The organism is Porphyromonas bennonis DSM 23058 = JCM 16335 (genome assembly GCF_000375645.1).
Taxonomy (GTDB): Bacteria; Bacteroidota; Bacteroidia; order Bacteroidales; family Porphyromonadaceae; genus Porphyromonas_A; species Porphyromonas_A bennonis.
In genome coordinates this window covers 1-54,585 of sequence record NZ_AQWR01000010.1, presented here as the reverse complement: position 1 = coordinate 54,585, position 54,585 = coordinate 1, and the positions used below count along the sequence as shown (strand labels likewise).

Sequence of the window (54,585 nt, the reverse complement as noted above, 5' to 3'; positions counted from 1 at the left end):
GAGGCACGAAGTGCCGAAGACCGCGGGAAAGAGGACCCCGGTAAAGATATACGACCCCGCCAGGGTGTCGCACTTATTGCCTGACTGGTAAGTGCGACACCCTGGCGGGGTCGCGGGATTGCTTGCGTTGCCTGGTCCACGGGTCTTCGGGGCTACGCCCCTCGACCACGTGGCTAAAAAACGGGCACCCACAAGGGGTGCTTCGTTCCCCACTATTCACAATTAGATGAATGGCTACGGTGTCTCTCAAATGCGTCACCCCTGGGGTCTGTTTTTCATAGCTGTAAGTTTACCACATGATCGTTGAGGGGGGCATTGGACGAGTCGGACGTTCTGCCAAATATACTAGGCTCTGATAGCATATCGGCATCCGCAAGGATGCCCGTTCCATAGGCATCGGTCGAGGCACGAAGTGCCGAAGACCGATGTATAAGCGCACGCATTAGGCCTCGACCCCTTGCGGGTCGCCGAGCAGAAATCCTCTTTTCCGGTGACCCGCAAGGGGTCGAGGTCTAATGCGTGCGCTTATTGCACATCAACGCTCGAGGTGACGAAGTCGAAGGAGACGCACTTTTGTTCAGGAAAAGACATGAAGAGACACCTAGAGACTCTGAGAGACAACTCCTCCCGGTGGGGGTGCTATATTTGCACTGTTGGAGCGAACCGCAAGGGGCGCTCGCTTTTTAGCTGTAAGTTTGTCACATGATCGTCGAGGGGCGTAGCCCCGATGACCCGTGGATCTGTCATTGCGTGCGAACCCGCGACTCCGTAGGGTGTCGCACTGAATGACTAACTGGTAAGTGCGACACCCTTGCGGGGTCGTATATCTTTACCCGGGTCTTCTTTCCGGGGGCTTCGGCACTTCGTGCCTCGACACCCGGTCTAAAAAGCGATGATCCCTCCAGGGCTTCGCCCCTGCGGGATCGGCAGGCAGTAGCAGCAGGTGAGGGATCAGTCGACGGGATTGCACAGCTACAGGGATTATCACTTCTTCGATATAAAACTCAAATGCGTCACCCCTGGTGGGGCGACGTGTAAGAGCTTGATAGACTTGTAATAGAGGAAGGTATTTCGTACCTTTGCACTCCGAAGCGGTGGGGTGCGCCCCGTTGCAAGCGAGAAACAGCCTGGCAGTCACGCCGGTAAAGTGCGTGATGGCGGGCGATGAATCGATTATAGGTTTTATATTAAAGCAAGATGCCAACAATTCAACAGCTAGTCCGTAGTGGTCGCAAGAGCCTCCAGGAGAAGGGTAAGAGCCCGGCTCTCCAGGGATGCCCCCAGCGTCGCGGCGTCTGTGTCAGGGTCTACACCACGACCCCTAAGAAGCCTAACTCAGCGATGAGGAAGGTGGCACGTGTCCGTCTGACGAATGGCAGGGAGGTCAATTGCTATATCCCCGGTGAGGGTCACAACCTCCAGGAGCACTCCATCGTGCTCGTGCGTGGTGGTCGTGTGAAGGATCTCCCCGGCGTGCGCTACCACATCGTACGCGGTACTCTCGATACCGGCGGCGTAACGGATCGCAAGCAGCGTCGTAGCAAGTACGGCGTGAAGAGACCTAAGGAGAAGAAGTAAGCCGAGCGGCGAACCCTTCGACCCCACTATCATCCTCCCCTCCCCCGCAGAGCTGCGGTGTCCGGTCAGTGGATCGCGACAGAGAGCGAGGAGCGTATAATCTAGCAAAGGAGAGCAGCGTGAGAGCACTGCGATCGAGAACGACCATAGATATGGTCCTACCGGGAGTAGGCAGGCTAAGCCGAAGGACCCCGGCGAGTAAGATCGAGGAAGTGTCTGTAGTATAATCTCCATCACACTCTCTGACTTAATGAAATAGCGGCGGTGTGCCGATCGTATCTGAGACAGATCGTACACCCGATCATGGCCGAGGTCTCCCATGTGAGACGTGGCGCTGCTATAGTATCGGAGTCCCATCCTCGCGTACAGAGGATGCTGTCGGTAGGTAGCAAGGTATTGCGGAGACAGGACGGACCTGCGAAGCATCGGGAAGAGTCCCGGATGTGGAGGTTAGTCAGGACGAAGAGAAGCCAATGTCCGGTCGGTAGGCGGATGATGTCTGGATGGGAGGACCTGAGGGTCCGACCGTAGATGATAAGGGACCTCATCCCATACTTAGAAGAGAACATATAGGGAGCAGCGCGCTCATCACTGAGGTGATCCGGCGCAGGTACCCCGGGTATAAAAGTGACGGGCATCGGAATGGGATGCCGCCCGGGAGCCCACTTGCTCTGTGATCCGTCAGTATCACGGTGTCACGCCTGTCCCCATGGCTCTGGAGCTTCTGCTTCGCAGACCTCCGCTGAGAGGGAGCGCAGCAGGGTAAGAGAGCGTAAGTCATACCAATTACGAGAAATGAGAAAATTTTCCAAGAAACAAAGGGCTATCCTTCCTGATCCCGTCTATGGTGATCAGAAGGTGACGAAGTTCGTCAATCACATGATGCTTGACGGAAAGAAGAACCTTTCCTTCAAGATCTTCTACAACGCTCTGGATATCGTCAAGGATAAGATGTCCAAGGAGGAGAAGACCCCTCTCGAGATCTGGAAGCAGGCTCTCGAGAACGTCACCCCTCAGGTAGAGGTGAAGAGCCGCCGTATCGGAGGAGCCAACTTCCAGGTGCCCACCCAGGTCACCCCGGAGCGTAAGGAGTCCATCTCCATGAAGAACCTCATCGGTTTTGCCCGCAAGAGAGGTGGTAAGACCATGGCAGAGAAGCTCGCTGCTGAGATCATGGACGCTTACAATCAGCAGGGTGGAGCCTTCAAGCGTAAGGAGGACATCCACCGCATGGCTGAGGCCAACCGTGCCTTCGCTCACTTCCGTCTGTAATACACACAAACCTATATAAGTAAGAAAGAAGTCACAATGGCTGCAAAGAATCACCTGGAACTAACACGTAATATCGGTATCATGGCCCACATTGATGCCGGTAAGACTACCACCTCGGAGCGTATCCTCTACTACACCGGACTGATCCACAAGATCGGTGAGGTGCACGAGGGTGCCGCTACGATGGACTGGATGGAGGAGGAGCAGGAGCGTGGTATCACCATCACCTCCGCGTGCACCACCGCCTTCTGGCCCTATAGGGATAAGAAGTATAAGCTCAACCTGATCGACACTCCCGGACACGTCGACTTTACCGCTGAGGTGGAGCGCTCTCTCCGCGTCCTCGACGGTGCCATCGAGACTTTCGACTCCGTAGCCGGTGTACAGCCGCAGAGCGAGACCGTATGGCGTCAGGCTGAGAAGTATGGCGTACCCCGTCTCTGCTACGTCAATAAGATGGACCGTAGCGGCGCCAACTTCCTGAAGGCTGTCAAGTCTATGCGTGATATGCTCGGTGCCAATGCAGTGCCAATCCAGCTGCCCATCGGTGCGGAGGAGAACTTCAAGGGCGTTATCGACCTGATCCGCATGCGCGCCATCTACTGGCACGATGAGACTATGGGAGCAGACTACGAGGTGGAGGAGATCCCCGCTGAGCTCCTCGAGGAGGCTGAGCAGTGGCGTGAGTCGATGCTCGAGGCTCTTGCCGATGTTGACGACGGTATCATGGAGAAGATGCTGGAGGATCCCTCCACCGTCACCGAGGATGAGATCCTCGCTGCTCTCCGCAAGGGTACACTCGACCTGTCGATCAATCCCGTCATCTGTGGCTCTTCCTTCAAGAACAAGGGCGTGCAGCCGCTTCTCGATGCGATCTGCGCCTTCCTCCCCAGTCCGATCGACCAGGATACCATCACCGGTACAGATCCCCTGGACGAGAGCGTGAAGATCACCCGCACCGTGGAGCACGACTCGCCCCTGACGGCTCTTGCTTTCAAGGTCGCATCCGATCCCTACGTTGGTCGTCTCTGCTACTTCAGAGTATACACTGGTCACCTCGATGCCGGCTCTTACGTCTACAACAGCCGTACGGAGAAGAAGGAGCGTATCAGCCGTCTCTACGAGATGTTCTCCAATAAGCAGAACCCGATGGAGTCCATCGACACCGGTGATATCGGCGCAGGTGTGGGCTTCAAGGACATCCGCACCGGTGACACCATCTGCGACCCGGACGCTGAGCCGATCCTGCTGGAGTCTATCACCTTCCCCGATCCGGTGATCAGTATCTCCGTAGAGCCTAAGACCCAGGCCGACACTGAGAAGCTCGACAGCGGTCTCCAGAAGCTCGCCGAGGAGGATCCGACCTTCCAGGTGCGCACCGACGAGGAGACCGGTCAGACGATCATCTCCGGTATGGGTGAGCTCCACCTCGACATCATCGTGGAGCGCCTGAAGCGTGAGTTTAAGGTAGAGGCCAATGAGGGTCGTCCTCAGGTAAGCTACAAGGAGGCGATAGCCAATACCGTCCAGGTCCGTCAGGTCTACAAGAAGCAGACCGGTGGTCGTGGTAAGTTTGCCGATATCCTCGTGGAGGTAGGCCCTGGCGATCCCGAGGCAGAGACTCCGCTGCAGTTTGAGGACAGCGTGAAGGGCGGTAACGTCCCGAAGGAGTACATCCCCTCCGTACAGAAGGGCTTCGAGAAGGCTATGCAGAGCGGTGTCCTCGCCGGATATCCTCTCGATCACCTCAAGGTGACCCTCCTCGATGGTAGCTTCCACCCGGTGGACTCCGATCAGCTCTCCTTCGAGGTGGCAGCGATGCAGGCCTTCAAGAAGGCATGCGAGGAGGCTTCTCCTATCCTGTTGGAGCCCGTCATGAAGCTCGAGGTAGTGACCCCCGAGGACTACATGGGTGACATCATCGGCGACCTGAATAAGCGCCGCGGTATGGTTCAGGGCATGGACGCCGGGATGAATAACGACCGCATCGTCAAGGCTCACGTGCCGCTCGCCGAGATGTTTGGTTACGTGACCGATCTCCGCACCATCTCCAGTGGTCGTGCCAGCAGCACGATGGAGTTTGATCACTTCGAGCCGATGAGCACCAACATTGCCAAGCAGGTGCTCGAGGAGAAGCACGGTCGTGCAGACCTCTTGAAGTAATAGACAATCATCACTATATTACGATAGTCAATCACATGAATCAGGTAATCAGGATCAAGATCAAGTCCTACGACCATACTCTGGCAGACAAGTCTGCCGAGAAGATCGTGAAGGCTGTCGACACGACCGGAGTGACCGTACGCGGTCCTATCCCACTGCCGACGCACAAGCGCATCTTTACGGTCAATAGGTCGACCTTCGTCAATAAGAAGAGCCGTGAGCAATTTGAGCTCTGCACCTACAAGCGACTGATCGATCTCGTCAATGCCAATACCTCCACCGTAGACGCTCTCGCTCGTCTTGAGCTGCCCAGCGGTGTGGATATCGAGATCAAGACCGATCTCTAAGCTCCGCGAGATAAGTATTACAACCAACAACTAACTCACTAAATCAAGACTGAAATGCCAGGATTGTTAGGAAAGAAAATCGGAATGACATCCGTCTTCAGTGCCGAGGGGAAGAACATCCCATGCACTGTTATCGAAGCCGGTCCTTGCGTCGTTACTCAGGTCAAGACTGTGGAGAAGGATGGCTATAGCGCCGTCCAGGTAGGCTACGAGGACATCGCTGAGAAGCATGTCACGAAGCCCCTCCAGGGTCACTTCAAGAAGGCCGGAGCAGCACCCAAGAGACACTTGGCCGAGTTCAAGGATTATGCTAAGGAGCTTAAGGAGGGAGATGAGCTGACGGTGGATATCTTCAAGGATACCCCCTTCGTCGACATCTGCGGTATCTCCAAGGGTAAGGGCTTCCAGGGCGTCGTAAAGCGTCACGACTTCGGCGGAGTGGGACAGACCACTCACGGTCAGAAGAATCGTCTCCGTGCCCCGGGATCCATCGGTCAGAGCTCTACACCGTCTCGCGTCCTCCCCGGTATGCGCATGGCAGGACAGGATGGTAACGTCCGCGTCACCGTCCAGAATCTCCGCGTCATCAAGGTGATGCCCGAGCAGAACGTCCTCGTCGTCAAGGGCAGTGTCCCCGGCGCTAAGGGATCCATCCTTTTAATCGAGAAGTAAGACAGAAGATATGGAACTGAACGTACTAAATATTAAAGGTGAAGAGACTGGACGCAAGGTGACCCTCGATGATGCCATCTTCGGCATCGAGCCCAATGATCACGCGATCTACCTCGACGTCAAGAGCCACATGGCCAACCGTCGCAGCGGGACCGCTAAGACCAAGGAGCGTAGTGAGAATGCACACAGCACCCGCAAGCTCTTCCGTCAGAAGGGTACCGGTGGCGCTCGTCGTGGTGACACGAAGAGCCCGATCCTGATCGGCGGTGGTACGATCTTCGGCCCCCGTCCCCGTGATTATGAGCAGAAGGTCAATCGCAAGACCAAGCGTCTCGCCCGTCTCTCTGCACTTACTTACAAGGCTAAGGACAACGCCATCGTCGTCGTAGAGGACTTCACGATGGACACCTACAAGACTAAGGACTTCGTCGCCATCCTCAAGGCCCTCAAGATCGAGGACAAGAAGGATCTCTTCCTCCTCCACGAGGCCAATGACCAAGTGCGCAAGTCCGGTGCCAATATCTCTAATGTGACCTTTGCCGAGCCCGTCTCCGTCAATACCTACAAGGTACTCGACGCTGACCGCCTCGTCTTCTCAGAGAGCGGACTGAAGGCACTCGTGGCTCAGCTCAGCGGAGAGGAGAAGTAATCAATAGACTAGTAAGAGAAGAATATCATGGGAATACTGATCGCACCTCTCATCACTGAGAAACAGACCGACATCACCGATGCCATGCCTACCCGCTATGGCTTCAAGGTGCAGTACAGCGCCGATAAGAGCGACATCCGCAAGGCTGTCGAGGAGACCTATGGCGTCCATGTACTCAAGGTCAATACGATGCGCTACTCCGGTAAGAAGGAGTCGCGCTATACCAAGCACGGCTTCGTCGAGGGACGCAAGCCGGCGTATAAGAAGGCTATAGTAACGATTGCCGAAGGCGAGACGATCGACTTCTTCGGTAACATTTAATATACGACAATGGGAGTACGTAAACTGAAGCCCACCACTCCGGGCCAGAGAAAGAAAATTATTGGTACGCACGAGGATGTTACTACCAACGTACCAGAGAAGTCCCTTGTAGTCGGCAAGAGAAGCACCGGTGGTCGCAACAACACCGGTAAGATGACCGTCCGCTACCGCGGTGGTGGTCACAAGCGCAAGCTCCGCCTGATCGACTTCAAGCGTCGCAGAGACGACATCCCCGCTACCGTCAAGAGCATCGAGTATGATCCCAATAGGTCTGCTCACATTGCTCTGATCTACTATGCGGACGGTGTCAAGTCCTACATCATTGCACCCACCGGTCTCAAGGTCGGCCAGACCGTCATGAGCGGCGAGAATGCGGTGCCTGAGGTAGGCAACTCTCTGCCTCTGGGTAAGATCCCCGTCGGTACTGTGATCCACAACATCGAGCTTCGTCCGGGTCAGGGCGCTAAGATGGTACGTAGTGCGGGTAACTTCGCACAGCTCACCTCGCGTGAGGGTACCTACGTAGTGATCTCCCTCCCGAGTGGCGAGACCCGCCGCATCCTCTCCGCCTGCCGCGCCACCATCGGTAGCGTCAGCAACGGTGAGCACTCCCTCGAGGAGAGCGGTAAGGCCGGCCGCAGCCGCTGGCTCGGTCGCCGTCCTCACAACCGAGGCGTCGTGATGAACCCTGTAGACCACCCGATGGGTGGTGGTGAGGGTCGCGCCTCCGGTGGTCACCCGAGGAGCCGCAAGGGCCTCTACTCTAAGGGCCTTAAGACTCGTCGTCCTAAGAAGCAGTCCTCCAAGTACATTATCGAGCGTCGTCACTCTAAGCGTAACAGCAAGGGTACGAAGTAAGCCTCTTTTTACCAAGACAAAAATAGAGAATACAGAATATGAGCCGTTCACTTAAGAAAGGACCGTATATCAGCGTGAAGCTCGAGAAGCGTATCTTGGAGATGAATGAGAAGAACGAGAAGAATGTCATCAAGACGTGGAGTCGTGCTTCGATGATCTCTCCCGACTTCGTAGGTCATACGATCGCTGTACATAACGGACATAAGTTTATCCCCGTATTCGTTACTGAGAATATGGTGGGACACAAGTTGGGCGAATTTGCACCTACCCGTACCTTCAAGGGGCACACTGGTAATCGCAAATCCTAAGGCCGGTAATCGAATCATATAGAACAATACTATGGGTAATCGAAAGAAAGAATCTGCTCAGGCCCGCAAGGACGCCCAGCAGTCACTATACTTTGCCAGCCTGACCAATATCGCCTCCTCTCCCCGTAAGATGCGCCTCGTGATCGATATGGTCCGTGGCATGGAGGTCAATAGGGCACTGGCTGTCCTCAGATACTCTAATAAGCGCGCCTCCGAGAACGTCGCCCGCACTCTCAAGAGTGCAGTCGCCAACTGGGAGCAGAAGAATGAGCAGCACGCCGACGAGGGGCAGCTCTACATCAGCAAGATCTACGTCGACGAGGCTCCTACGCTCAAGAGGATGCGCGCCCGCGCTCAGGGCCGCGGCAATCGCGTCCGTAAGAGAAGAAGCAATCTGACGATCTATGTCGATGCACGTGATAACGCTATTAACGAGTAAACTTCCATGGGACAAAAGACTAATCCAATAAGCAATCGCCTCGGCATCGTCCGTGGCTGGGACAGCTCGTGGTTTGGCAAGAAGGCTAACGTCGCTGAGACAATCTACGAGGATCACAAGCTCCGCACCTACCTCAATGCTCGCCTGACCGACAGCGGCGTCGCCCGCATCGTCATCGAGCGTACCCTCAAGCTCATCACCATCACCATCTGCACCGCACGCCCCGGACGTATCATCGGCCCCGGCGGTAGCGAGGTGGATAAGCTCAAGGAGGAGCTCAAGAAGATCACCGACAAGGAGGTCCAGATCAATATCTTCGAGGTACGTCGCCCCGACATGGAGGCTGCTATCGTCGCCGACAGCATCGCCCGCCAGATCGAGGGTCGTGTCAATTACCGCCGTGCCGCCCGCAATGCCATCGGTAACGCCATGCGTGCCGGTGCCGAGGGTGTCAAGGTACTCCTCAACGGCCGTCTCAATAACGCCGAGATGGCACGCAGCGAGACCTTCAAGGAGGGCCGCATCCCGCTCCACACCTTCCGTGCCGATATCGACTACGCGATGGAGACCGCTCACACCAAGGTGGGAGCCATCGGTGTCAAGGTATGGATCTGCCGTGGCGAGGTGTATGGCAAGAAGGACCTGACGCTCGACTTCAGTCAGCCCCGCAACGAGGGCGGTCGCGGAGGTCGCGGCGGACGTAACGATCGCGGCGGACGTCGCGGCGGTGGCCGTGGTGGACGACGCGGAGGACGCGGAGGACGTCGCAGCGGCGGCAGGACCGAGGGCGGAGCACAGGCATAAGAGTGGCTCCTGCAGTATCCACCGACACTCCACGGATGCAGACAGCAGACAGAGAGAGCATAAGGATCGGATACTGCACCCCCAAGTTATTTTATCAAGAATTGGCTAGATAATACAGCATAATGTTACAACCCAAGAAGACCAAGTTCCGGAGAGTCCATAAGGGTAAGATGAAGGGCAACGCCCATCGTGGTACCCAGCTCGCCTTCGGAAGTTTCGGATTGAAAGCCATGGGGACCACTTGGCTCACCGGTCGTCAGATCGAGGCCGCTCGTATCGCCCTTACCCGATATATGGAGCGTAAGGGACAGGTATGGCTCAGGATATTCCCCGACAAGCCCATCACCAAGAAGCCTCTGGACGTACGTATGGGTAAGGGTATGGGAGATCCCGTCGGCTTCGTCGCTCCCGTCAAGCCCGGTCGCATCATCTTCGAGATCGATGGCGTCAGCTACGATATCGCTAAGGAGGCCCTTCGCCTCGCAGCTCAGAAGCTCCCCATCGATACCAAGTTCGTCGTCCGCAGGGACTTTGAGAAGTAATCACTCAGAGCACAGAATAGTAGTATGAAGAATCAAGAGATCAGAGAGCTCACTATCCAGGATCTGAGAGAGCACCTCAAGCAGGAGACTACCAAGCTCGACCAGCTGCGCATGCAGCACAGCGTCACGCCTCTGGATCGTCCCACAGAGATCACCAACCAGCGCCGACTCGTCGCTCGTCTCCGGACGATCCTCCACGAGAAGGAAATCAATGAATCCCTTAAGAATTAAGTGCGGTCATGGAAGAAGTAAAAGAGACAAGCAGAAACCTGCGCAAGGTTAGACAGGGTGTCGTCGTCAGCGACAAGATGGACAAGACCGTCGTCGTCGCTGTACGATGGAAGGAGAAGCACCCTCTGTATGGTAAGTTCATCGCCAAGACGAAGAAGTACCACGCACATGATGAGGCTAATGATTGCCACGAGGGTGATACCGTACGCATCATGGAGACCCGCCCTCTGTCTAAGAGCAAGCGCTGGAGAGTCATCGACATCGTCGAGAGAGCGAAGTAATCGACCGACTAACCACCACAAGACATTTTTAGGACAGAGTTATGATACAGCAAGAATCCAGACTGACAGTAACCGATAACAGCGGTGCCCGCGAGGCCCTCTGTATCCGTGTGCTCGGTGGTACCCACCGTCGCTACGCCTCCGTAGGCGACACGATCGTGGTCACCGTCAAGAGCGTGATCCCCTCCTCCGATATGAAGAAGGGCACCGTCAGCAAGGCCGTCATCGTACGTACCAAGAAGGAGATCCGCCGTGAGGACGGCTCCTACATCCGCTTCGACGACAACGCCTGCGTACTCCTCTCTCCCTCAGGTGAGCTGAGAGGTACCCGTATCTTCGGCCCCGTGGCTCGTGAGATACGTGCCGTCAATATGAAGATCGTTTCTCTAGCGCCTGAGGTGCTCTAAGCACCTCGCGCGACCGGGACACCCCCGGTGAGACTCAGCATCCTATAGAGAAATAAGAGAATATCATGAGAAAGTTACACATAAAGAAGGGCGACAACGTCTTCGTCAATTCCGGCGAGGACAAGGGCAAGAAGGGTCGCGTCCTGGAGGTCAACCCCTCCAAGGAGACGGCCATCGTCGAGGGCGTCAATTTCATCACACGCCGCACCAAGCCTAATGCCAAGAACCCTCAGGGGGGCATGGTCAAGAGAGAGGCACCGGTGCACATCTCTAAGCTCAATCCTGTCGACCCCGACACTCAGAAGCCTACCCGTATCCATCGTCAGAAGGACGACAATGGACGCTCTCAGCGCGTCGCTAAGTCGGGCAAGGTCCTGGACTAATATAGATAGAGATTACTATGTCGATCGCTAAGAATATCAAGGAAGACTACAAGGAGCGGATCATCCCCGCGATGATGAAGGAATTTGGGTACACCTCCACCATGCAGGTGCCCCATCTCGTCAAGATCGTCATCAGCCGCGGACTCGGAGACGAGCACGAGGATAAGAAGCTCATCGAGATCGCAGCCAATGAGCTGGCGATGATCACCGGCCAGAAGGCTGTCATCACCCGATCCAAGAAGGACATCTCCAACTTTAAGCTCCGTAAGGGCATGCCCGTCGGTGCCATGGTGACCCTCCGTCGCGGACAGATGTACGACTTCCTCGACCGCCTGATCAATATCGCCCTGCCGCGTATCCGTGACTTCAAGGGTCTCGAGACCCGCATGGATGGTCGTGGTAACTACACCTTCGGTGTCGATGAGCAGATCATCTTCCCGGAGATCAATCTGGACACCGTCCCGAAGATCCTCGGTATGAACATCACCATCGTCACCTCAGCCGAGACCGACGAGGAGGGCTACGCACTCCTCCGCGAGTTTGGTCTCCCCTTCAAGAAAAATACCAAGAGCAAGAAAGCAACCAAGTAATTATGGCCAAGAAATCCATGGTGGCGCGCGAAGTAAAGCGCCAGAAGCTCGTCGATAAGTACGCTGAGAAGCGTCAGGCGCTCAAGGAGGCCGGTGACTACGAGGGACTGCAAAAGCTCCCGCGCAACGCCTCTCCCGTCCGCCTGCACAATCGCTGCAGCATCACCGGACGTCCCCGCGGATATATGCGTTTCTTCGGTCTCTCACGCATCCAGTTCCGTGAGATGGCCTCCAAGGGACTCATCCCCGGCGTCAAGAAGTCCAGCTGGTGATCCCCTCCCTGTAGGGAAGATCCGGTCTGCACCATAAAGACCCAGAGGGCCCCCTCAGTCACTACGACTGTGGGGGCCCTTTTCTTTTTTTTGGGGGGGGTAAGACACATCGGACAAGTCGGAGGGGTCGGACAAGTCGGATAGGTCGGACGGGTCGGACGGGTCGGACGGGTCGGACGGGTCGGACAAGTGGGATAGGTCGGACGGGTCGGACGGGTCGGACGGGTCGGACAAGTGGGAGGGGTCGAGCAAGGCGGAAGATCCCTCCTGATCCTCTAGTCCATCCGACTCCGGGAGGTAGTGGGGACGTGCTGTCGATCAGGCGTTTCTCTATTACCGATATTAGTCGCAACTAATACCGCTATTACTGATAACTAATATCGGTATTAGTTATCACTATTACCGGTAATAGATTTTGCCCTTTGCGATAGCGGTAAGGGGGGTGCCCCCGGATTTTGCTCTCGGAAAGGAGGGTGGGGATTGTACTATGTCGGTGATTTTGTGTATCTTTGCCTACTTTTCAGAGTGAAAAGGCTATACGAGGTCGGGTAACGCCTACTCCATCTATCCCCTGTGGGACAGCTGTTGACGGGCATATCCGGTGCTCTATTGTTAAATATTGTCCGCTTGTGATCCCCACTAACTCAGGACACGAGTGGATCAATTTAATGAGTTACTTATGACAGATCCAATTGCAGACTATCTGACAAGATTGCGCAACGCAATCTCTGCACGCCACCGTGTGGTGGAAATCCCTGCCAGCAACATGAAAAAGGAGATGACCAAGATCCTCTTTGAGAAGGGTTATATCCTGAATTACATGTTTGATGACGAGGATCCAAAGCATCAGGGCACGATCAAGATCGCCCTTAAGTACGACATGGCGACCAAGGCTCCGGCCATCAAGTCGCTGCGTCGCGTCTCTCGTCCGGGTCTCCGCCGCTACGTCGGCGCCAATGACCTTCCCCGAGTCCTCAATGGCCTCGGCATCGCCATACTATCCACCTCCAAGGGGGTGATGACCAATAAGGATGCAGCTGATCTCCACATCGGAGGTGAGGTGATCTGCTACGTCTACTAATACCTAACTCTAAGAAGAAGATATACATCATGTCAAGAATCGGAAAGCTTCCCATAGCCATCCCGGCCGGAGTAGAGGTATCTATCAAGGACAACGTCGTCACCGTAAAGGGTCCCAAGGGCACCATGACCCAGGACTTTGACTCCCGTCTCACCGTAGAGGTGAAGGATGGTGAGGTGCATGTCACCCGTGCCACGGACAATCTCGAGGAGCGTGCCCAGCACGGCCTCGTACGCTCGCTGATCCACAATATGGTCGTCGGTGTCTCTGAGGGATACACGAGGACCATGGAGCTCATCGGAGTAGGATTCCGTGCTGAGGCACAGGGTCAGCTCCTCACGCTCTCTCTCGGGTACTCTCACCCGATCTATATGCTGCTCGCCCCCGAGATCCAGGTGGAGGCTAAGATGGAGCGCAATAAGGCTCCCCTCGTCACCCTCTCCAGCTGCGACAAGCAGCTGCTCGGACAGGTGTGCGCCAAGATCCGCTCCTTCCGCAAGCCGGAGCCTTACAAGGGTAAGGGTATCAAGTTTGTCGGTGAGACCATCCGTCGTAAGTCGGGTAAGGCAGCCGCTGCTTCTAAGTAATGCATGCGCCTAAGTCAGTACAACAAGTGAAGAGAGAGAAGTATGATTACTAAAAGAGAAAGAAGACTCAAGATCAAGAAGCGCGTCCGCAAGAATATCTCCGGCACTGCCGAGAGACCACGCCTGTCGGTATTCCGCAGTAATCGCCAGATATATGCTCAGGTGATCGACGATACTACCGGGAAGACTCTTGCTGCCAGCAGCTCACTCAAGATCGCCGACAAGGCTCCCAAGGGTGAGATCGCCAAGCAGGTAGGTAGCGACGTCGCTAAGAAGGCCATTGATGCCGGTGTCAAGACTGTCGTCTTCGACCGTAATGGTTACCTCTACCATGGTCGTGTCAAGGAGCTGGCTGATGCCGCTCGCGAGGCAGGGCTTGTCTTTTGAGATATCGATCACAAGAACTATTGCATAAAGAAATGAAGAGAGTAACCTCTACTAATAATATAGAGCTCGAGAGTCGTCTCGTAGCCATCAATAGGGTCTCCAAGGTCACCAAGGGTGGACGTACGTTCTCCCTCGCTGCCATCGTCGTGGTGGGTGACGGTAAGGGTGTCATCGGTTACGGCCTCGGCCGCTCCAACGATACCTCCACCGCTATCACCAAGGGTACCGATGCAGCTAAGAAGAACCTGATCCAGGTACCCGTATACAAGGGGACCATCCCTCACGAGGTGAGTGCCCGCTTTGCCGGTGCTGAGGTGCTGCTGCGCCCCGCATCCGAGGGTACCGGAGTGGTTGCCGGTGGTGCCATGCGTGCCGTGCTCGACATGGTCGGAGTGACCGACGTCCTCTGCAAGAGCACCGGATCATCCAACGCCCACAACGTCGTCAAGGCTACCATCCTTGCCCTCTCCAAGCTCAGTAGCCCGCTCGACATCGCCCGTACCCGTGGTATCTCTGTCGAGAAGGTATTCAAGGGCTGATCTGAGAGCAAGATGTCTCTCGAGTACGATTATTACAAAGGAATAATAAGACGATGAAAATCAAGCAAACACGTAGTCGTATCCGTGCCACCAAGGCGCAGAAGGACGCTCTCAATGCTCTGGGCCTCCGTAAGCTCAATCGCATCATCGACGTCGAGGATACACCCGTCAATAGGGGCAACCTTCGCATCGTCCGTCACCTCGTAGAGGTGGTGGAGGAGTGATCCTGTAGCTTCACATGGAGAGACGCTTCCCTTGCCCCTCACCGGGGTGCCCGGATGACTGAGTAGAGGGTAGGGCTCTCCACGATAGTAGCGACACGTCTTTTAATCGATATATAAGTATACAATATAAGTCATGGATTTATCATCCCTAAAACCGGCTGCCGGAGCTACCAAGGCACGCAAGCGCGTAGGTCGCGGTACCGGATCCGGTCTTGGAAATAGCTCTACACGTGGTACCAAGGGTGCCAAGAGCCGCTCAGGCTACTCTAAGAAGTTTGGCTTCGAGGGTGGTCAGAATCCTCTGCAGCGCCGTCTGCCGAAGGTGGGCTTCAACTCTCCCAATCGCCGCGAGTACGATATTGTCAGCCTGAGTGACCTCTCTCTCCTGGCGGAGAAGAAGGGTCTCACAGAGATCACCCCGGAGGAGCTCGTAGCTGCCGGACTGGTCAAGAAGTCTTCCACCGCCCCCGTTAAGATCCTTGCCAATGGCGAGCTGAGTCAGAAGCTTACCGTCCGCGCACATGCATTCTCAGCATCCGCCAAGGAGGCCATCGAGAAGGCCGGCGGTGTCGCTGAGGTGCTGTCCTGATCTGTTGCTCCTCACATTTCACCCTAAGACACTTATCCCATGAAGTTTGTAGAGACGATAAGAAACATCTGGAAGATTGATGACCTGCGTCAGCGTATCCTGACGACCCTGTGGCTCATCGTCCTCTATCGTCTTGGCACCACCATCGTCCTCCCGGGTATTGATCCGTCGACGCTTACAGCGCTGCACGATCAGACACGCGGTGGACTGATGGCGCTGTTGGACATGTTCTCAGGTGGTGCGTTTAGCAATGCATCTGTCTTCGGACTTGGCATCATGCCGTACATCTCTGCCTCTATCGTTGTCCAGCTGATGGCGATGGTCGTGCCCAGCATCCAGAAGATGCAGCGCGAGGGTGAGAGTGGTCGGCGTAAGCTGGGCCAGTGGACGAGATACCTTACCATTATCATCCTGCTGATCCAGGGTCCGGTCTATCTGATCAACCTTCGTAATCAGCTGGCTGCTGTCGGCGTTGCCATGCCCTCGACCTTCTGGTTTTACTTCAGGAGTACGATCTATATGGCTGCCGGCTCTATGATGACCCTCTGGCTGGGTGAGCGTATCACCGAGCGAGGTGTCGGCAATGGCGTCTCCTTCATCATCCTCGTGGGTATCCTGGCACGCTTCCCCTCCGCAGTGGTGAGCGAGTTTGTACTTCGCTTCAATGTCTCCGGAGGACTCTTTGTCTTTATCCTTGAGATCCTGCTCCTCCTCATCGTGATCGTAGGAGCGATCCTGCTCGTACAGGGGACACGTCGTATCCCGGTACAGTATGCCAAGAGGACCGTCGGCAACCGCATGTATGGTGGTGCTCGTCAGTATATCCCGCTGAAGATCAATGCTGCCAACGTGATGCCGATCATCTTCGCTCAGGCGATCATGTTTATCCCGCTGACCTTTATCGGTTACGGGAATAATGTGTCCCACTTCTGGCAGCAGTTCCTGCAGGGACAAGGCTTCTGGTACAACTTCATCTTTGCCCTCCTGATCATCCTCTTTACCTACTTCTACACCGCTGTGACGATCAATCCCGGTCAGATCGCTGACGACCTGAAGAGGTCCAATGGATTTATCCCCGGCATCAAGCCCGGTAAGGCGACCAAGGAGTACATCGATGACGTGATGAGTAAGATCACCCTCCCGGGTGCCATCTTCCTCGCCATCGTGGCCATCCTCCCCGCCTTTGCTCGTCTCGCAGGTATCGACGCACAGTTCTCGCAGTTCTTCGGTGGCACCTCTCTGATCATTATGGTCGGCGTGGTCCTCGACACACTGCAGCAGATCGAGGGTATGCTCCTCCAGCACCACTATGACGGACTGCTCGAGGGAACCCACATCAAGGGTCGCAACGGTAATATGTACCACTGATCTCAAGAGATAGAAACACCTTACACAGATGATCCGTCGCAATCATATTATCCTCAAGACGCGAGAGGAGATCGATAAGCTCTATCTCGCCAATCAGCTCAATAGCCGCACCCTCGCCGAGGTGGCTAAGCACATCCGACCCGGGGTCAGTACGGCAGAGCTGGATAAGGTGGCGCACGACTTCATCATCAGCCATGGAGGCTACCCCGCCTGTCTCGGATATGAGGGCTTCCCGGGGAGCATCTGTGCCTCGGTCAATGAGATCGTCGTCCATGGTATCCCCAGCCCTGACATTATCCTCAGGGAGGGAGACATCATCACGGTAGATCTCTGTACGGAGCTGGACGGCTTCATCGGCGATAGCGCCTTTACCTTCCCGGTAGGGGAGATAGATCCTAAGGTGGCTGATCTGCTCAATACGACCAAGGAGGCGCTCTACCTTGGTATTGACCAGGTAGAGGTGGGCAAGCACATCGGAGACATCGGCGAGGCGGTGCAGAAGCACTGCGAGGCGAAGTTCTACGGTGTCGTCCGCGAGTTTGTCGGTCACGGCATCGGACGCGGCATGCATGAGGATCCCAATGTCCCCAATTATGGTCACCGCGGGACCGGTCCCATGATCGAGGAGGGACTCTGCATCTGCATCGAGCCGATGATCACCCTCGGTAGTAAGAACGTCTTCATCAGCAACGACGGCTGGACAGTCCGCACCAAGGACCGCAAGCCGGCCGCTCACTTCGAGCACTGCATGGCTGTGGTCGACGGACGAGCCAAGCTGATGAGCACCTTCGACTACATCTACGAGGTGATCGGCAGGGATACCTTCTGAGTGAGGGACTTGCAAGAGTCATAAGGATTTCTTATCATTGAGAGATACATTTCATAACACAACAAGGAGAAAGCATAATGGCAAAAGAACCAGCAATAGAGCAAGATGGTGTAATCATGGAGGCTCTGTCCAACGCTATGTTTAAGGTAGAGCTGGACAACGGACACGAGCTCACCGCACACATATCCGGTAAGATGCGACTGCACTACATCCGCATCCTCCCGGGCGATCGTGTGAAGGTGGAGATGTCCCCCTATGATCTCACTAAGGGGCGCATCGTCTACCGGTACAAGTGATCCGGCAGCACGACCTCGGATAAGTCGCTCTCATTGTGCATAGGTGATTTTTGACCTACATGTAGCTCCGGAGGTCCGGACGCGTATCCCCGGGGATCACGCCGAGCATCCATCCATTCCATACCACTAATTATTGGCGGCGACGTCGCTCACCGCCTGAGACTATAGCAAAAAGAGATGAAAGTCAAAGTTTCCATCAAGAAGCGTGACGACGACTGCAAGTTTGTACGTCGTAAGGGACGCCTCTACGTCATCAACAAGAAGAATCCTAAGTTCAAGATGCGTCAGAAGTAATCCGATGGCGACGCACTCGCGAGAGTGTGATCCCATGGATTATGAGGACGACAATCTTGGGCAGATGGTATCTTAGTCTACTAAGACACATCCACTCATTTACGTTTTTATAATATATGGCTATAAGAATAGTAGGTGTAGACTTACCGCAAGACAAGCAGGGACAGATCGCACTGACCTACATCTATGGCATTGGCCGCAGCGCAGCTCGCACCATCCTCGACAAGACGGAGGTGCCTCGCGAGACCAAGGTCCAGGACTGGACAGACGATCAGGCTGCCGCTATCCGTGAGTACATCACTGCCAATTACAAGGTCGAGGGAGACCTCCGCAGTACGCAGCAGATGGACATCAAGCGCCTCATGGATATCGGTTCTTACCGCGGTATCAGACACCGTAACGGTCTTCCCGTACGTGGACAGAAGACCAAGAACAACGCTCGTACCCGCAAGGGACGTAGAAAGACGGTCGCTAATAAGAAGAAGGCGACCAAGTAACACGGTCATCTATAGTTTATGGCAAAGAATCAAACAGCCAAGAAGAGGAAGGTCCAGGTCGATGCCATCGGTCAGGCTCATATCCACTCTTCTTTCAACAACATCATTATCACCCTCACCAACAACCAGGGTCAGGCTATCAGCCAGTCCTCTGCCGGTAAGATGGGCTTCCGCAGCTCTAAGAAGAACACCCCCTACGCCGCTCAGATGGCTGCCGAGGATGCTTCCAAGAAGGCTCACGACGCCGGTCTCCGCAAGGTGACGGTCTATGTACAGGGTCCCGGCAACGGTCGCGAGAGTGCCATCCGCACGATCAATAACGCCGGCATCGAGGTGATGGAGATCATCGACGTGACGCCCATGCCCCACAACGGCTGCCGTCCTCCCAAGCGTCGCAAACCCTGATGATGAGATCTGAGAGCGATCGATGACCTCGTGTCATCGTCACAGGTGTCCCTCATAGATAAGTGATAGCATAGTGTAGATAAGAGAAATGTCCCTGTAGGAGTCGCGCACCTTACCCTCCGGTAAGCCGGTGCCTCTGCCGCTCTGGCGGAGTGATAGATACAGGGACGACGCGCAGCACTGTGCCGGTCCCTTGGAGGATCCCACCGATCGATCTCATATAATCCACACATAATAGTAATAGATAAGTCATGGCAAGATATACAGGTCCTAAAGCTAAGGTCAATCGCAAGTTTGGCGAGCCTGTCTTTGGCAATGTCAAGAGCAAGAAGACAACACCTCCCGGAGAGCACGGAAACTCCCGTCGCCGTAGGGCATCCGAGTATGGTAATCAGCTGCGCGAGAAACAGAAGGCAAAGTACACCTATGGAGTCCTGGAGCGTCAGTTCCGCAACTACTACAAGAAGGCCTCCAGTATGCCCGGTGTACGTGGCGAGGTCCTCCTCCAGTTGCTGGAGCAGCGTCTCGACAATGTAGTATTCCGTCTTGGTCTCGCTAAGTCACGTGCTGCAGCTCGTCAGCTCGTCAATCACCGCCACATCATCGTCGACGGCAAGGTGGTAGACATCCCCTCCTACTCCGTACAGCCCGGTCAGGTCGTCGGCGTACGTGAGAGAGATAAGAATCTTGAGATCATCCGCGAGGCTGTACAGAGTCTGGGACACAACCAGTACTCCTGGCTCGCCTGGGATGGTGCGGCACAGGCAGGTACATTCCTCCACGTGCCCGAGCGCGCTGATATTCCTGAGAATATCGTAGAGCAGTCTATCATCGAGCTGTACTCTAAGTAATAATTGATCCTTTCCGACTTTCGAGTCATTTAATAGCAGTGATATGGCTTTACTAGTATTCCAAAAACCAGACAAGCTGGTCTTCACGGAGTCGACACCCACACATGGGAGAGCAGACTTCAAGCCTTTGGAGCCCGGATACGGTCTTACCTTAGGTAATGCTCTGCGTCGTATTCTCCTCTCCTCGCCCGTGGGCTTTGCCATCAATTCCATCAAGATCTCCGGCGTGGCTCATGAGTTTGCCACCATACCCGGAGTTGTTGAGGATGTGACAAATATCATTCTTAATCTCAAGAAGGTCCGCTTCAAGCAGATCATCCAGGGTGAGGACGATGAGCAGGTGACGATCAAGGTCAGTGGAAAGGACAAGAAGCAATTGACAGCCGGCGACATCGCCCCGCTCACCAATTTTGAGGTGCTCAATAAGTCGCAGATCATCTGCCACCTCGATAAGTCAGCCTCCTTTGATCTCACGCTCTTCATCGACAAGGGTCGTGGCTGGGTCTCCTCTGACGATATTGCCGAGTCCTTCGACGACCCGGAGCGTATCGCCATAGATGCGATCTATACCCCGATCCTCAATGTCAAGATGACTGTCGAGAATACCCGCGTGGGTCAGAAGACCGACTACGACCGCCTACTCCTCGACATCGATACCGACGGTTCGGTGTCGCCCAAGCAGGCGCTCGTGGACGCTGCAGACGTCCTGATCTCTCACCTGAGACTCTTCCACGATGAGACGATCGAGTACGATCTGGAGACTGAGGAGGGTAATGACACCTTCGACGAGGAGACGATGCGTCTCCGTCAGCTCCTGAAGACTAAGCTCTCCGAGGACATGCTGTCCGTCAGAGCGCTCAATTGCCTTCGTGCTGCCGGCATCGACACCCTCGGTGACCTCGTGTCCTTCTCGGAGAGTGAGTTGCTCAAGATCCGTAACTTCGGTAAGAAGTCTCTCAACGAGGTCTACGCACTCCTTGACGATCTCAAGCTCACCTTCGACATGGATGTCGCCAAATACAAACTAGATAGAGACTAAGTAGCATAATGAGACATAATAAGAAATTCAATCATCTCTCCCGCACCAGCAGTCATCGCCAGGCTTTGCTCGCCAATATGTCTGCCTCGCTGATCATGGAGAAGAGGATTGTCACCACTCTCGCTAAGGCCAAGGCCCTCCGCATGCACATCGAGCCGATGATTACCCGCAGCAAGGAGGACAACCTCAATAACCGCCGTATGGTCTTCCGTGACCTCCAGAATAAGGAGGCCGTCACAGAGCTCTTCACGGTGATCGCGCCCAAGGTGGCTGACCGTCCCGGTGGCTACACCCGCATCATCAAGCTTGGTCGTCGTCGTGGTGATGACACCATGACCTGCTTCATCGAGCTGGTGGACTTCAATGAGGTCTACTCTCAGGAGGGCAAGACCAAGGCTACGGAGGAGAAGGCAGCTAAGAAGAAGACCCGCCGCTCTCGCCGCAAGAAGAGCGAGGATACCACCGAGGCTGCTCCCGTCGAGGAGACCAAGGCTGAGACCCCCGCTGAGGAGGAGACCAAGTAAGGATCACTCCCCTATATTTACACAAAGGAGACGTACCCCACTGAGGAGTGCGCCTCCTTTTTTTGTACCCCATTTCGAGGAAAATGGGTAACTTGCCGACGCATGTAATGATAAGACCATATCCAACTATTTCTATAAAATACCATGACCTACGATATCGCAGTCATCGGCGGTGGTCCCGCCGGATACAATGCAGCTGAGTATGCTGCCGGGAAGGGGAAGAAGGTGGTCCTCTTTGAGAAGGGCAACCACCTCGGTGGCGTCTGCCTTAATGAGGGCTGTATCCCCACCAAGGCGATGCTTCACTCCGCTCACCTCCTCGAGAAGATCAACTCCGCCGACAAGTACGGCATCACCGTCGACGGCAGCGTCAGCGCCGACTATGGCAAGATCATGACCCGCAAGAAGAAGATCGTCCGCAAGCTGGTCGCCGGCGTCAAGCAGAAGCTCCTCAAGTCCGGCGTTGAGATCGTCGACGGTCTCGCCGCCCTCGACGGAGAGACTGAGGAGGGTAAGATCCGCATCCGCTGCAACGACGCCGAGTACGCCGCCACTGACGTTCTCCTCGCCACCGGTAGCGAGCCCAGTATCCCGCCCATCGAGGGCATCGGAGAGACCGAGTACTGGACCTCCACCGAGGCCCTAAGCGCCCCTGAGCTCCCCAAGTCCATCCTCATCATCGGCGGAGGAGTCATCGGGATGGAGTTTGCCGGCTTCTACTCCGCCATGGGCGTCGATGTGACGGTCGTGGAGATGATCCCCAAGATCCTCGGCCCGATGGACTCCGAGGTCTCCTCGCTCCTCCAGCAGGAGTGCGAGAAGGCCGGAGTCAAGTTCTTCCTCCAGGCCAAGGTGGTCTCCCTCCATACCGGAGCCGTTACCATAGAGACCTACGAGGGTCAGCGAGAGGTCCTCGAGGCAGAGCGTATCCTCCTCTCCACCGGTCGCCGACCCATCACCGAGGGGCTGGGGCTGGAGACGCTTGACATCGAGATGAATCGTCGTGCCATCAAGGTCGACAGCCACATGCGCACCTCCCACAAGCACGTCTACGCTGCAGGTGACTGCGTCGGAGGGATCATGCTTGCCCATGTAGGCTACTACGAGGGCGAGGTAGCTATCCGCAATATCGTCGATGGCGCCGATGAGGAGGCACGCTACGACTCCATCCCCTCAGTCATCTACACCAGCCCTGAGTTTGCCAGCGTCGGGGCGAGTGAGGACGAGCTGGAGAAGGCCGGCACTGACTACAAGGCGCTCAAGATCCCGATGACCTTCGCCGGGCGATTTATTGTCGAGAATGAGCGCGCCACCGGGCTCTTCAAGATCCTCTACCACGCCGAGACGAAGAAGGTCCTCGGGGTGCAGATCTACGGAGATCCCGCCTCTGAGATCATCGCTATTGGCGGCCTGGCGATCACCGAGGGTATGACGCTCGATGAGCTCCGTCACCAGATCTTCCCCCACCCGACGGTTGCCGAGATCTTCCACGAGGCTGCCTATATGGCTGAGGACTGATCCGGATCCCCCTATATATGTGCAAAGGTCGTGATGCCCGTGTGGCACCACGACCTTTGTCTTGTATGACGGGCATGCCATACATCTGCGCACTATGTTACGCAAGGTGATATGGAAGCAATGGAAACAGAGCGATATCAAAAGATGTGCTTGCCCTACGAGGACTTGTAAGTTGTTTGGGCTACTACACTATTAGACACTCTTTGAAAACGAATTAAACCGCCGTATGCCGAACGGTACGTACGGAGGTGTGAGAGGGAAGAAAACGAAGTAGGTCAGAAAACTTCCGTTTCCCCGACCTATTCGATTTGTTTGTGGGTCAAAGGGTAGTCGGACTTACGTCCCTCGAGCATGCTTTTCGGGTAGAGGCGCAGGGGGCTGACTGTCAGTAGTATGAGATCCGTTGTTTCTAATACCGATAAGAGTCGAAACTATTAGCGGTATTAGTGAGCACTATTACCGCTAATAGTTTCGACTAATACCAGTATTAGTTTTGACCCAATTTCTGACGGGGTTAGTAGACAAAGGTGGAGAGGAGCAGGTCACCGATGGCACGGCGGATCTCTCCGTGGCGCTTAGTGTGGTTGGTGACCATCACTGAGACGGCGTAGGTCCTGCCTCCGTGGGTGATGTAGCCGGCGTAGCAGGTGACGCCGTGGATGCTGCCGCTCTTCATCCGCCCCGCGCCCTCGAGCCGGGTGCCGCCGAGGAGCAGCCGAAGGGTCCCCTCCTGACCGATGGTGGGGAGGAGTAGGGGGAAGCCATCGTCGTCCGACTCGCACCAGACCCTCGTGAGTAGCTCGGTCATGTAGGCGGGTGCCACCTTATTGGCTCTCGAGAGACCGCTCCCATCGTACATCTCTATGAGGGAGACGGGGAGCCCCTGCGAAGCCCAGTGGTCCCGGACCGCCCGTATGGCTGTCTCCGTCACGGTCTCGCCGGGGAGGGCAGGGATCCTGTCTGCGATCAGGCGGAGACACCCCTCCGCATACATATTTATGGAGAAGTGGTTGGTCAGTCGGATCACCTCGCTCAGCCGGGGCGAGTAGTGTGTGATCAGCTGGACACTCCCCCGGGGAAGCTGTGCCACGGTGCGGAAGTCGCCCTCCACGGTGATGCCGTCACGCCGCAGCCGGTCACGGACGCGCTTGGCAAGGAGGAGGGGCGGGTCGGGCACTGCTCCACGGAGACCGAGGCTCTTCGCCCGAGAGGGGTATGCACCGGTGATGGCAAGGGAGCCGTCGGAGAGGGGGAATGAAGAGATGTAGAGCGAGTCCGACGTGACGCGTGAGGTGCGGGCATAGAGTCCCACGAGCCGCAGCCCCGGCACCTCGGGCGTGACGCTGAAGTCTCGTCCATAGTTTCGGAAGCTCAGATGGTAGGTATTGTCTAGGACGTTGAGCATAAAGTGACCCGCCCCGTAGTAATTTCCCATATCGACGGCGGACCAGTAGGGATTCACTGCCTGGAAGTCCCGCCGGTCCGAGAGCGCCAGCACCGAGCCGGTGATCCGTGTGATGCCGCGCTCGCTGAGAGCTGCGGAGATCTCGTCATAGAGAGCCCAGCGCTCCTCCCGAGAGAGATACTGGGACTCGATCGTCGGGTCGCCGTGACCGACGAGGCAGAGGTCGCCCTCCAGCACGCCATCCCGCACCGGTCCGGTCATCATCACCTCCGTCGGGATCCGATAGTCGGGTCCGAGGATCCGGTAGGCAGCGGCGGTGGAGACGATCTTCATCGTGCTGGCGGGAGTGAGAAGATGACTCGCCTGCAGGTCCACCACCTGGAGCCCGGTGGAGACATCGCGGACGCTGAGCCCCCAGGCTGTGTCGTCGAGCAGCTCAGGGATGGCGGTGGGGACCCGGACGGACTGTGCCGCTAGGGTGGATAGTAGGGTGAGGGAGAGGAAATATAGAGAAAGGCGTCTCATGGAAAGTTGTATCTTTGTGGCGTGAGTGCCACTTGGACACCCGCTCAGTATAGGTATAAAGATAGACAAATATTCCCTTCCTCCGGTAGAGGAGGCTTCCTGACTCTTATATGCTGACGAACTTTTTTAGAAAAGAATTCACCCTGGACCGGACCGTCAGGTGTGTTTTTGCGATCGCAATGATGGCATTGGCGATGTATGTCGTCGGTTCGCTCAAGGTGATCCTCTGGCCCTTTATCCTTGCCTGGATTACCGCTGCGGTGCTGATGCCGCTGGTACACTACTTCGAGCGGAAGTGGCACATACGGCAGCGCGGCTGGTCGGTGACGCTTGTGGTGCTACTCTTCCTGATCATCGTCGGGGGCTTCCTCGCCTTTGTCATCCCCTCGGTGATCAACGAGGTAAGCAAGGGGTGGAGCCTGATCTCGCGCTACACCGATGCGGAGGTGCTGCTGGCGATGGTGCCGGAGCAGTATCGTGCCGACGTCGCTAATACCCTCAATCTCGACATGTGGCTCCAGCACTTCGAGATCAAGGAGATCCTCGACTACCTGATGCAGGCGGCCTCGGCGGGCTGGGATATGCTCTCGAGCGCCATGGGGATAGTGAGCGGCTTTACCGTGGTCTTCCTTTTCGTCATGTACCTCTTCTTCATCCTCCTCGACTATGAGGTGCTGATCCACGGGCTCTATCACCTCTTCCCCCACAAGATCCGCCGCTATGCCATGGAGGCAGGGGAGGTGATCAATGTCTATGTCAATAGCTACATACGTGGTCAGGGACTGATCGCACTGATCATTGCGGTCTACCTTGCGATCGGATTTGGACTCATGGGGATGCCTATGGGTATCACCCTCGGACTGCTGATCGGGGTCCTCAACTTCGTCCCCTATCTCCAGATCGTCGGCTATCCGCCGCTGGTGCTCTGCTGTGCGCTGCAGTCGGTGGCTACGGGGCAAAACTTCTGGGTCGTGCTCCTGATTGCGGTCATCATCATGATGATCTCGGAGGTGCTTCAGGACTTTGTCCTCCGACCTCTGATCATGCAGAAGAGCCTCGGTATGCGTGCCTCGATCATCATCCTCTCGCTCGCCGTCTGGGGCTATCTCCTCGGGGCGATCGGTATCTTCTTCGCTCTCCCCTTCACGATGGTGATCTACTACTTCTATATGAAGTATGCGGTGGGCGAGCCGATACCGCTCTATGCCCTCAACGAGGAGAAGCTGACGAAGAAGGAGGAAAAGGCGCAGAAAAAGGCGCAAGAGCAGTACGAGAGGGAGCGGTCAGACAGGCTTCTCAGGATGAATAAGGAAGGACGTAATCCCACCGTCGTCACGACGCAGGAGGACCTCGACGAGAGCCGTCTATGAGCTGCTACATCTACAATATCACGCTCACCTGTGAGCCGGAGCTGCTGGACGATGTCCTCTTTTACCTCCGGGAGCGGCTCCTGCCGACCTGGCGGGACTATGAGGGCGTGACGGCGGTTCGGCTCCTTCGTCTGCCCGATGACGGCGGCTATGCGCTTCAGGTAGAGGGAGATAAGAGAGAACAGCTGGAGGAGCTCAGGATCACGGAGGATCACGAACTGCACCGACTGATGCAGACCTATCCGCAGAGGGTGCTCCCCTTTATGACCAAGCTGGAGGTGCTGGAGTAGTCTATGGGTGAGGAGAGGAATAGTAGCCCTACGACAGCGGGGGTCTACCATGTGCCGGCACTGCTGCGGGAGACCGTCGATAGTCTCGTTACCGATCCCAATGGGATCTACGTCGATGCGACCTTTGGCGGTGGCGGGCACTCGCGGGAGATCTTGAGCCGGCTGGGACCCGAGGGGCACCTCTTCGGTCTCGATCGCGACCTCGATGCGCGCGACCGATGTGACATCAGCGACGAGCGCTTCACCTTTGTCCGGACCGACTTCCGCTACCTTCCCCGCTTCCTCACCTACTTCGGCGTGACCCACATCAATGGTCTGCTCGCCGACCTGGGAGTCTCATCGCACGACTTCGACGAGGAGGGGCGAGGCTTCTCCTTCCGCTACGACGACGCCCCGATAGATATGCGGATGAATCAGTCCGCCGGCGAGACCGCCCGCCAGCTGATCGACCGGCTGGAGTGGAGCGAGCTCGCCACGCTGCTGCACACCTACGGCGAGGTGCAGCAGTCGCGTCGCGCCGCCACGCTGATCAAGCAGGCTGCCGATCGGGGCGAACTGGAGACGATGAAGGGGCTGATCGACGCACTGAGCCCGATCGCACCTGAGCGCAATAAGAAGCTCCGGAATAAGGTGCTCTCGCAGGTCTTCCAGGCACTGCGCATTGCCGTGAATGACGAGATGGGCGCCCTCTATGCGCTCTTAGAGTCGCTCCCGACCCTGCTTGCTCCCGGCGGGCGGGCGGTCTTCCTCACCTATCACTCGCTCGAGGATCGTCCGGTGAAGAATTTCTTCCGTTACGGCAACGTGGCAGGCGACCGAGAGACGGACCTCTACGGCAACCTCAGGGCGCCACTCCGACCGCTCTCAAGCAAGCCGGTCATCCCCTCAGCCGAGGAGATCGAGCGCAACCCCCGCGTCCGCTCCGCCAAGCTCCGTGCCGCCGAGCTGGTCTCAGAGTAAAGCTTACTCGTGAGCCTCGAGACGGCGCTCCGCCAGCTGCTCGTAGCGTGTGCCGGGACGACCGTAATTGGCGTAGGGGTAGATGCTGATCCCACCGCGCGGTGTGAAGAGCCCCGTCACCTCGATGTACTTCGGGTCCATCACGCGGATCAGATCCTTCATGATGATATTGACGCAGTCCTCGTGGAAGGCGCCGTGGTTGCGGAAGGAGAAGAGATAGATCTTCAGCGCCTTGCTCTCCACCATCCGCACGTCGGGGATGTAGCTGATCCGTATCTCGGCAAAGTCCGGCTGCCCCGTGATCGGGCAGAGGCTGGTGAACTCAGGGCAATTGAAGCGGACCCAGTAGTCGTTGTCCGGGTGCTTATTGATAAACGTCTCCAGTACCGACGGATCGTAGTCCTCCGGGTAGTGTGTATCGTGCGGGCGGAGCAGCTGCAGCCCTTCCTCTTCTCTCTCTTTGTCTGTATGTGCTGTCATATTGGGATGATCGTTATGGAGCAAAAGTAGCGATTTTATCTCCAAGTGTGGGTACCTTTGCGAAACAACACTTAGTCACCACTATTATGCTCAAGTACTTTGACGAGGCGGATATATCCGTCACCATTTGCGACAAGGAGGGGAAGATCATCGAGATGAATCAGCAGTCGCGCCAGGTCAATTGCCCTGACGGGCGCGACCTCATCGGCTTCAACGTCCTCGACTGCCACCCCGAGCCTGCCCGCTCACTCCTCCAGAAGATGATGACCGAGGAGCTCAAGCACGTCTACACCATCGATAAGAAGGGGAAGAAAAAGCTCATCTACCAGATCCCCTGGTACCAGGATGGCGAGTACGCCGGCTTCATCGAGCTGTCGATGATCCTCCCCGACGAGCCGATGCAGCACTACGTCCGCAAGTAGGATGTTTTTTCGTACCTTTGAGAGAATAAAAAAACCAAAACCCATATTCTATGTCTGAGGAAATCAAGAATCTGAAGCCCGAATTGGTCTGGAAGCACTTCCACGCCTTCACCCAGCATCCCCGTCCCACCCACCACTGCGAGGCGATCTCGAAGTACATCGCCGGCGTCGGTAAGGAGCTCGGTCTCGAGACCCGCCGCACCAAGGCGGGCAACGTATTTATCTACAAGCCCGCCTCCGAGGGCTACGAGGATCATCCGATGGTGACCCTGCAGTCCCATATGGATATGGTGCCGCAGAAGACTCCTGAGTCGGATCACGACTTCGAGAAGGACCCGATCGACGCCTACATCGACGGCGAGTGGGTCACCGCCCGTGACACCACCCTCGGTGCTGATGACGGTATCGGTGATGCGATCACTCTGGCAATCCTCGAGGATAATACGCTGAAGCACGGCCCCATCGAGGCGATCTTCACCGTCGACGAGGAGGAGGGTATGATCGGCGCACACGAGCTGGTCGCCGGAGACATCAAGGGCAAGTACCTCATCAATCTCGACTCCGAGATGATGGGTGAGATCTTCATCGGCTGCGCCGGTGGCGTGGACGTCACCGCAACCCTTGGCTACAAGGAGGAGAAGGCAAAGAAGAGTGCCGTCGCCTACGAGCTCTCCCTCTCCGGTCTCAAGGGTGGCCACTCCGGCGTGGACATCAATCTCGGTCGTGGTAATGCCGTGAAGATGCTCTTCCGCTTCCTCAAGCACGCCGTCCGGGAGACCAATCTCGACATCGCCTCCGTCGATGCCGGTACGCTCCGCAATGCCATCCCCCGCGAGGCTAAGGCGATCGTCTGCGTCAAGGAGGGCGAGAAGACTGATACCCTCGCCAATATGGTCGAGGAGTGGGAGAGTCTCTTCAATGCCGAGTACGGTCAGGTGGAGAATCACATCACCTTTACCGCCACACCGCTTGAGGAGGAGCCGAAGAAGGTCATGCCTCGCGAGGTACGCGATGCGGTGATCCTCGCCATCAGTGCTGTACACAATGGCGTCGCCTCCACCCTCGTAGACTTCCCCGGTACCACCGAGGCGTCATCCAATCTTGCGATCCTCAGTATCGAGGAGGGCGAGGTGCGTGCCAAGTTCCTCGTGCGTAGCTCCAGCGAGAGTCGCAAGCAGATGGTAGCCGATATGGTCTGCAGTGCCTTTGAGCTGATCGGTGCCGAGGTGGAACTCAGTGGCTCTTACACTGGTTGGCAGCCCAATGCTCAGTCTCACCTGCTGGATGTGACCAAGGAGTCTTATGAGGAGCTCTTCAAGTCGGAGCCTAAGCTTCAGATCATCCACGGAGGACTGGAGACCGGACTCTTCCAGGGCATCGCCCCCGAGACCGATATGGTCTCCGTCGGACCGACGATCCTCCATCCGCACAGCCCGGACGAGCGCGTCAAGATCGACACCGTCGGTCAGGCATACGACCTCGTCGTACGGATGCTGGAGAAGCTCTGATACCCCGATGCGGGGACCTTGTGTGAGGGTCTCATGACGACTGAGATCGAAGCAATCGTCCTCACAGCGGTACGCTTCTCCGACACCGCTTACATGATACATGTCTACAGTGACCTCTTCGGGTCGCTGTCCCTGAGAGCCTCTCGTCCCGCCGGCCGCAAGACAGCCGGAGGGGCGAGAGCCCTTTTTATTCCCCTCTCCGTCATCCGCACCACTATCGACTACCGCAGCACGAGAGAGGTCTTCATCCCCCGGGGTACCACGATCGTGCAGCTCCTCTCCGCTCCGAGCATCGACCCCTCCGCCAACGCCCTCGCCCTCTTTGCCACCGAGCTGCTCCACCGGCTCCTCCGCTCAGCCTCGCCGGACCGAGCGCTCTACGGCTACCTCCGGGAGAGCCTCGCCGACCTCGACCGGATCTCTGACACGGCGCGCGCCTCCTGGCACCTGAGGCTGATGACCGGTCTCTGCCACCACCTCGGGATCCTCCCGCGGTACGACGGCTATCGCCCAGGTGATGTCCTCGATCTGCAGGAGGGGCTCTTCCGTGCACCGAGGAGCCGAGGCGAAGGGGCAGAAGCGGGCAGGGCGGAGCTCCTCTACCGCTTCATCACCGAGCCCGACCCGCTCGCTATCCCGCTCTCCAGGGAGGAGCGAAATAGTCTGATGACGCTGCTCCTCGACTATATGACCTACCACTTCCCCGAGATGGGGACCCTCAAGTCCCCCGCCATCCTCCGCCGGCTCCTCTCCTGAGGTGACTGGAGCGCAGCGGGTGACGCATTTGAGTGGTGCGGAATATAAAGGAGAGAAGTCATTACCCCGTATTGAACGGCGACTGCGTAGCTTACCCGGAAGCTTTAGTGGTGCAAAAATACCACCTCCGCAGAGAGGGGTTGTCTCAAAGAGTCTCTCTGTGTCTCTTCCTGCCTCCTCTTGACTAAAAGTGCAGACTAAAGGACTGTCCTTCTGCCGAGCCTCGTTTTTTTCAAGAGAGACGGCCTATGAACTATTGTGGTGCTGCACTTGCCGCCTGCCACCGGCAGGTGTACGCCCCTTGACGTGGTTCAATAATATATATGGTGCTTTACGTCCCCGGGGTCTTCGGCACTACGTACCTCGACCGATGCCTATGGAACGGGCATCCTTGCGGATGCCGGAATGCTGTCAGAGCCTAGAATATTTGGGCAGAACGTCCGACTCGTCCTATAGCCCCCCTCAACGAACATACGGCAAACATACAGCTATGAAAAACGGACCCCTGCCGGGGTTTCCTACTGGTTGGTCACTCGTGAAATAACGCTCGGCAAAGGACACCCGAGAGGGGGTGCATCGGTCCTTACTCTTTGCGATGAGCTCAAATGCGTCACCCCGACCGGATCGGTCGGTCGGGAGGTAGGGCTGTGGTCAATTATTGGTACCTTTGCACACTATTGGCGTAGGGAAGTGTTGCTATGCCGTAACAGAACTGACGATCAGCATGTTTGATATCGACGATATAGAGCTCGAGGAGGACGACGACACTCCGCAGAGACCGCAAATGATGCCTATGATACTGCCTGAGTACGATGAGAGACTGGACTTCGAGGAGGACATTCAGGAGCTGCCGGATGTGCTGCCTCTCCTGCCGATGCGCACAGACCAGCTCTTCCCCTACGTGGCGATGCCGCTCATCGTCGGGCGGGATAAGTCCAAGCGCATCCTCGACTACCTCTCCACGGCGGACAATAAGCATATCCTCGTAGCGACGCAGAAGGACCCAACCATCGAGGAGCCGACTCGCGAGGACCTGATCGACTACGGCATCATCGCTGAGGTGATGCATGTGGCCGATATGGGTGATGGGATGCTTACCGTGGTGATGCAGGGCAAGGTCCGCGTGCGTCTGGGCGACTTCGTAAGCGTCAGCCCCTTCGTCAAGGCCTCCTACACCCTCAGCCCGGAGGAGGAGCCGGACGAGAGCGACATGGAGTATCGCGCCCTCGCCATGACGATCAAGGAGGTGATGATCCAGCTCCTGATCTTCAAGGGCGACGTGCCCAAGCCCTTCATCGCATCGGCTCACCGACTGCAAGACCCGACGGTGATCATCAACTTCAGCGCCAGCAATTTCCCCGAGGAGCAGGAGCAGAAGATCTTACTCCTCCTCACCTCGGACATGAAGCAGCGCGGCTTCCTCCTCCTCCCGCTCCTCAATCAGATGGCGGAGCTGCAGACCCTGCGGCAGAAGATCCGCCTCCAGACGCGGAGCGAGATGGACAAGCAGCAGAGGGACTACTTCCTCCAGCAGCAGATGCAGCAGATCCGCAAGGAGCTCTCCGACGACGACGAGGATCAGATCACGACGATGCTCGCCAAGGGGGCAAAGAAAAAGTGGCCCTCCGAGGTGGGCGAGGCCTTCCGCAAGGAGGTCGCCAAGCTGCGGCACATGAGCACACAGAGCCCGGACTACAGCGTCCAGCTGCAGTACTGCCAGACGATCCTCGACCTGCCGTGGGATAAGGTGACGAAGGATAACTTCAATATCCAGACCGCCCAGCGCATCCTCGACAAGGACCACTTCGGTCTCGAGAAGGTCAAGGAGCGCATCCTCGAGCACCTCTCTGTGCTGAAGCTCAAGGGCAACCTCCATGCACCGATCCTCTGCCTCTACGGCCCCCCCGGAGTGGGCAAGACCTCCCTCGGTAAGAGCATCGCCCGCGCTCTCGGGCGGAAGTATGTCCGGATCTCCCTCGGCGGCATGCACGATGAGGCGGAGATCCGCGGTCACCGACGCACCTATATCGGAGCGATGCCGGGACGGATCATCAAGGGTTTCCTCAAGGCCGGCTCGGGCAATCCCGTCTTCGTCCTCGACGAGGTGGATAAGCTAGCCAACGACTACAAGGGCGACCCCTCCAGTGCCCTCCTCGAGGTGCTCGACCCCGAGCAGAATAATACCTTCCACGACAATTACCTCGACCTCGACTACGACCTCAGCCGGGCGCTCTTCATCGCCACGGCAAATAACGTCGGAGACATCCCCGGCCCCCTGCGGGACCGTATGGAGATGATCGAGGTGAGCGGCTATATCCCGGAGGAGAAGGTAGAGATCGCCAAGCGCCACCTGATCCCCAATTCGCTCGACCAGATCGGGCTGAGGAAGGGTGACGTGAAGCTCTCCAAGCGGACCATTGACCGCCTGATCGAGGACTATACCCTCGAGAGCGGTGTGCGTCAGCTCGACAAGCGCATCCGTGAGCTCCTCCGCAAGCTCGCCAAGCAGGCGATGGAGCATGCTGAGAGCCCTGAGGCTCAGGCACGGGAGATCCCCGAGACCCGTACTGATGCGGAGGGGAAGGAGATCCGTCTCACGAAGGAGGACCAGATGCGCGAGCGGGCGCGCACCTTCTTCCCCGTCACCGTCTCCCCCTCTGATCTCCCCGAGCTCCTCGGCCCCGAGAAGCACAAGCCGGAGAAGTATGAGGGCAATAGGTACGCCGGCGTCGTCACCGGCCTTGCCTGGACCAGCGTCGGCGGCGTGATCCTCCTCGTGGAGAGTGCCGCCATCCCCTCACGCCAGGGGAGGCTCAGCATGACCGGCAACCTCGGTGACGTGATGAAGGAGAGCGCCACCCTCGCCCTCGAGTATGTCAAGAGCCACGCCGACCTGTACGGCATCGATGCGGACCTCTTCGACTACTGGGACCTCCACATCCACGTGCCGGAGGGCGCCATCCCCAAGGACGGTCCCTCCGCCGGCATCACCATCGTCACCTCACTCATCTCCACGCTCACGCAGCGCCAGGTCAAGCCCCACATCGCCATGACAGGCGAGATCACGCTGCGGGGTAAGGTGCTCCCAGTGGGAGGGATCAAGGAGAAAATCCTCGCCGCCAAGCGCGCCGGCATCAAGACGCTGATCCTCTGCGAGGAGAATAAGAAGGACATCGACGAGATCAAGGCGGAGTACCTCGAGGACCTCACCTTCGTCTACGTCCGCGACATCAGCGAGGTGATCGATGCCGCCCTCTCCGATAAGCAGGTGGACCACCCGGTCGACCTGATGAAGCGCGTCACCGAGGCGCGCGAGCGGCAGCGCAAGATGATGGAGCTAAAGTCTCCTGTCGACACTCCCTCGGAAAAGATCTGACACCACCCAATCAAGCCATCAAGACCTATGTCACTCAAGTGCGGTATCATCGGGCTGCCCAATGTCGGCAAGTCCACTCTCTTCAATTCCCTCTCAAATGCCAAGGCGCAGTCGGCCAACTTTCCCTTCTGCACCATTGAGCCAAACCTCGGCACGATCACCGTGCCGGATAAGCGGCTCAATGCCCTCGCCGAGATCGTCGACCCGGAGCGCATCGTCCCGACGACGGTGGAGATCGTAGACATCGCCGGTCTCGTGCGCGGTGCCAGCAAGGGCGAGGGGCTGGGGAACCAATTCCTCGCCAATATCCGTGAGACCGACGCGATCATCCACGTGCTTCGCTGCTTTGAGGACCCCAATATCGTACACGTCGATGGGACGATCGACCCGGTGAGGGACAAGGAGGTGGTGGACACCGAGCTGCAGCTCAAGGACCTCGAGACGATCGAGGGTCGGTGGAAGAAGGCGGAGCATACCGCCTCCGGTGGTGACCCGCACGCCAAGGCGATGCTGAGTGTCCTCAAGCAGGTCAAGCCGATCCTCGAGGCGGGGAAAAATGCCCGCACCCTCGACATCGACCCCGAGAGTGAGGAGGGGAAGTGCTTCCGTGAGCTCTTCCTACTCACCGCCAAGCCGGTCCTCTACGTCTGCAACGTCACCGACGACGATGCCGTGAGTGGCAACGCTTTCGTCGACGCCGTCCGTGAGGCGGTGAAGGACGAGGAGGCGCAAGTGATGGTGATGGCGGCTCAGATGGAGGCGGACATCGCCGAGCTGGACACCTACGAGGAGCGACAGGAGTTCCTCGAGGCGGCAGGGCTCTCGGATAGCGGCGTCTCGCGTCTGATCCGCACCGCCTATGCGCTGCTGGGTCTGGAGACCTACTTTACGGAGGGGAAGAAGGAGGTTCGCGCCTGGACCTACCCGAGGGGAAGCAAGGCCCCGCAGGCGGCGGGCGTGATCCACTCCGACTTCGAGCGCGGATTCATCTGCGCCGAGGTGATCAAGTACGACGACTTCATTGCCCTCCGGAGCGAGCAGGCGGTCAAGGAGGCCGGCAAGCTCAATATCGAGGGGAAGGACTACGTCGTGCAGGATGGGGACATCATGAACTTCCGCTTCAACGTCTGACCGCCTCACGATAGCCCTATGGAACGGATCGGCTACTACTTCGTCGTGCCGCTGCTGCTCGCCATCGTCTATCTCGGTGGCACGATCAGCGGGCGGAGCCGGCACAGCCGCACCCTGTACCAGTGGATGTGCGAGTTTTTCTTACTCCTAACGGCAGTCTATCTCGCGCCCAGAGAAGTGGTGCCGGTGTGGCTCTCCCTCGGGGCGCTCGTCGGAGCCCTCGCAGTAGGCCTACTGCTCCGCCGGGCCATCGGGCGTGATCGCCTGCTCCCTGATCGGACGTTTATCAGGAAGCAGTACCCGATCCTCTTCTATCCCCTCTACATCCTGCTGGGACTGCTCATCGGAATAGGTCGCACGAGCCGGCTCTCACCCGTTGCGCTCCGTACGATCCTGATCACTGCGCCGATGCTCTGCGTCATCGTGGAGCGGATCTCCTACCACCTCCACAAGGGGCACCGCCCCGCTGACGAGGAGCGACTATAACCCCGCCCTTTCAATCACCTCCACCCCTGCTGCCGACCTCCCGGACAGCAGGGAAAACTAATACCGGTAATAGTGATCACTAATACCGGTATTAGTCGACACTAATATCGGTATTAGATAAGTCTAATATCGGTAATGGAGACTGCGGATCTTTCTAGTCTGATAATCAGTATTTTGAGAACCCTCGCTTTTTGTGCCTTTATTAGGGACTATGAGTCAGACGGTTTGTAAGGCTTTGTCCCCTTCCACTCGCCTCGATCCGGGGAGCCGCAGGGGTGACGCATTTGAGTGGTACAGAAACCATTCAACTCATTGTAAAGAGTGGTGAACGAAGCACCCCGGCAGGGGTGCCCGCTTTTTAGCCCCGGGTCAAGGGGCGTAGCCCCGACGACCCGGGGGCAGGCATTGCAAGCGATCCCGCGACCCCGCTAGGGTGTCGCACTGATTGACTGACAGGTATGTGCGACACCCTGGCGGGGTCGTATAACTTCAATGCGTCGTCGTTTCCCGGGGTCTTCGGCACTTCGTGCCTCGACACGCGGGCTATGGAGCGAAGATCCCTCCGGGGCTTCGCCCCTGCGGGATCGGCAGGCGGGATTGCACAGCGACAGGGATTATCACTTCTTATCAGTAGAGCTCAAATGCGTCAGCCCCGGGGCGCCGGAGCAGCTGAGGGGAAGAGTGGTAAAAAGGGTACCTTTGTGGCGAAAAAAGTGAGGACAATGACTGCTGCATACCATACGGTGACGCTTGAGAACGGTCTGCGCTGCGCCCTGCTCCCGGTACGGAGTCGAGTGGTGTGGTGTGGATTTGGGATCCACTCCGGCAGCCGGGATGATCCCGAGGGGCTGCCGGGGCTGGCTCACTTCGTCGAGCACACCCTCTTCAAGGGGACGACCCATCGCCGTGCCGATCACATCCGCAATCGGATGGAGGTGGTGGGCGGCTCCATCGATGCCTATACGACCAAGGATGAGACCGTCGTCTATACAGTCGGTCCGAGAGGGGAGCTGACTCGTGCCATGGAGCTCCTCGGGGATCTGGTCCGCCACAGCACCTTCCCTGAGCGGGAGCTTGAGCCGGAGCGGGGAGTGGTTCGCGACGAGATCAATCTCTACCGGGACACCCCGTCGGATCGGATCTTCGACGAGTGGGACGAGCGCTTCTTCCGGGACCGGACCCTCGCCCATCCCATCCTCGGTGACACCCGGAGTCTCGACCGGATGAGTCGGGAGGATCTGCTGAGCTATACGGAGCGCACGTTTCGCCCTGATCGGCTGCTCTTCTTCGTGATGGGACAGGTGACCCCACAGCGCTTCGAGGAGCTCTGTAAGCGGTACCTCTCGGAGCCCTTCTCCTCCCGAGTCCAGTCCTCACCCAGACCGGAGCTGCAGCTCCCCATAGCCCTGACCGACCAGTCGCCCCATATCGTCCACAGCCGAACCCACCAGGCGCATACGCTCCTCGGCGGTCTCGGTGTGACCTACAACGATCCTGACCGGGCGGCTCAGAACCTCCTCCTCCAGCTCCTGGCGGGCGATGGGATGAATACCCGGCTCAATGTCGAACTGAGGGAGCAACGCGGCTGGGTCTACAATGTCGAGGCCTCCGTCACCTGCTTCCCCGATGTGGGCTGGTGGCAGATCTACTTCGGCAGCGACGATGATCACGCCGACGAGGCACTCGGTATCGTGCTCGAGGAGGTGGATCGCCTGATGCAGGAGCCCCTGTCGGAGCAGAGCCTCCGGGCGTGGAAGAAGCAGACCAAGGGGCTCGCCCTTGTCTTCTCTGAGCAGTCGGAGTCGACCTTCCTCTCCTTCGGTCGTCAGATGCTCCTCCGCGGGCGGTATGAGGCGCTGGAGGAGTACTTTGCCCGGATCGATGCAGTCACGACGGAGAGCCTGATGGAGACCGCCCGCAGCCTCTTTGCACACCCCTTTACACTCATATATAATGGTAAGAAATAAGCTATCGCTCCTCCTCTCTCTCCTGAGTCTGATCCTGATGTCCGCCTCGTGTGGCGGGGAGAAGGAGGGCAGTCGTGAGTCTGCCGCCGAGGGAGAGACTCGGACGGTGGTGGAGACGCCCTTCTCGGCCGACTCTGCCTACGCCTATGTAGCTCGCCAGGTCGCCTTTGGTCCCCGTGTCCCGGGGAGCGAGGCGCATAAGCAGTGCGCGGCCTTCCTCTCGGAGGAGTTGCGTCGGCATGGTCTCGATGTGGTCGAGCAGCCGATGACGCTGACCGCCTACGACGGCACTCGGCTTGAGTGCGTCAATGTCATCGGTCAGTATCGACCTGAGGCGAAGGAGCGAGTCCTCCTCTTTGCCCACTGGGACACCCGCCCGTATGCCGATGCGGAAAGCGATCCTGCCAAGTGGCACACCCCGATCGACGGAGCCAATGACGGCGGATCCGGGGTGGGGGTGCTGCTGGAGATCGCCAGACTGCTGCAGTCGGAGGGACTCCGGGACGGTCTGGGAGTGGACATCATCCTCTTCGATGCTGAGGACTACGGCGTACCACAGTTTGCCGAGTACGACGGTGACACTGAGTCGACCTGGGGCATGGGAGCGCAGTACTGGGCCAAGAATCCCCACACACCTGACTATCGGGCAGACCTGGGTATCCTGCTCGATATGGTCGGGGGCGAGGGGGCAGCCTTCTACCGCGAGTACTTCTCGCAGGAGAGTGCCGGTCGCGCCGTGACGGAGGTGTGGCAGACGGCCCAAGACCTGGGGTATGGCAGTTACTTCCACAACGCTGTCGGTGGTGGGCTGGTGGACGACCACGTCTTCGTGATCCGTCACCGCCGCATCCCCTGCCTCGACATTGTCGACTATGATCCGGCGCGCCCGACAGGTTTCCCCGCCACCTGGCACACCCTCGACGATACTATGGAGCACATCAGTCGCGAGACGCTGCAGGCGGTAGGCTCCACGGTCTGGACCGTGCTGATGAAAAAGTGAATGAGTAGAAAGAGAGAAATGACTATCAACGAGATACAAGACGAGATCATCGAGGACTTTGAGCTCACCGATGACTGGATGGAGCGCTACGAGATGATCATCGAGATGGGGAATGACCTTCCTCCCTTCCCTGACGAGGAGAAGACTCCCGAGCATATCATCGAGGGGTGTCAGAGCCGCGTCTGGGTAGTGGGACACCCTCAGCCGGATGGGACGATCCACTACGAGGCGGACTCCGATGCAATCATCGTCAAGGGGATCATCGCCCTCCTCCTTCGCGTCGTCGACCGACAGCCGGCACAGGAGGTGGCAGAGGCTGATTTCTATTTCATCGACAAGATCGGGCTGAAGGAGAATCTCTCCCCCACGAGATCCAATGGCGTCCTCTCCATGATCCGTGACATCAAGCTCATCGCCGCTGCCTCACTCGTCAAGTAGGAGATGAAGATCATAGCCGAAGCCTCCATCCCCTACCTCAGAGGGGTGCTGGAGGAGCTGGGAGAGGTCCACTATCTCCCCAATCCTGAGATCACTCCGGAGGCGGTACGCGATGCCGACTGGCTCATCGTCCGGAGCATCACGAAGTGCAGCCGGGAACTCCTCGAGGGCTCTTCCGTCAAGCTCATCACCTCCGCCACGATCGGCATAGACCACATCGATACCGACTTCTGCGAGGAGGCGGGGATCACTTGGTACAATGCCCCCGGCTGTAACGCTCAGTCGGTCGGTCAGTATGTCGGCTGCTCGCTTGCCCGCTGCTGCAGCGAGAAGGGCGGCAGCCTCGTCGGCAAGACCTACGGCATCGTAGGTGCCGGTCATACCGGCATGGCGGCGGCGCACTACGCCAAGGTACTCGGTATGGAGGTGCTGCTCAATGATCCCCCGCGAGCCGACGAGGAGGGTAGGGGGAAGTTTGTCTCCCTCCAGACGCTCGCAGAGGAGTGCGACTACATTGATCTGCACGTCCCGCTTACCTACGATGGCGACTACCCCACCTACCACTTGGTAGACAGTGCTTTCGTCAAGAGCCTTAGGCGGATGCCGGTCCTGATCAACGCCTGTCGCGGAGCGGTCACAGACACCTCTGCCCTCCTGATGGGGCTGCGGGATCGCCGGCTCTCCAATGTCATCATCGACTGCTGGGAGGGAGAGCCACATCCCTCGCCGGAGCTGGTGGAGGCGGCCTGGCAGGCGACGCCGCACATTGCCGGCTTCAGTGCGGACGGCAAGGCAAATGGCGCCCGCACCTGCCTCCTCTGGGGGCTTCGCTTCTTTGGTCTCACCTCGAGCCGTATCGACGAGATCCGCCCCGAGGCGCCGGCAAATCCCCTCATTGACCTCAATGACTTCGAGGAGGGTAAGCGTGTCTGGGGCGCGTTGCTCCGCACCTTTAACCCCACTCGAGTAGACGAAGCGTTCCGTCGGAGGTACGACACCGACTTCGAGGCGATGCGGAGCGGGTACCGCTTCCCGCGCGAACCAACAGCCTACGTGGTCACCAACTATCGTCCCGAGGAGGGACAGATCCTCTCAGCCCTTGGCTTCGCCCTCCGCCCGTGAGCGTCCTTGGCTTCCGTTGGGTCTGTTTGCATTCTATAAGAATTGGATGTGTCCACAACTCACAGAAATAAGGTAACTTTGCCCGAAGTGACCGGACTCCCTCTTGCCCATAGTGCGCAGGGGAGGGTCGCTCCGATGATATACAGCAGATAACTCAAGTCACAGGACCCATGTCTATACGTAGCCGTAAGCCGGTCTGGCCGGTCTCAGCTCTTCTCTTGCTCGCAGTGCTCCTCTACTCCTGTAATCAGGGTGCGGGAGACTATGTCCGGCCGATCTATACCGACTATACGGTGCCGGGTCAGGTGGTCCTCTCCTTCCCTAAGGTCGACGGTAAGCAGCTCCCGACGACACGCTTCAGTATCGACCATATCAATCACAGGATCTATAACACCACTCCTCTGCCCTATGGCTCAGAGCTAGACTCAGCCTACCTCCAGCTGGTGCTGAGCAACCAGCTCAAGGTCAGCGTCCGCAACGTCGACTCCGGTAAGACGGTGCTCTGGGATCATCAGGGTAGCGATACGACGCTGATCAGTTTCAAGGGCGGACGGATGGAGCTGACGATCCAGACGGATAAGAAAAAGGACAATCAGTCGGTCACCTACGACTTCCGCGTGCTCACCTACGGGTATGACCCCAATAAGCTCGTATGGACCGATATGTCCAATGGTCTCCCGATCCCGACCGAGGAGACCCGCACGGTCGTACTACCCGGCGAGAAACGCTATCTCCTGAGCCGGCTCGGCGAGGAGACCTCTCTCCTCGAGATCTCGACCCTCGACCCGCTCGTGATCCGTCCTGTCTCAGAGGCACAACTGCCGAAGGGTCTGAGACCCTACACGGCATACACTTCGTCCAAGGGCGATACCTGGGTGCTTGATGGGGCGGGGCATCTCTTTTCCTCACTTGATCTGGTCAAGTGGGAGTCTCGTACGCCCGCCGGCGTTACCGTGACGCAGATCCTTAGTGTCAGGACCGGTGCGGTCTACCTGGTGGGTACAGAGGATAGCAAGAGCTACTTGATCTATCGGCTCGATAAGCAGAGTAACGTCGCTACCCAGGTCGAGTCGGTGAGGGAGACCTTCCCGATCCGAGACAGCTATGTCCACGAGTACGAGATTGCCTCGACGCCTCACATGCTCCTCTTCGGTGGCACACTGGCCTCCGGTCGTCCCATCACCACCGGCTTCTTCTCCTCTGACCTGGTGGAGTGGGGTGCTCTGCCCTCCAATGTCGTCTACCCCTCCGAGGGAGCGCTCTACGTCACTACGACCGACCGGGAGACGCTTTACCGGATCGGCGGGGTCTATGAGAAGGGACGCCAGTCGACCATCTTCAAGAGCAGCGACAATGGGGTTACCTGGACTCAGATGGAGACCGAGAAGGCACCCGGTAAGGACTTCCTCCCGATATCCCATGCAGGCGGGTACTACTACGAGTCGCCCACAGGGGAGAGCCTCTTCATCTTCGGCGGTCGTGTGGGACACGATGGTGAGTCGACGCGTCGTGTTTGGCGCGGGACGATCGACCGCTCCGCCGGCATCATCAACGATTTTACCCGGAAGTAAGCCCTACGTATGTCCTCTCCCGCAGATACGCTCCTCGCTCAGCTCGACCCTGACCGCATCCCGACCCATACCGCCATCATCATGGATGGTAATGGTCGCTGGGCATGCGGGCGCGGACTGGAGCGACGAGAGGGACATCGTGCCGGCGTGCAGACCGTCAGTCGCATCGTCCGTGCCGCTGCCCGGTGCGGGATACGCTACCTGACGCTCTACACCTTCTCCACAGAGAATTGGCGCCGCCCGAGAGCCGAAGTGGATGCGCTGATGACCCTGCTGGTTCGCTCTGCGGTAGAGGAGCTCACTACGCTGGAGGAGAATAACGTCCGGCTGCGTACCATCGGCGACCTCGAAGGACTGCCCGACGAGCCGAGGGAGGCACTTGAGGGGCTGGTAGAGAGTACAAAGTCAAATACCGGCATCTCCCTCGTCCTGGCGGTCAATTACTCCTCCCGCTCCGAGCTGACAAGAGCCTTCAATAGGCTAAGGAGTGAGCAGGGCGACACCGCTGAGCCGATCACCGACTGCGACATCACCGCTCATCTCGATCTGCCTGACCTTCCCGACCCCGATCTTCTGATCCGTACCGGGGGAGAGTGTCGGATCAGCAACTACCTCCTCTGGCAGCTCGCCTATACGGAGCTCTACTTCTGTGATCTCTACTGGCCCGACTTCGAGGCTGAAGACCTTTATCGTGCCCTCCTCGACTACCAGTCCCGTCAGAGACGCTTCGGTCGCACCGGCGATCAGGTGGCTGACGGCGATGAGAGCACTACTGACCACTCCTGACGATCTCCAGCCCCGCTATATATCCCCCTTGGAAGAAACTTCATCCTAACGCATGAATATCCTACCCTCACCGCTTCGTCGCCTATCCCTTATGACCAGAAGCCTATATACTACATCGCCTCGGCTCTTCGCCCTCCTCGCCGCTCTCCTTATCAGTGGCGCTGCGATGGCTCAGTCGGAGCGCACGGTCGCCTCATCGGACAGTCTGACAGCCCTGCCGGATGTCTCCTACACCCGTCCCGTCTCGAGAGTGATCGCCGGACTGAGGGTGGTTGGCAATGAGAGCTACGAGGATGTGGTGGTACGCAATGTCTCCGGTCTTCGTCTGGGACAGCGGGTCACCGTGCCGGGTGAGGAGATCAGCCAGGCGGTGCGCAACTACCTCCGCAACGGACTCTTCTCCAATGTCCGCATCGATGCTGACAAGATGGAGGGCGACTCGGTCTGGCTCTCGATCCATATCACAGAGCGCCCGAGGCTGACCCGATTTGAGCTCAATGGGGTAAAGAAGAGCGAGGAGAAGGATCTCCGTGGCGGCCGTCTCCAGCCTCTCGCTCAGGGGACCTTTATCACGCCCAATATCCTCGACCGGTCCGAGATCGAGATCAAGCGATTTTACGACGCTAAGGGATTTAGCAACGTACAGGTACGCACCTCCGTCCTTGAGGACAATTCCCGTCCCGGCTATGTGGTGGTGATCTTTGACGTCAATAAGAATGCGAAGACGAAGATTTCGACCATCAACTTCATCGGCAACGAGATGCTGAGCGACAACGCCCTGAGGCGTGCCATGAAGAAGACGAATGAGGTCTTCAACCTCTCCAAGCGCCCCTGGAGCAGTATCCTTGAGATCTTCGGTACGAAGAAGTTCGTGGAAAAGGAGTACAAGGAGGACCTGAAGAATATCCTTAAGGCCTATCACGCCAAGGGCTACCGCGACGCAGAGATCCTGCGGGACACGATCTACAAGGCGGACGACGGGAAGAAGATCAATATCGACATCGAGGTCTACGAGGGACCGAAGTACTACATCAAGGCGATCAACTTCGTCGGCAACACCAAGTACCCGACCCTCCAGCTCCAGCAGGTCCTCGGCATGCGCCCCGGCGATGTCTACAATCAGAAGATGCTCATGGAGCGCATCTCTCAGGATGAGGATGCGGTCTCCAACCTCTACTCCAATAACGGCTACCTCTTTGCCTACATGGTCCCCGTGGAGACCGAGGTGAAGGGGGACTCAGTTGCCCTCGACATCCGCATCCACGAGGGCAAGCCGGCGACGATCAATAAGGTGGCGATCCGAGGAAACTCGCAGATCTACGACGAGGTGGTTCGCCGCGAGCTCTACACAAAGCCGGGCATGCTCTTCAATCGCGACTACGTCATGCGCTCCATGCGTATGATCGCCCAGATGGGCCACTTCGACCAAGAGAAGATCGTCCCCAATATTGTCCCCCACGAGGAGAGCGGTACCGTGGACATCGAGTGGCAGCTGACGCCGAAGTCCAATGATCAGGTCCAGCTCTCTATGGGATGGAGCCAGACCGGCCTTCTGCTGATGGCGGGACTGAAGTTTACCAATTTCTCCCTCCGCAACCTGCTTGACCGCTCGACCTACCACAACTTCCTCCCCCGCGGCGATGGACAGACGCTCTCGCTCAATGTCCAGACCAATGCTCGCTACTACCAGAGCTACGGTATCAGCTTTATGGATCCGTGGTTTGGTCGTAAGCGCCCCAATATGTTTAGCGTCTCCGTCTCCTACTCCCGTCAGACGGACATCAACCGCCGATTCTACTCCGGTCAGCAGCAGAGTCTGATGAATAGCTACGGCGGCTATGGTTACGGCTATCCCGGTTACGGCTACGGTGGCTATGGCTATGGCTATCCCGGCTACGGCTATGGCGGTTACGGTATGGGCGGTTATGGCATGGGCGGCTACGGCTACGGTATGGGCGGCTATGGTATGGGGTACTACAATCAGTACTACCGCGAGGCGATGACCAACCTCTACGAGCGTGCACTCGACCCGGACAAGACCCTCGACATGCTCCGCTTCAATATCGGCTACGGTAAGCGACTCACCTGGCCGGACGACAACTGGCAGGTCTCCCTCGGGCTGACCTACAATATGTACCGGATGCACAACTGGGGCGCCTACTACTACAACTTCGGTATGGAGAATGGTGTCGCCAATGACATCAATCTCTCGCTCAATCTCGCCCGCTCTTCGATCGACAACCCGATCTACACCCGCCGAGGCTCTAGCTTCTCCATCGAGGCGCAGTCGACCCTGCCGTACTCCCTCTGGGATGGCGTCGACTACTCCGACCCGAAGCTCCCCGATGCCGACCGCTACCGCTTCATCGAGTACTATAAGGTAAAGGGGAAGGCTCAGCTCTTCATCCCCCTCATGGACCCGATCAATACCAAGCGCACGCCGGTCCTGATGGCTAGTGCGGAGTCAGGTACGATCGGCTCCTTCAACTCCTACAAACGCTCACCCTTCGGTACCTACTACATGGGTGGTGACGGCATGTCCTCCTACTACGGCTACCTCAATGAGATGATCGGCCTCCGTGGCTACCGCAACGGCTCCATCTCCGGTGCCAGCGGACGCGGTGCCTATGTCTACTCCAAGGTCTTCATGGAGCTCCGGTATCCGGTGATCTTTGAGAATCAGGCGACGATCTGGGTACTCGGCTTCGCTGAGGCAGGTAACGCCTGGGAGTACCAGAAGGACTTCAACCCCTTCCAGCTTAAACGATCTGCCGGCCTGGGCGTCAGAATAATGCTACCACAGCTTGGTCTGATGGGTATCGACTGGGGCTACGGATTTGATGCCCCGGACGGATCTGCCCAGATCGGTGGCAGCAACGTCCACTTCGTCCTCGGTCAGCAGTTCTGATCAACGGACGTCAGTTACTACCTAACTAAGACAATAAACGATATGAAAGAGATAAGAAAAACGGCTCTCCTCACGCTCCTTGCCCTCGTGGCATCGATCGGGATGACGCTCCCCTCTCAGGCGCAGGACTACATCACCTATGCTCTGGTGGACATGCAGTACATCCTCACCAATATCCCTCAGTACAAGGAGGCAACGGAGCAGCTGCAGGAGACCGCCAAGGGCTACACCGCTGAGGTGAAGAAGCTCCAGGATCAGGCCGGCACCCTCTATGCCGACTACCGCAAGCAGATGGGCTTCCTCTCCGCCGACCAGCGCGCCTCTCGCGAGAAGCAGATCGTCGAGGTGGAGAATCGTGCCGCCGAGCTGCAGCAGAAGTACTTCGGTCCCAAGGGCGAGATGGCAAAGCTCCAGGAGCAGCGCATCAAGCCGATCCAGGACAAGGTTTACGAGGCGATCAAGCTCTACAGCCGCAAGTATGGCGTCTATATGGTCCTCGACCGCGCCTCCGGCATGGGCACCATCGTCTACGCCGACCCCGCCGCTGATATCAGCAACGACATCCTCAAGATCCTTGGCATCTCTGTGAAATAACGTACCTTTGTGCGTTTCATGACCCTGAATATAAATCAATAACGTAAGATACATTTCCATGAAAAGAACGTTTCTCATCCTCTGTGCTGCAATGCTCTTCCCCATCTTTGCCGGTGCGCAGAGCCACAAGATCGGTATCGTAGACTCTCAGAAGGTGCTCAGCGAGATGCCTGAGATGAAGTCCATGCAGTCCGAGCTCGACAACCTCGCCAAGAAGTACGAGGACACTCTCGTGCAGCTGCAGAAGGAGTTTCAGACCAAGTACCAGGACTTCGTCAAGGAGCAGGAGACTATGGTCGAGTCCATCAAGAGTCGTAAGCAGCAGGAGCTGGAGGATCTCTCCAAGCGTATCCAGGACCTCAATAACGTGGCCCAGCAGGATATGCAGAAGAAGCAGGTAGAGCTCTTCGCCCCCATCCAGACTAAACTCCGTGAGGCGATCAATAAGGTGGGCAATGATGGTGGCTTTACCTACATCATGGACTCCAGCCAGATGCTCTACGTCGGCACCGGTAGCGAGGATGTTACTTCTCTCGTGAAGTCCAAGCTCGGTCTCTGATCACATCTGACCTAGCTCATCATACAGCACCCCCGTCGGACGAAAGCCCGGCGGGGGTGCTTTTTTTTGCTCGCAGTTTCGCTCTCCCCCATAGGAGCAGCGCCCGGATCCTACTGTCGTCTGACGCCGTCCCTTAGCCTTACCTTACCCTCCCAAGGTGTCAACCTATTTCAGGGTAAGAGAGTGCTCAAGTCACGCATGGATTCTTAGTGACTATAAGCCTCGAGTGAGGTCATTTTTTATGATTGTAGAGTCCCTTCTGGGAGAGATAGGATATAAGTAGGTCGATCCGATCCGTCTGTATACAATTGATATGGTGTCTCACAAACCAATCGTAGATGGATCTGTCTACAAATGCGCGGTCATCCGAGTGTCCCCCACAATATACATCGCGTAGAGAATTCATCCATACAATCAGATCTCTGTCCACCAGAGGAGAGAAGTCTATGAGCTGACTCTCGTCGGATCCCAATACAAACTCAAAGCCTACAACCAAATCCTCGCACGAGAGAAACTCCTCTACCATCTTAGTCGCCTTGTCTCGCCCAAGGGTCTGTAGGTTGATGATCGGCATAAAGCATATGTGATCCATGTAGGTCCCGTACTTTCGCTTATACTCCTCGAGTGTCGTCGTACCCTTAAAGATAACCTGGTCAAGCATACCATACTTCTTTACCAGTGGATAGATGAGATCAATGTAGTCAAAACCCTTGTCGACGTTGAGCAATACTCTGTCTTTACAAAGTACTAAGACCTCCTCCAGGGTGGGTACTCTAAGCGACGTGGAGAGTCCCAGTCCATCCTTGAGGAAATGACCCCGGATCTGCTCATAGGTGAGCTCAGAGACCCTCCCTTTGCCGGTAGTCGTGCGATCAATGGTCTTATCGTGCATCAGCACGAGGATACTGTCTTTGGTGAGGGATACATCTATCTCTATCACATCGGCTCCCGCATCTGCGGCACACTTGACCGACCATAGTGAGTTTTCCGGAGCATGTCTCCAGTCTCCTCTATGGCTAACAACCATAACTTTATTACGGGGAAATGAGCGGACTTCTATCCCTCCCCTTGCAGTGTCCCATGAAGGGCCCGGCAATACTCTCTGTGATACCTGCCCCCATATCGTGGTTAAAGATAGTGTGGATACCGCAAGCGGAATCAATAACTTGGCTAACCTCATAATGTATCAGTATCCATCGTTTTGATACATCCTTACAGGATCAATCTTGACCTCATCGTAGGGTATTGGATAGAGGATATCCTTAAGACCAAAATTATTGAGGTCAGAGATCCCATAGTCGTCCTGGCTCTTGGCGTGCATATAGTCGACCAACTCCTGATGGCTGAAGAAGCGAAGAAGATCGTACCACCTCTGGCACTCAAATGCCAGCTCCACTCTTCGCTCGTGGAGGATGGCAGACTTAAGTGTGGGACACAGCACCCTGTAGCCGTGTGTGAGTATGCTCTTCTCGTACGATGGGAGCCCGGCACGCTGACGCACCATATCGAGGTACTTGATGGACTGAGCGCTGTCGCCGAGGTAGTACTCGACCTCAGAGAGCAACAGTGCCACGTCGGCGTATCTCATAAGGATCCAGTCATTACCACCATATCCAAGACTCCCCGCAGACTCACTGGTATCTCTAAATTTGCTGATAAAGTAGGTCTTTGTGGAGACGTTTGGAGAGTCCTGCACCGACCACTCTCTGCGTAGGTCTCCAGGCTCATATTCTTTCACCAGATCAGGATTGACAAAGCGTCCATCCCCCTTGGACTTATATAGAGAGAGCAGATGGGAGCCTGCCGGCTGATTATTTCGTGCCACTGAGGAGTGATAGTCCTTGTCTCCCTGAATGTAGGGAATCTCGAAGATAATCTCACCACACCCATCCTGAGTGTCGACTCTAAAGACGTCACTGTATCCTATCTGGGACAGGCTGTCGAATGGCTTCATCCCCCAGCTCAGGAGTAAGTATTTCTTTGCCTCCTGAAGATCTGCAAGAGTCGTCTCCAAGTCCTCGTCCGTATACATAGTGAGGTAGACCTTACCCAGGAGGGCAGAGACAGCAGCCTTGGAGGCTTTACCCTGCTCACTGATCGATGGGAAGTCGCTGAGCGGACCCTCTAGGGACTGCTTCAGATCTGATACTATCTGCTCATAGATCTCCTGCTTCCCCACTCGAGAGGTCCTCTCGTCTACCTGATCAGTGGACTTGAGGAATCGCGTAACTAAGGGTAGGTCCCCCCATTTCCTGACAGCCTCAAAGTAGACGAGAGCTCTAAGGAAGAGTGCTTCGGATCTGTACTTCTCCTTCAAGTTAGGATCTGAGAAGTCTACTTCCTCCAGTCCCTGGAGGACGAAATTAGCTCTATTAATTGCGACCTGATGAGCGACCCAGTGATTTCTTAGGTAGGGATTGCTCGGAAGTAAGGTGAAGTTTGTGAACTGGAAGGGGTCACCCGATGCAGACTGATTGTCGAGACGACCCATATTATCCGACCGCTCCTCAGTACGATCCAGATTACTCTCTCCGAGCAGATACCCAGATCGGAGGGACTGGTATACACCATTCAGGGCCCTTGATACATCATTTTCGTTGCTGAAGTACTCGTCAGTGAGGACTCTATTGGGATCCTTTTGGTCGAGAAAGTCAGAGCAACCTGCACCGATAAGCAATATAATAGATGAGAAAACCAGTCCTATGGTGGTGTGAAGTAATGATTTCATGGCTGAGCTATTGTGACAATTCATTGATTAGAACTTAAGATGGACGCCGAAATTGATGCTTGTCGCCAGTGGATACTTCCCATAGTCGACACCAGGTGTGAGATTTGATCCGTTATTATAGTCTACTTCAGGGTTGTATCCTTTGTACTTAGTGATAGTAAACGGATTGTCCACAGATGCATGGAGCCGTATCCCCTTCAGAGTGTTGCCTGTCCAGACCGACACTTTAGGTACATTGTATCCGATGGATATGTTGGTGCATCTTAGGAAGGACCCATCTTGCAGGTAGAAGGTTGAGAGCCTCGTGCTATTGCTCTGGGTGCCTCCTCTCGAGGCCTTGTACACCTGTCCGTTACCCGGTTGGCTCTCGGAGCGGTATCTCTGCGTTGCTTCCTTATATTGATTGCCTGATCCCTCCATATTGAAGATGTAGTAGTCTTGACCATCAAGCACTTTGTTACCGTACGAACCATTGAACGAAGCGGTCAGGTCAATGTCCTTGTATCTGGCATGCAGTCCGAAGCCGTAAGTGAAGAGCGGGTGGGGAGAGCCGATGATGGTCTTGTCCTCATCACTTACCACTCCATCGCCATTGATATCCTCAAAGTACAGGTCACCAGGCTGAAGCTTCACACTCTGAGAGAGTGACCTTGCAGGTCCCTTCAGTACGTAGCCTGCTGGGAATGACTGAGTCTTTTGGTCATAGTGCTTATCGTCTTCGACGATATTTGGCATATCGGACTCACGGACCATTCCGAGGACCTTGTGTCCATAAAACATCCCGATCGGGTGTCCCTCCGAGGTGATATGAGTCTTGTAGGATCGCTCGGCACCATTGGTTATAATGGTGCTGGCGCCACCGAGGTCGAGGACCTTGTTCCTGTTGAGTGAGATATTTCCGGTAAGTGTGAGATCATAGTCTTTGGCTGCCAGGGCTCTATAGTCGACCTGGAGGTCAAGTCCTCTGTTTCTGATCTTTGAGTCTCTGAGATTAGTGAGCAAGCTCATACCCGAGGATCCTGATATAGCAGAGATGGTCTGATTGAATAGCAGGTCCATTGTCTCGCTATTGTAGAGATTGAGCCCCATGCTGAGTCTTCCCTCTAGGACGGAAAGGTCCATGCCGACGTTGTACTGGGAGGTAGACTCCCAGCCCAGATACTCGTCCTTCATCGCTTCGGGATATAGGGCCGACTCTATTTTATCAGTCCCAAAGACGGTGCCTCGCGGGCTACTCATCACACGGGCAAAGTTATAGTTGCCGATGTCATTATTACCACTTCGTCCCCAGCTGGCGCGCAACTTCATCCTCGAGGCGTCACCAAGTGCACTCTTGTAGAAGTCCTCCTCCGATACGCTCCATGCCAGAGAGATAGAGGGGAAGAGACCCCATCTGTTCTTGGGACCAAATCTGGAGGAAGCATCCCCTCTCATGGTGAGTGTGAGGTAGTATCTATTGAGGTAATTATAATTTAGCCTCGTGAAGAAGGAGAGCATAGTCGCAATGGTCTTCCTTGTCTGCCCAGTGAGTGTGAGGTCGGCAGGATCAGCACCATGTGCTGTTATTTCCTTGATATGATCATCTTCAAATCCACTTGCATTATTCTCGATCCTGTCCATAGCATTATACTGAGCAGATATACCGAGGACACCACTTAGATTATGTATGTCTGCAAAGGAGTGGCTGTAATTGGCAGTAAGCTCCGCCAGATAATCCTCTATGCCAGTAGTCTTGGCGAGCGCATAAGCAGCCGACTTGGCACTGTCCGAATAGGGAGGATTTTTGCCGGATGAGAGACTTGTCGGGCTGTAAAACACGTACTTAGAGCTGACATTATAGTGTCCGAGATTAGCCTTAAGGAATAGGTCCTCTGACAGGTTCAGCTTCGCAAAGAGATTGTAGGTATTCCTCTTCTGCTTACGTGATATCTCTGTCTCGGTAGCCAGTGCGACAGGATTCTCAATAGCCTGAAATCCATACTTCGCATCCATACCTGCCATAAGATACTTAGCAAGAGTGCCGTCCTCGTTTCTTGCCGGAAAGATCGGTGCGTATACTAGTGCGCCGAGTATAGGTCCTTGATGAAATCGCCCCTCTCTTACCTCGCTATTATTCGTCGAGGTGAGGGCAATATTTGCGCCGATGGAGAAGTTGTCAGTGAGGCTGACATCGATGTTGTTTCTGAGATTAAGTCTCTTCTGTCCTGTCGTAACTATGATACCCTGATTGTCGAGATATGCTATGCTTAAATTGTACTTGACTCTGTCACTTCCTCCTGATATGGCAAAGGTGTGTCTATGCGTAGGAGCGTTGGTACGATAGAGCTCGTCCTGCCAGTCGGTATTGTACTTGGGCTTCTTTATTTCCTGACTCTGGAAGTCATAGAGGTCTTCTGGGATGTATATGCCGGATACTTTCTTCCCGAGCCTCTTCGTTCGTTGATTGTTGTCGTCAGCGAAGTATGAGTCATCCCAGTCCTTTCCTCCGCTGATCATCAGATTCCTGTAATTATTGTTTCGCCCATCCACTACGAGCTCTGCAAATTCTTCTGCATTGAGCAAATCCACCTTGTGGTGCAGTCTGGAAAGACTGAGTTGGTAATCATAGCTTATCTGGGTCTGTCCTGCTTTTCCTCTCTTCGTAGTGATAAGGACTACGCCACCTGCAGCTCTGGATCCATAGATGGCAGCAGATGCCGCATCCTTAAGTATCTCTATGGACTCGATGTCGCTGGGGTTGATGAAGAGATCGGCATTGGCGGGATACCCGTCGATCACATAGAGAGGATCGGAGCTAGCGTTGATGGAGGAGGTCCCTCTCACCCTGATTTTAGTGCCTACATAAGGCGCACCACTCACCTGTGAGATCTGTACGCCGGGGACCTTGCCGACCATAGCCTGACCTACAGAGGGGACGCTGGCAGTCAGCTCGTCCGCTCTGATGCTGGCAACGGCACCTGTGACATCTTTCTTTCGCATAGTCTGGTAGCCAACGACGACCAATTCCTCTAGTCCTATAGCATCCTCAGTGAGCTTGACGCGGAGGTCTCGCTGCGATCCGGGGACGACTTTTTTTGTCGTATAGCCGACAAAGGCGATCTCAAGAGTGTGAGCGGGGTCGGAGATACGGAGCGAAAACTTTCCGTCAATATCAGTAACGGTACCGTTGGATGTAGTCAGCTCATGGATCCTAGCTCCTATGATCGGGACATCGTTGTCATCGATCACGACACCGGTGATGACTACGGGATCCTGTGCCCACATGGTGATTGAGAAGGTCGATAGTAACAGTGCCAAGCAAAGGGCTCTGAAGCAGTTGATTCGGCTATTCATAGCTCTGTTAGTGTGTAGGAATAATATGTGACTATTAGGCATCAAGTGGATCTGTGATGTTGATCTGAAGACTGCACTCCAGGGGGAGTAGCTCGGCAAAGTTTTTCCCTAACCTCCGTACATATTTGCAAGGCTGGAGGCCCATCTCCCTTTCGCATCTCTCCTGAAACGCCGGACTCATTACGGCATTGATATGAGACTCTGAAGAGCTGACGATGAATGGTTTATCCATGGGAAATCCTCGGCGGTACATGATGCGTACAGTATTTCTGATGTTAGACGTGGTGTGACGAGCATGTGGCTCTATGATGATCCTGTCGCTTGGTATTCCACATTCCTTGACTAAGTACTTCTTCATACCGTATGCTTCTACGCTTTGTGTTTTGTAGGGGTATACTTTCCCCCCGGAAACAATGATGAAGGGTGCAGCACCGGACTTGAATTTCTCGGCAGCTGTTCGTAGTCGAATCTTTCCCCCGGGATTGAGAGGAAAGCGATAGTTGTCTGGTCCGAAGCCAAGGACTAGGAGCGCTGAGTACTCATACTTGCTCCACTCAGTAGTAGGGATCAAACGGTAGGCACGCTGATTTTCCCCCTCTCCCAGAGGCTCATAGACTGAGGGCTCGTCTCTGTCATTGAGATCCAGGAAGAGCTCTGCAGCGTATAGTGGGAGTGTATAGTAGAGCTTACTCTGCCTTCCTATCTGGAGGAGCAAGTCTTTGCTCTCTCTGAGGAGCATACGGTGTGTCTTGCCGCCCTGTTGCCAGCTGATAGAGTCTATGTTGTATCTAGGCTTATCTCCTGCACCATAGACTCGGATGATCTGATTTAGGGCATCGATGTCTTGAGACAGGGCTGCCCTAAGGATCTCCTCATCGGATGAGAGTCCTGTATGTGTATAGTAGCAGCCGGAGCCGATCACGTCCCTCTCGAGGAGTGCTCTGAGCTGTCGGGATCCGCGTAGTAAGTGGGTCATCCGGTCACCGATCATGACCGACTCTGTTTCTGTCAGTAAGAGAGACTTCGCAATGTTTCGAGGGTCATCTCCAGACTGCTCCAGTCTCCTGTATACCTGCTCTGCGATCCGCCTTAGTTCGGTATCCTGACTGATTTCTTGCTTTACTTCGTCCGAGCCATCCATAACCATTGTGAAGTAACTGATCTTAGAGATTGGTCGATCCGGACTTATCAGCTCGTACCCTACTTCTGGTCTTCGGTACTGAGCGAAGAGATTGGTCGTTGATACGACGATGCACAGAATTAGTAGGGAGATTTTTGAATCCAAGAGTCTCATGCGAGTTAGTTTGTAAGAATATTTTTAATTTCCGGTGCAAATGTAGCATCGACCTGTTTCGTGACTGTGACGATAACCTCTCGTTTTGATGACAATGACCACTCATTCGCACTTTGAGGTGCTGGGATCGGCAGGGCTGACGATTTTGGATTTGCCCAAGATCTCCCCAGACTAAAGAACGACGATCCCGCAACCCCAAACTAAACCCGGTATTAGTCATCACTATTACCGGGTTTAGTGATGACTAATATCGGGTTTAGAATTCACCGAGCTCTACCTGCCAGCCTCCAGCCCGGCACGACACACCCCACGCATTTGAGCGTTACAGGAGCCACTCCACTCACTGTGAAGAGTGGTGAACGATGCACCCCGACAGGGGTGCCCGCTTTTTAGACCCGGGTCGAGGGGGCGTAGCCCCGACGACCCGGGGG

58 protein-coding genes are annotated in these 54,585 nt (G+C 56.4%); 52 read left to right on the top strand and 6 right to left on the bottom strand.

Annotated features, from left to right (window positions below; genetic code table 11):
• The first annotated feature begins 1,197 nt into the window (after positions 1–1,197).
• From rpsL to lpdA, 34 genes are all read left to right on the top strand, one after another.
• On the top strand, positions 1,198–1,578 hold the full coding sequence (gene rpsL / locus B088_RS03185; RefSeq protein ID WP_025081674.1) for a 30S ribosomal protein S12: 381 nt from the start codon (positions 1,198–1,200) through the stop codon (positions 1,576–1,578).
• A gap of 795 nt (positions 1,579–2,373) precedes the next feature.
• Positions 2,374–2,850, top strand: a complete 477-nt coding sequence (gene rpsG / locus B088_RS03180; protein WP_018106963.1) for a 30S ribosomal protein S7 — start codon at positions 2,374–2,376, stop codon at positions 2,848–2,850.
• Positions 2,851–2,886: 36 nt separating this feature from the next.
• Positions 2,887–5,013, top strand: coding sequence for an elongation factor G (fusA, locus tag B088_RS03175; RefSeq protein ID WP_018106962.1), 2,127 nt, complete (start codon positions 2,887–2,889; stop codon positions 5,011–5,013).
• A gap of 35 nt (positions 5,014–5,048) precedes the next feature.
• On the top strand, positions 5,049–5,360 hold the full coding sequence (gene rpsJ / locus B088_RS03170) for a 30S ribosomal protein S10 (protein WP_018106961.1): 312 nt from the start codon (positions 5,049–5,051) through the stop codon (positions 5,358–5,360).
• A 54-nt stretch (positions 5,361–5,414) separates the two neighbouring features.
• Positions 5,415–6,032 (top strand): 50S ribosomal protein L3, encoded by a 618-nt coding sequence (gene rplC, locus B088_RS03165; RefSeq protein ID WP_025081673.1) that lies wholly within the window; start codon positions 5,415–5,417, stop codon positions 6,030–6,032.
• A 10-nt stretch (positions 6,033–6,042) separates the two neighbouring features.
• On the top strand, positions 6,043–6,681 hold the full coding sequence (gene rplD / locus B088_RS03160; RefSeq protein ID WP_018106959.1) for a 50S ribosomal protein L4: 639 nt from the start codon (positions 6,043–6,045) through the stop codon (positions 6,679–6,681).
• A gap of 27 nt (positions 6,682–6,708) precedes the next feature.
• A complete protein-coding gene (gene rplW, locus B088_RS03155; RefSeq protein WP_018106958.1) occupies positions 6,709–7,002 on the top strand; it encodes a 50S ribosomal protein L23 in 294 nt (97 codons plus the stop codon).
• A 9-nt stretch (positions 7,003–7,011) separates the two neighbouring features.
• On the top strand, positions 7,012–7,860 hold the full coding sequence (gene rplB, locus B088_RS03150) for a 50S ribosomal protein L2 (RefSeq protein ID WP_025081671.1): 849 nt from the start codon (positions 7,012–7,014) through the stop codon (positions 7,858–7,860).
• Between the two features lie 38 nt (positions 7,861–7,898).
• The gene (gene rpsS, locus B088_RS03145) at positions 7,899–8,168 is read left to right on the top strand and encodes a 30S ribosomal protein S19 (protein ID WP_018106956.1); all 270 of its coding nucleotides are present in this window, start codon (positions 7,899–7,901) and stop codon (positions 8,166–8,168) included.
• Positions 8,169–8,199: 31 nt separating this feature from the next.
• Positions 8,200–8,607, top strand: coding sequence for a 50S ribosomal protein L22 (gene rplV, locus B088_RS03140; protein WP_018106955.1), 408 nt, complete (start codon positions 8,200–8,202; stop codon positions 8,605–8,607).
• Positions 8,608–8,613: 6 nt separating this feature from the next.
• Positions 8,614–9,411, top strand: a complete 798-nt coding sequence (gene rpsC / locus B088_RS03135; protein ID WP_018106954.1) for a 30S ribosomal protein S3 — start codon at positions 8,614–8,616, stop codon at positions 9,409–9,411.
• A gap of 122 nt (positions 9,412–9,533) precedes the next feature.
• A complete protein-coding gene (rplP, locus tag B088_RS03130; RefSeq protein WP_018106953.1) occupies positions 9,534–9,953 on the top strand; it encodes a 50S ribosomal protein L16 in 420 nt (139 codons plus the stop codon).
• 24 nt (positions 9,954–9,977) lie between these two features.
• On the top strand, positions 9,978–10,184 hold the full coding sequence (rpmC, locus tag B088_RS03125) for a 50S ribosomal protein L29 (protein WP_018106952.1): 207 nt from the start codon (positions 9,978–9,980) through the stop codon (positions 10,182–10,184).
• A gap of 8 nt (positions 10,185–10,192) precedes the next feature.
• Positions 10,193–10,465 carry a 30S ribosomal protein S17 gene (gene rpsQ / locus B088_RS03120; protein WP_018106951.1) on the top strand — a complete coding sequence of 91 codons (273 nt, stop codon included), beginning with the start codon at positions 10,193–10,195 and terminating at the stop codon, positions 10,463–10,465.
• A 41-nt stretch (positions 10,466–10,506) separates the two neighbouring features.
• Complete coding sequence (rplN, locus tag B088_RS03115) at positions 10,507–10,872, top strand: 50S ribosomal protein L14 (RefSeq protein WP_018106950.1); 366 nt, start codon at positions 10,507–10,509, stop codon at positions 10,870–10,872.
• Positions 10,873–10,937: 65 nt separating this feature from the next.
• Positions 10,938–11,255 carry a 50S ribosomal protein L24 gene (rplX, locus tag B088_RS03110; RefSeq protein ID WP_018106949.1) on the top strand — a complete coding sequence of 106 codons (318 nt, stop codon included), beginning with the start codon at positions 10,938–10,940 and terminating at the stop codon, positions 11,253–11,255.
• Between the two features lie 17 nt (positions 11,256–11,272).
• Entirely contained in the window at positions 11,273–11,845 is a 573-nt protein-coding gene (gene rplE, locus B088_RS03105) for a 50S ribosomal protein L5 (RefSeq protein ID WP_018106948.1), read from the top strand.
• Positions 11,846–11,847: 2 nt separating this feature from the next.
• Complete coding sequence (gene rpsN / locus B088_RS03100; RefSeq protein WP_018106947.1) at positions 11,848–12,117, top strand: 30S ribosomal protein S14; 270 nt, start codon at positions 11,848–11,850, stop codon at positions 12,115–12,117.
• Positions 12,118–12,796: 679 nt separating this feature from the next.
• Positions 12,797–13,198: a 30S ribosomal protein S8 gene (gene rpsH, locus B088_RS03095; RefSeq protein ID WP_025081669.1), complete on the top strand. Its 402-nt coding sequence runs from the start codon at positions 12,797–12,799 to the stop codon at positions 13,196–13,198.
• A 29-nt stretch (positions 13,199–13,227) separates the two neighbouring features.
• The gene (rplF, locus tag B088_RS03090) at positions 13,228–13,785 is read left to right on the top strand and encodes a 50S ribosomal protein L6 (RefSeq protein WP_018106945.1); all 558 of its coding nucleotides are present in this window, start codon (positions 13,228–13,230) and stop codon (positions 13,783–13,785) included.
• Positions 13,786–13,827: 42 nt separating this feature from the next.
• Positions 13,828–14,172 carry a 50S ribosomal protein L18 gene (rplR, locus tag B088_RS03085; protein ID WP_018106944.1) on the top strand — a complete coding sequence of 115 codons (345 nt, stop codon included), beginning with the start codon at positions 13,828–13,830 and terminating at the stop codon, positions 14,170–14,172.
• A gap of 32 nt (positions 14,173–14,204) precedes the next feature.
• Positions 14,205–14,711, top strand: a complete 507-nt coding sequence (rpsE, locus tag B088_RS03080; RefSeq protein WP_018106943.1) for a 30S ribosomal protein S5 — start codon at positions 14,205–14,207, stop codon at positions 14,709–14,711.
• 53 nt (positions 14,712–14,764) lie between these two features.
• A complete protein-coding gene (gene rpmD / locus B088_RS03075; RefSeq protein WP_018106942.1) occupies positions 14,765–14,935 on the top strand; it encodes a 50S ribosomal protein L30 in 171 nt (56 codons plus the stop codon).
• 133 nt (positions 14,936–15,068) lie between these two features.
• Positions 15,069–15,524, top strand: coding sequence for a 50S ribosomal protein L15 (gene rplO, locus B088_RS03070; protein WP_018106941.1), 456 nt, complete (start codon positions 15,069–15,071; stop codon positions 15,522–15,524).
• A gap of 39 nt (positions 15,525–15,563) precedes the next feature.
• Positions 15,564–16,892: a preprotein translocase subunit SecY gene (gene secY / locus B088_RS03065; RefSeq protein WP_018106940.1), complete on the top strand. Its 1,329-nt coding sequence runs from the start codon at positions 15,564–15,566 to the stop codon at positions 16,890–16,892.
• A gap of 28 nt (positions 16,893–16,920) precedes the next feature.
• Complete coding sequence (gene map / locus B088_RS03060; RefSeq protein WP_018106939.1) at positions 16,921–17,721, top strand: type I methionyl aminopeptidase; 801 nt, start codon at positions 16,921–16,923, stop codon at positions 17,719–17,721.
• Positions 17,722–17,798: 77 nt separating this feature from the next.
• A complete protein-coding gene (infA, locus tag B088_RS03055) occupies positions 17,799–18,017 on the top strand; it encodes a translation initiation factor IF-1 (protein ID WP_025081668.1) in 219 nt (72 codons plus the stop codon).
• 177 nt (positions 18,018–18,194) lie between these two features.
• Entirely contained in the window at positions 18,195–18,311 is a 117-nt protein-coding gene (gene rpmJ, locus B088_RS03050) for a 50S ribosomal protein L36 (RefSeq protein WP_018106937.1), read from the top strand.
• A gap of 116 nt (positions 18,312–18,427) precedes the next feature.
• The gene (rpsM, locus tag B088_RS03045) at positions 18,428–18,808 is read left to right on the top strand and encodes a 30S ribosomal protein S13 (protein WP_018106936.1); all 381 of its coding nucleotides are present in this window, start codon (positions 18,428–18,430) and stop codon (positions 18,806–18,808) included.
• Positions 18,809–18,826: 18 nt separating this feature from the next.
• On the top strand, positions 18,827–19,213 hold the full coding sequence (gene rpsK, locus B088_RS03040) for a 30S ribosomal protein S11 (RefSeq protein WP_018106935.1): 387 nt from the start codon (positions 18,827–18,829) through the stop codon (positions 19,211–19,213).
• A gap of 251 nt (positions 19,214–19,464) precedes the next feature.
• Complete coding sequence (gene rpsD, locus B088_RS03035) at positions 19,465–20,064, top strand: 30S ribosomal protein S4 (protein WP_018106934.1); 600 nt, start codon at positions 19,465–19,467, stop codon at positions 20,062–20,064.
• A gap of 43 nt (positions 20,065–20,107) precedes the next feature.
• Positions 20,108–21,103, top strand: coding sequence for a DNA-directed RNA polymerase subunit alpha (locus B088_RS03030; RefSeq protein ID WP_018106933.1), 996 nt, complete (start codon positions 20,108–20,110; stop codon positions 21,101–21,103).
• An 8-nt stretch (positions 21,104–21,111) separates the two neighbouring features.
• Entirely contained in the window at positions 21,112–21,627 is a 516-nt protein-coding gene (gene rplQ, locus B088_RS03025) for a 50S ribosomal protein L17 (protein ID WP_018106932.1), read from the top strand.
• A 144-nt stretch (positions 21,628–21,771) separates the two neighbouring features.
• Positions 21,772–23,145, top strand: a complete 1,374-nt coding sequence (lpdA, locus tag B088_RS03020) for a dihydrolipoyl dehydrogenase (protein ID WP_018106931.1) — start codon at positions 21,772–21,774, stop codon at positions 23,143–23,145.
• A gap of 514 nt (positions 23,146–23,659) precedes the next feature.
• Here lpdA and dacB read toward each other — a convergent pair.
• Positions 23,660–25,075 carry a D-alanyl-D-alanine carboxypeptidase/D-alanyl-D-alanine endopeptidase gene (gene dacB / locus B088_RS03015; protein WP_018106930.1) on the bottom strand — a complete coding sequence of 472 codons (1,416 nt, stop codon included), beginning with the start codon at positions 25,073–25,075 and terminating at the stop codon, positions 23,660–23,662.
• Positions 25,076–25,185: 110 nt separating this feature from the next.
• On the opposite strand from dacB, the gene B088_RS03010 reads away from it, so the two are divergent.
• Genes B088_RS03010 through rsmH form a run of 3 tightly spaced genes read left to right on the top strand, consistent with a single transcriptional unit; the run spans position 25,186 to position 27,695 of the window.
• A complete protein-coding gene (locus tag B088_RS03010; RefSeq protein ID WP_081605453.1) occupies positions 25,186–26,445 on the top strand; it encodes an AI-2E family transporter in 1,260 nt (419 codons plus the stop codon).
• Complete coding sequence (locus B088_RS03005) at positions 26,442–26,735, top strand: DUF4286 family protein (RefSeq protein WP_018106928.1); 294 nt, start codon at positions 26,442–26,444, stop codon at positions 26,733–26,735. The genes B088_RS03010 and B088_RS03005 overlap by 4 nt, the downstream gene beginning before the upstream one ends.
• A gap of 3 nt (positions 26,736–26,738) precedes the next feature.
• Entirely contained in the window at positions 26,739–27,695 is a 957-nt protein-coding gene (gene rsmH / locus B088_RS03000) for a 16S rRNA (cytosine(1402)-N(4))-methyltransferase RsmH (RefSeq protein WP_018106927.1), read from the top strand.
• A gap of 3 nt (positions 27,696–27,698) precedes the next feature.
• Here the strand turns inward: rsmH and queF are convergent, their stop codons facing one another.
• Positions 27,699–28,175 carry a preQ(1) synthase gene (queF, locus tag B088_RS02995; protein WP_026170465.1) on the bottom strand — a complete coding sequence of 159 codons (477 nt, stop codon included), beginning with the start codon at positions 28,173–28,175 and terminating at the stop codon, positions 27,699–27,701.
• A gap of 86 nt (positions 28,176–28,261) precedes the next feature.
• Between queF and B088_RS02990 the strand changes: the two genes are divergently transcribed.
• From B088_RS02990 to B088_RS02920, 15 genes are all read left to right on the top strand, one after another.
• A complete protein-coding gene (locus tag B088_RS02990; RefSeq protein ID WP_018106925.1) occupies positions 28,262–28,597 on the top strand; it encodes a PAS domain-containing protein in 336 nt (111 codons plus the stop codon).
• A gap of 50 nt (positions 28,598–28,647) precedes the next feature.
• Positions 28,648–30,105, top strand: coding sequence for an aminoacyl-histidine dipeptidase (locus B088_RS02985; RefSeq protein WP_018106924.1), 1,458 nt, complete (start codon positions 28,648–28,650; stop codon positions 30,103–30,105).
• Between the two features lie 33 nt (positions 30,106–30,138).
• Positions 30,139–30,861: a DNA repair protein RecO gene (gene recO, locus B088_RS02980; protein ID WP_018106923.1), complete on the top strand. Its 723-nt coding sequence runs from the start codon at positions 30,139–30,141 to the stop codon at positions 30,859–30,861.
• 724 nt (positions 30,862–31,585) lie between these two features.
• Positions 31,586–34,237, top strand: coding sequence for an endopeptidase La (gene lon / locus B088_RS02975; RefSeq protein WP_018106922.1), 2,652 nt, complete (start codon positions 31,586–31,588; stop codon positions 34,235–34,237).
• Positions 34,238–34,264: 27 nt separating this feature from the next.
• Positions 34,265–35,368, top strand: a complete 1,104-nt coding sequence (ychF, locus tag B088_RS02970) for a redox-regulated ATPase YchF (protein WP_018106921.1) — start codon at positions 34,265–34,267, stop codon at positions 35,366–35,368.
• 18 nt (positions 35,369–35,386) lie between these two features.
• Positions 35,387–35,854, top strand: coding sequence for a hypothetical protein (locus B088_RS02965; RefSeq protein WP_018106920.1), 468 nt, complete (start codon positions 35,387–35,389; stop codon positions 35,852–35,854).
• Between the two features lie 641 nt (positions 35,855–36,495).
• Complete coding sequence (locus B088_RS02960) at positions 36,496–37,821, top strand: M16 family metallopeptidase (protein ID WP_245546718.1); 1,326 nt, start codon at positions 36,496–36,498, stop codon at positions 37,819–37,821.
• Complete coding sequence (locus B088_RS02955; RefSeq protein WP_018106918.1) at positions 37,808–38,821, top strand: M28 family peptidase; 1,014 nt, start codon at positions 37,808–37,810, stop codon at positions 38,819–38,821. The genes B088_RS02960 and B088_RS02955 overlap by 14 nt, the downstream gene beginning before the upstream one ends.
• Positions 38,822–38,839: 18 nt before the next feature.
• Complete coding sequence (locus B088_RS02950; RefSeq protein WP_018106917.1) at positions 38,840–39,259, top strand: SufE family protein; 420 nt, start codon at positions 38,840–38,842, stop codon at positions 39,257–39,259.
• A 3-nt stretch (positions 39,260–39,262) separates the two neighbouring features.
• A complete protein-coding gene (locus B088_RS02945; protein ID WP_018106916.1) occupies positions 39,263–40,381 on the top strand; it encodes an NAD(P)-dependent oxidoreductase in 1,119 nt (372 codons plus the stop codon).
• 170 nt (positions 40,382–40,551) lie between these two features.
• Positions 40,552–41,952: a DUF6242 domain-containing protein gene (locus tag B088_RS02940; protein WP_018106915.1), complete on the top strand. Its 1,401-nt coding sequence runs from the start codon at positions 40,552–40,554 to the stop codon at positions 41,950–41,952.
• A 9-nt stretch (positions 41,953–41,961) separates the two neighbouring features.
• Complete coding sequence (gene uppS, locus B088_RS02935) at positions 41,962–42,738, top strand: polyprenyl diphosphate synthase (protein WP_018106914.1); 777 nt, start codon at positions 41,962–41,964, stop codon at positions 42,736–42,738.
• Positions 42,739–42,829: 91 nt separating this feature from the next.
• Entirely contained in the window at positions 42,830–45,646 is a 2,817-nt protein-coding gene (locus tag B088_RS02930) for a BamA/OMP85 family outer membrane protein (RefSeq protein ID WP_025081663.1), read from the top strand.
• A 42-nt stretch (positions 45,647–45,688) separates the two neighbouring features.
• Positions 45,689–46,240: an OmpH/Skp family outer membrane protein gene (locus B088_RS02925; RefSeq protein ID WP_018106912.1), complete on the top strand. Its 552-nt coding sequence runs from the start codon at positions 45,689–45,691 to the stop codon at positions 46,238–46,240.
• 58 nt (positions 46,241–46,298) lie between these two features.
• The gene (locus B088_RS02920; RefSeq protein ID WP_025081661.1) at positions 46,299–46,799 is read left to right on the top strand and encodes an OmpH/Skp family outer membrane protein; all 501 of its coding nucleotides are present in this window, start codon (positions 46,299–46,301) and stop codon (positions 46,797–46,799) included.
• Between the two features lie 232 nt (positions 46,800–47,031).
• Here the strand turns inward: B088_RS02920 and B088_RS02915 are convergent, their stop codons facing one another.
• The 4 genes from B088_RS02915 to B088_RS02900 all read right to left on the bottom strand — a co-directional run bounded on the left by B088_RS02915 (position 47,032) and on the right by B088_RS02900 (position 54,001).
• Positions 47,032–47,826, bottom strand: a complete 795-nt coding sequence (locus B088_RS02915; RefSeq protein WP_018106910.1) for a glycerophosphodiester phosphodiesterase family protein — start codon at positions 47,824–47,826, stop codon at positions 47,032–47,034.
• 159 nt (positions 47,827–47,985) lie between these two features.
• Positions 47,986–49,527, bottom strand: coding sequence for a RagB/SusD family nutrient uptake outer membrane protein (locus B088_RS02910; RefSeq protein ID WP_050560116.1), 1,542 nt, complete (start codon positions 49,525–49,527; stop codon positions 47,986–47,988).
• A 27-nt stretch (positions 49,528–49,554) separates the two neighbouring features.
• Positions 49,555–52,860, bottom strand: a complete 3,306-nt coding sequence (locus B088_RS02905) for a SusC/RagA family TonB-linked outer membrane protein (RefSeq protein WP_155802268.1) — start codon at positions 52,858–52,860, stop codon at positions 49,555–49,557.
• Positions 52,861–52,894: 34 nt separating this feature from the next.
• Positions 52,895–54,001, bottom strand: a complete 1,107-nt coding sequence (locus B088_RS02900) for a YdcF family protein (RefSeq protein ID WP_162137991.1) — start codon at positions 53,999–54,001, stop codon at positions 52,895–52,897.
• Positions 54,002–54,585: the final 584 nt, after the last annotated feature.

Excerpts from the sequence above, each read along its gene's own strand:
- rplB (WP_025081671.1), top strand. The coding sequence starts at position 7,012 with ATGGGAGTACGTAAACTGAAGCCCACCACTCCGGGCCAGAGAAAGAAA.
- fusA (WP_018106962.1), top strand. The coding sequence starts at position 2,887 with ATGGCTGCAAAGAATCACCTGGAACTAACACGTAATATCGGTATCATG.
- rplX (WP_018106949.1), top strand. The coding sequence starts at position 10,938 with ATGAGAAAGTTACACATAAAGAAGGGCGACAACGTCTTCGTCAATTCC.
- B088_RS02945 (WP_018106916.1), top strand. The coding sequence starts at position 39,263 with ATGAAGATCATAGCCGAAGCCTCCATCCCCTACCTCAGAGGGGTGCTG.
- uppS (WP_018106914.1), top strand. The coding sequence starts at position 41,962 with ATGTCCTCTCCCGCAGATACGCTCCTCGCTCAGCTCGACCCTGACCGC.
- rsmH (WP_018106927.1), top strand. The coding sequence starts at position 26,739 with ATGGGTGAGGAGAGGAATAGTAGCCCTACGACAGCGGGGGTCTACCAT.
- B088_RS03030 (WP_018106933.1), top strand. The coding sequence starts at position 20,108 with ATGGCTTTACTAGTATTCCAAAAACCAGACAAGCTGGTCTTCACGGAG.
- rplE (WP_018106948.1), top strand. The coding sequence starts at position 11,273 with ATGTCGATCGCTAAGAATATCAAGGAAGACTACAAGGAGCGGATCATC.
- B088_RS02900 (WP_162137991.1), bottom strand. The coding sequence starts at position 54,001 with ATGGATGGCTCGGACGAAGTAAAGCAAGAAATCAGTCAGGATACCGAA.
- rpsE (WP_018106943.1), top strand. The coding sequence starts at position 14,205 with ATGAAGAGAGTAACCTCTACTAATAATATAGAGCTCGAGAGTCGTCTC.
- B088_RS02960 (WP_245546718.1), top strand. The coding sequence starts at position 36,496 with ATGCGTCAGCCCCGGGGCGCCGGAGCAGCTGAGGGGAAGAGTGGTAAA.
- rpsN (WP_018106947.1), top strand. The coding sequence starts at position 11,848 with ATGGCCAAGAAATCCATGGTGGCGCGCGAAGTAAAGCGCCAGAAGCTC.
- rplO (WP_018106941.1), top strand. The coding sequence starts at position 15,069 with ATGGATTTATCATCCCTAAAACCGGCTGCCGGAGCTACCAAGGCACGC.
- B088_RS02930 (WP_025081663.1), top strand. The coding sequence starts at position 42,830 with ATGACCAGAAGCCTATATACTACATCGCCTCGGCTCTTCGCCCTCCTC.
- lpdA (WP_018106931.1), top strand. The coding sequence starts at position 21,772 with ATGACCTACGATATCGCAGTCATCGGCGGTGGTCCCGCCGGATACAAT.
- rplR (WP_018106944.1), top strand. The coding sequence starts at position 13,828 with ATGATTACTAAAAGAGAAAGAAGACTCAAGATCAAGAAGCGCGTCCGC.
- rpsC (WP_018106954.1), top strand. The coding sequence starts at position 8,614 with ATGGGACAAAAGACTAATCCAATAAGCAATCGCCTCGGCATCGTCCGT.
- rpsK (WP_018106935.1), top strand. The coding sequence starts at position 18,827 with ATGGCAAAGAATCAAACAGCCAAGAAGAGGAAGGTCCAGGTCGATGCC.
- rplQ (WP_018106932.1), top strand. The coding sequence starts at position 21,112 with ATGAGACATAATAAGAAATTCAATCATCTCTCCCGCACCAGCAGTCAT.
- B088_RS02915 (WP_018106910.1), bottom strand. The coding sequence starts at position 47,826 with ATGGTTGTTAGCCATAGAGGAGACTGGAGACATGCTCCGGAAAACTCA.
- rpmJ (WP_018106937.1), top strand. The coding sequence starts at position 18,195 with ATGAAAGTCAAAGTTTCCATCAAGAAGCGTGACGACGACTGCAAGTTT.
- rpsS (WP_018106956.1), top strand. The coding sequence starts at position 7,899 with ATGAGCCGTTCACTTAAGAAAGGACCGTATATCAGCGTGAAGCTCGAG.
- rplD (WP_018106959.1), top strand. The coding sequence starts at position 6,043 with ATGGAACTGAACGTACTAAATATTAAAGGTGAAGAGACTGGACGCAAG.
- secY (WP_018106940.1), top strand. The coding sequence starts at position 15,564 with ATGAAGTTTGTAGAGACGATAAGAAACATCTGGAAGATTGATGACCTG.
- infA (WP_025081668.1), top strand. The coding sequence starts at position 17,799 with ATGGCAAAAGAACCAGCAATAGAGCAAGATGGTGTAATCATGGAGGCT.
- B088_RS03010 (WP_081605453.1), top strand. The coding sequence starts at position 25,186 with ATGCTGACGAACTTTTTTAGAAAAGAATTCACCCTGGACCGGACCGTC.
- rpsL (WP_025081674.1), top strand. The coding sequence starts at position 1,198 with ATGCCAACAATTCAACAGCTAGTCCGTAGTGGTCGCAAGAGCCTCCAG.
- rpsH (WP_025081669.1), top strand. The coding sequence starts at position 12,797 with ATGACAGATCCAATTGCAGACTATCTGACAAGATTGCGCAACGCAATC.
- B088_RS02940 (WP_018106915.1), top strand. The coding sequence starts at position 40,552 with ATGTCTATACGTAGCCGTAAGCCGGTCTGGCCGGTCTCAGCTCTTCTC.
- rplF (WP_018106945.1), top strand. The coding sequence starts at position 13,228 with ATGTCAAGAATCGGAAAGCTTCCCATAGCCATCCCGGCCGGAGTAGAG.
- rplV (WP_018106955.1), top strand. The coding sequence starts at position 8,200 with ATGGGTAATCGAAAGAAAGAATCTGCTCAGGCCCGCAAGGACGCCCAG.
- dacB (WP_018106930.1), bottom strand. The coding sequence starts at position 25,075 with ATGAGACGCCTTTCTCTATATTTCCTCTCCCTCACCCTACTATCCACC.
- B088_RS02910 (WP_050560116.1), bottom strand. The coding sequence starts at position 49,527 with ATGAAATCATTACTTCACACCACCATAGGACTGGTTTTCTCATCTATT.
- rplN (WP_018106950.1), top strand. The coding sequence starts at position 10,507 with ATGATACAGCAAGAATCCAGACTGACAGTAACCGATAACAGCGGTGCC.
- recO (WP_018106923.1), top strand. The coding sequence starts at position 30,139 with ATGACGACTGAGATCGAAGCAATCGTCCTCACAGCGGTACGCTTCTCC.
- rpsJ (WP_018106961.1), top strand. The coding sequence starts at position 5,049 with ATGAATCAGGTAATCAGGATCAAGATCAAGTCCTACGACCATACTCTG.
- rpmD (WP_018106942.1), top strand. The coding sequence starts at position 14,765 with ATGAAAATCAAGCAAACACGTAGTCGTATCCGTGCCACCAAGGCGCAG.
- B088_RS02950 (WP_018106917.1), top strand. The coding sequence starts at position 38,840 with ATGACTATCAACGAGATACAAGACGAGATCATCGAGGACTTTGAGCTC.
- B088_RS02925 (WP_018106912.1), top strand. The coding sequence starts at position 45,689 with ATGAAAGAGATAAGAAAAACGGCTCTCCTCACGCTCCTTGCCCTCGTG.
- map (WP_018106939.1), top strand. The coding sequence starts at position 16,921 with ATGATCCGTCGCAATCATATTATCCTCAAGACGCGAGAGGAGATCGAT.
- B088_RS02905 (WP_155802268.1), bottom strand. The coding sequence starts at position 52,860 with ATGAATAGCCGAATCAACTGCTTCAGAGCCCTTTGCTTGGCACTGTTA.
- B088_RS02985 (WP_018106924.1), top strand. The coding sequence starts at position 28,648 with ATGTCTGAGGAAATCAAGAATCTGAAGCCCGAATTGGTCTGGAAGCAC.
- rpsG (WP_018106963.1), top strand. The coding sequence starts at position 2,374 with ATGAGAAAATTTTCCAAGAAACAAAGGGCTATCCTTCCTGATCCCGTC.
- rpsD (WP_018106934.1), top strand. The coding sequence starts at position 19,465 with ATGGCAAGATATACAGGTCCTAAAGCTAAGGTCAATCGCAAGTTTGGC.
- rplP (WP_018106953.1), top strand. The coding sequence starts at position 9,534 with ATGTTACAACCCAAGAAGACCAAGTTCCGGAGAGTCCATAAGGGTAAG.
- B088_RS02965 (WP_018106920.1), top strand. The coding sequence starts at position 35,387 with ATGGAACGGATCGGCTACTACTTCGTCGTGCCGCTGCTGCTCGCCATC.
- B088_RS03005 (WP_018106928.1), top strand. The coding sequence starts at position 26,442 with ATGAGCTGCTACATCTACAATATCACGCTCACCTGTGAGCCGGAGCTG.
- B088_RS02955 (WP_018106918.1), top strand. The coding sequence starts at position 37,808 with ATGGTAAGAAATAAGCTATCGCTCCTCCTCTCTCTCCTGAGTCTGATC.
- rpmC (WP_018106952.1), top strand. The coding sequence starts at position 9,978 with ATGAAGAATCAAGAGATCAGAGAGCTCACTATCCAGGATCTGAGAGAG.
- rpsQ (WP_018106951.1), top strand. The coding sequence starts at position 10,193 with ATGGAAGAAGTAAAAGAGACAAGCAGAAACCTGCGCAAGGTTAGACAG.
- B088_RS02920 (WP_025081661.1), top strand. The coding sequence starts at position 46,299 with ATGAAAAGAACGTTTCTCATCCTCTGTGCTGCAATGCTCTTCCCCATC.
- ychF (WP_018106921.1), top strand. The coding sequence starts at position 34,265 with ATGTCACTCAAGTGCGGTATCATCGGGCTGCCCAATGTCGGCAAGTCC.
- rpsM (WP_018106936.1), top strand. The coding sequence starts at position 18,428 with ATGGCTATAAGAATAGTAGGTGTAGACTTACCGCAAGACAAGCAGGGA.
- lon (WP_018106922.1), top strand. The coding sequence starts at position 31,586 with ATGTTTGATATCGACGATATAGAGCTCGAGGAGGACGACGACACTCCG.
- B088_RS02990 (WP_018106925.1), top strand. The coding sequence starts at position 28,262 with ATGCTCAAGTACTTTGACGAGGCGGATATATCCGTCACCATTTGCGAC.
- rplC (WP_025081673.1), top strand. The coding sequence starts at position 5,415 with ATGCCAGGATTGTTAGGAAAGAAAATCGGAATGACATCCGTCTTCAGT.
- rplW (WP_018106958.1), top strand. The coding sequence starts at position 6,709 with ATGGGAATACTGATCGCACCTCTCATCACTGAGAAACAGACCGACATC.
- queF (WP_026170465.1), bottom strand. The coding sequence starts at position 28,175 with ATGACAGCACATACAGACAAAGAGAGAGAAGAGGAAGGGCTGCAGCTG.